The 47,803-nt window shown below is 70.1% G+C and carries 45 protein-coding genes and 1 pseudogene (1 of these 46 running past the window's edge); 20 read left to right on the forward strand and 26 right to left on the reverse strand.

Annotated elements, in window-relative coordinates:
• Window positions 1–5,256: the 5' portion of a type I polyketide synthase gene (locus tag IEY95_RS32900; RefSeq protein WP_229703518.1), read on the reverse strand. 3,258 nt of this gene lie to the left of the window's left edge; 5,256 of the gene's 8,514 nt are visible here — the first part of the coding sequence; its start codon is at window positions 5,254–5,256; the stop codon falls past the left edge of the window.
• A gap of 166 nt (window positions 5,257–5,422) precedes the next feature.
• On the opposite strand from IEY95_RS32900, the gene IEY95_RS32905 reads away from it, so the two are divergent.
• Window positions 5,423–6,187, forward strand: a complete 765-nt coding sequence (locus IEY95_RS32905; protein WP_229703519.1) for a YqjF family protein — start codon at window positions 5,423–5,425, stop codon at window positions 6,185–6,187.
• 162 nt (window positions 6,188–6,349) lie between these two features.
• Here the strand turns inward: IEY95_RS32905 and IEY95_RS32910 are convergent, their stop codons facing one another.
• Window positions 6,350–7,405, reverse strand: coding sequence for a glycoside hydrolase family 5 protein (locus IEY95_RS32910; protein WP_189189831.1), 1,056 nt, complete (start codon window positions 7,403–7,405; stop codon window positions 6,350–6,352).
• Between the two features lie 730 nt (window positions 7,406–8,135).
• On the opposite strand from IEY95_RS32910, the gene IEY95_RS32915 reads away from it, so the two are divergent.
• Together IEY95_RS32915 and IEY95_RS32920 are read left to right on the forward strand one after the other, a co-directional pair.
• Window positions 8,136–9,185: a permease gene (locus IEY95_RS32915; protein WP_189189832.1), complete on the forward strand. Its 1,050-nt coding sequence runs from the start codon at window positions 8,136–8,138 to the stop codon at window positions 9,183–9,185.
• On the forward strand, window positions 9,182–9,988 hold the full coding sequence (locus IEY95_RS32920) for a TIGR03943 family putative permease subunit (RefSeq protein ID WP_189189833.1): 807 nt from the start codon (window positions 9,182–9,184) through the stop codon (window positions 9,986–9,988). Before IEY95_RS32915 ends, IEY95_RS32920 begins: the two co-directional genes overlap by 4 nt.
• Window positions 9,989–10,112: 124 nt before the next feature.
• Here IEY95_RS32920 and IEY95_RS32925 read toward each other — a convergent pair whose 3' ends face one another.
• The 3 genes from IEY95_RS32925 to IEY95_RS32935 form a co-directional block, all read right to left on the reverse strand.
• The gene (locus IEY95_RS32925) at window positions 10,113–10,634 is read right to left on the reverse strand and encodes an HPP family protein (RefSeq protein WP_189189834.1); all 522 of its coding nucleotides are present in this window, start codon (window positions 10,632–10,634) and stop codon (window positions 10,113–10,115) included.
• A gap of 398 nt (window positions 10,635–11,032) precedes the next feature.
• Window positions 11,033–12,022 (reverse strand): aldo/keto reductase, encoded by a 990-nt coding sequence (locus IEY95_RS32930; RefSeq protein WP_189189835.1) that lies wholly within the window; start codon window positions 12,020–12,022, stop codon window positions 11,033–11,035.
• A 204-nt stretch (window positions 12,023–12,226) separates the two neighbouring features.
• Complete coding sequence (locus tag IEY95_RS32935; protein ID WP_189189836.1) at window positions 12,227–14,986, reverse strand: SpoIIE family protein phosphatase; 2,760 nt, start codon at window positions 14,984–14,986, stop codon at window positions 12,227–12,229.
• A 261-nt stretch (window positions 14,987–15,247) separates the two neighbouring features.
• Here IEY95_RS32935 and IEY95_RS32940 point away from each other — a divergent pair, with 261 nt between their 5' ends.
• Both IEY95_RS32940 and IEY95_RS32945 read left to right on the forward strand, forming a co-directional pair.
• Entirely contained in the window at window positions 15,248–16,366 is a 1,119-nt protein-coding gene (locus IEY95_RS32940; RefSeq protein WP_229703520.1) for a PP2C family protein-serine/threonine phosphatase, read from the forward strand.
• 476 nt (window positions 16,367–16,842) lie between these two features.
• Window positions 16,843–17,337 (forward strand): hypothetical protein, encoded by a 495-nt coding sequence (locus IEY95_RS32945; RefSeq protein ID WP_229703521.1) that lies wholly within the window; start codon window positions 16,843–16,845, stop codon window positions 17,335–17,337.
• Between the two features lie 235 nt (window positions 17,338–17,572).
• On the opposite strand, the gene IEY95_RS32950 is transcribed toward IEY95_RS32945, so the two are convergent.
• Window positions 17,573–18,475: an NAD(P)H-binding protein gene (locus IEY95_RS32950; RefSeq protein ID WP_189189838.1), complete on the reverse strand. Its 903-nt coding sequence runs from the start codon at window positions 18,473–18,475 to the stop codon at window positions 17,573–17,575.
• A gap of 125 nt (window positions 18,476–18,600) precedes the next feature.
• On the opposite strand from IEY95_RS32950, the gene IEY95_RS32955 reads away from it, so the two are divergent.
• Both IEY95_RS32955 and IEY95_RS32960 read left to right on the forward strand, forming a co-directional pair.
• Window positions 18,601–19,446, forward strand: coding sequence for a LysR family transcriptional regulator (locus IEY95_RS32955; protein ID WP_189189839.1), 846 nt, complete (start codon window positions 18,601–18,603; stop codon window positions 19,444–19,446).
• Window positions 19,447–19,677: 231 nt separating this feature from the next.
• Window positions 19,678–19,833, forward strand: a complete 156-nt coding sequence (locus IEY95_RS32960; RefSeq protein WP_189189840.1) for a DUF6131 family protein — start codon at window positions 19,678–19,680, stop codon at window positions 19,831–19,833.
• Between the two features lie 113 nt (window positions 19,834–19,946).
• Here IEY95_RS32960 and IEY95_RS32965 read toward each other — a convergent pair whose 3' ends face one another.
• The 11 genes from IEY95_RS32965 to IEY95_RS33015 form a co-directional block, all read right to left on the reverse strand.
• Window positions 19,947–20,540 carry a TIGR03086 family metal-binding protein gene (locus tag IEY95_RS32965; protein WP_189189841.1) on the reverse strand — a complete coding sequence of 198 codons (594 nt, stop codon included), beginning with the start codon at window positions 20,538–20,540 and terminating at the stop codon, window positions 19,947–19,949.
• 5 nt (window positions 20,541–20,545) lie between these two features.
• On the reverse strand, window positions 20,546–20,809 hold the full coding sequence (locus IEY95_RS32970) for a DUF6158 family protein (protein ID WP_189189842.1): 264 nt from the start codon (window positions 20,807–20,809) through the stop codon (window positions 20,546–20,548).
• A gap of 205 nt (window positions 20,810–21,014) precedes the next feature.
• Window positions 21,015–21,512, reverse strand: a complete 498-nt coding sequence (locus IEY95_RS32975) for a phage holin family protein (protein ID WP_189189843.1) — start codon at window positions 21,510–21,512, stop codon at window positions 21,015–21,017.
• Between the two features lie 116 nt (window positions 21,513–21,628).
• Window positions 21,629–22,039, reverse strand: a complete 411-nt coding sequence (locus IEY95_RS32980) for a gas vesicle protein K (RefSeq protein ID WP_189189844.1) — start codon at window positions 22,037–22,039, stop codon at window positions 21,629–21,631.
• Complete coding sequence (locus IEY95_RS32985) at window positions 22,029–22,271, reverse strand: gas vesicle protein (protein ID WP_189189845.1); 243 nt, start codon at window positions 22,269–22,271, stop codon at window positions 22,029–22,031. Before IEY95_RS32985 ends, IEY95_RS32980 begins: the two co-directional genes overlap by 11 nt.
• A complete protein-coding gene (locus IEY95_RS32990; RefSeq protein ID WP_189189846.1) occupies window positions 22,268–23,086 on the reverse strand; it encodes a GvpL/GvpF family gas vesicle protein in 819 nt (272 codons plus the stop codon). Before IEY95_RS32990 ends, IEY95_RS32985 begins: the two co-directional genes overlap by 4 nt.
• Complete coding sequence (locus IEY95_RS32995; protein WP_229703522.1) at window positions 23,079–23,486, reverse strand: gas vesicle protein; 408 nt, start codon at window positions 23,484–23,486, stop codon at window positions 23,079–23,081. Before IEY95_RS32995 ends, IEY95_RS32990 begins: the two co-directional genes overlap by 8 nt.
• 39 nt (window positions 23,487–23,525) lie before the next feature.
• Window positions 23,526–23,768, reverse strand: a complete 243-nt coding sequence (locus IEY95_RS33000) for a gas vesicle protein GvpG (protein WP_189189847.1) — start codon at window positions 23,766–23,768, stop codon at window positions 23,526–23,528.
• Between the two features lie 10 nt (window positions 23,769–23,778).
• Complete coding sequence (locus IEY95_RS33005) at window positions 23,779–24,492, reverse strand: GvpL/GvpF family gas vesicle protein (protein ID WP_189189848.1); 714 nt, start codon at window positions 24,490–24,492, stop codon at window positions 23,779–23,781.
• A 3-nt stretch (window positions 24,493–24,495) separates the two neighbouring features.
• Window positions 24,496–24,990, reverse strand: coding sequence for a gas vesicle protein GvpJ (gene gvpJ, locus IEY95_RS33010; RefSeq protein ID WP_189189849.1), 495 nt, complete (start codon window positions 24,988–24,990; stop codon window positions 24,496–24,498).
• A 28-nt stretch (window positions 24,991–25,018) separates the two neighbouring features.
• On the reverse strand, window positions 25,019–25,366 hold the full coding sequence (locus IEY95_RS33015) for a gas vesicle protein GvpO (protein ID WP_189189850.1): 348 nt from the start codon (window positions 25,364–25,366) through the stop codon (window positions 25,019–25,021).
• A 254-nt stretch (window positions 25,367–25,620) separates the two neighbouring features.
• Between IEY95_RS33015 and IEY95_RS33020 the strand changes: the two genes are divergently transcribed.
• Both IEY95_RS33020 and IEY95_RS33025 read left to right on the forward strand, forming a co-directional pair.
• A complete protein-coding gene (locus IEY95_RS33020) occupies window positions 25,621–26,448 on the forward strand; it encodes a histone protein (protein ID WP_189189851.1) in 828 nt (275 codons plus the stop codon).
• 3 nt (window positions 26,449–26,451) lie between these two features.
• Entirely contained in the window at window positions 26,452–27,435 is a 984-nt protein-coding gene (locus tag IEY95_RS33025) for an SRPBCC family protein (protein ID WP_189189852.1), read from the forward strand.
• A gap of 72 nt (window positions 27,436–27,507) precedes the next feature.
• Here IEY95_RS33025 and IEY95_RS33030 read toward each other — a convergent pair whose 3' ends face one another.
• Window positions 27,508–27,876, reverse strand: coding sequence for a low affinity iron permease family protein (locus IEY95_RS33030; RefSeq protein ID WP_189189853.1), 369 nt, complete (start codon window positions 27,874–27,876; stop codon window positions 27,508–27,510).
• Window positions 27,877–28,119: 243 nt separating this feature from the next.
• Here IEY95_RS33030 and IEY95_RS49435 point away from each other — a divergent pair.
• Together IEY95_RS49435 and IEY95_RS49440 are read left to right on the forward strand one after the other, a co-directional pair.
• Window positions 28,120–28,296: pseudogene (locus tag IEY95_RS49435) on the forward strand (CinA family protein); the annotation flags it as partial.
• A 119-nt stretch (window positions 28,297–28,415) separates the two neighbouring features.
• Entirely contained in the window at window positions 28,416–28,571 is a 156-nt protein-coding gene (locus IEY95_RS49440) for a hypothetical protein (protein WP_229703542.1), read from the forward strand.
• A 48-nt stretch (window positions 28,572–28,619) separates the two neighbouring features.
• Here IEY95_RS49440 and IEY95_RS33040 read toward each other — a convergent pair whose 3' ends face one another.
• A complete protein-coding gene (locus IEY95_RS33040; protein ID WP_189189855.1) occupies window positions 28,620–28,796 on the reverse strand; it encodes a CsbD family protein in 177 nt (58 codons plus the stop codon).
• Window positions 28,797–29,029: 233 nt separating this feature from the next.
• Window positions 29,030–29,221: a CsbD family protein gene (locus IEY95_RS33045; RefSeq protein ID WP_189189856.1), complete on the reverse strand. Its 192-nt coding sequence runs from the start codon at window positions 29,219–29,221 to the stop codon at window positions 29,030–29,032.
• Window positions 29,222–29,564: 343 nt separating this feature from the next.
• Here IEY95_RS33045 and IEY95_RS33050 point away from each other — a divergent pair, with 343 nt between their 5' ends.
• The gene (locus IEY95_RS33050) at window positions 29,565–32,027 is read left to right on the forward strand and encodes a SpoIIE family protein phosphatase (RefSeq protein WP_189189857.1); all 2,463 of its coding nucleotides are present in this window, start codon (window positions 29,565–29,567) and stop codon (window positions 32,025–32,027) included.
• Between the two features lie 177 nt (window positions 32,028–32,204).
• Here IEY95_RS33050 and IEY95_RS33055 read toward each other — a convergent pair whose 3' ends face one another.
• Window positions 32,205–33,389, reverse strand: a complete 1,185-nt coding sequence (locus tag IEY95_RS33055) for a PP2C family protein-serine/threonine phosphatase (protein ID WP_229703523.1) — start codon at window positions 33,387–33,389, stop codon at window positions 32,205–32,207.
• A 230-nt stretch (window positions 33,390–33,619) separates the two neighbouring features.
• Here IEY95_RS33055 and IEY95_RS33060 point away from each other — a divergent pair, with 230 nt between their 5' ends.
• Window positions 33,620–33,940: a hypothetical protein gene (locus IEY95_RS33060; RefSeq protein ID WP_189189858.1), complete on the forward strand. Its 321-nt coding sequence runs from the start codon at window positions 33,620–33,622 to the stop codon at window positions 33,938–33,940.
• Window positions 33,941–34,198: 258 nt separating this feature from the next.
• Here the strand turns inward: IEY95_RS33060 and IEY95_RS51185 are convergent, their stop codons facing one another.
• Window positions 34,199–34,276, reverse strand: a complete 78-nt coding sequence (locus tag IEY95_RS51185; protein ID WP_465560540.1) for a 50S ribosomal protein bL37 — start codon at window positions 34,274–34,276, stop codon at window positions 34,199–34,201.
• Between the two features lie 239 nt (window positions 34,277–34,515).
• Between IEY95_RS51185 and IEY95_RS33065 the strand changes: the two genes are divergently transcribed.
• Window positions 34,516–35,214 (forward strand): hypothetical protein, encoded by a 699-nt coding sequence (locus IEY95_RS33065; RefSeq protein ID WP_189189859.1) that lies wholly within the window; start codon window positions 34,516–34,518, stop codon window positions 35,212–35,214.
• A 373-nt stretch (window positions 35,215–35,587) separates the two neighbouring features.
• Here the strand turns inward: IEY95_RS33065 and IEY95_RS33070 are convergent, their stop codons facing one another.
• Entirely contained in the window at window positions 35,588–37,834 is a 2,247-nt protein-coding gene (locus tag IEY95_RS33070; protein ID WP_229703524.1) for an FUSC family protein, read from the reverse strand.
• A gap of 426 nt (window positions 37,835–38,260) precedes the next feature.
• Here IEY95_RS33070 and IEY95_RS33075 point away from each other — a divergent pair, with 426 nt between their 5' ends.
• From IEY95_RS33075 to IEY95_RS33085, 3 genes are all read left to right on the forward strand, one after another.
• Window positions 38,261–39,298, forward strand: coding sequence for an NADP-dependent oxidoreductase (locus IEY95_RS33075; RefSeq protein ID WP_189189860.1), 1,038 nt, complete (start codon window positions 38,261–38,263; stop codon window positions 39,296–39,298).
• On the forward strand, window positions 39,295–40,347 hold the full coding sequence (locus tag IEY95_RS33080; RefSeq protein ID WP_189189861.1) for an alcohol dehydrogenase catalytic domain-containing protein: 1,053 nt from the start codon (window positions 39,295–39,297) through the stop codon (window positions 40,345–40,347). Before IEY95_RS33075 ends, IEY95_RS33080 begins: the two co-directional genes overlap by 4 nt.
• A 180-nt stretch (window positions 40,348–40,527) precedes the next feature.
• On the forward strand, window positions 40,528–42,294 hold the full coding sequence (locus IEY95_RS33085; RefSeq protein WP_189189862.1) for a pentapeptide repeat-containing protein: 1,767 nt from the start codon (window positions 40,528–40,530) through the stop codon (window positions 42,292–42,294).
• A 128-nt stretch (window positions 42,295–42,422) separates the two neighbouring features.
• On the opposite strand, the gene IEY95_RS33090 is transcribed toward IEY95_RS33085, so the two are convergent.
• Genes IEY95_RS33090 through IEY95_RS33100 form a run of 3 tightly spaced genes read right to left on the reverse strand, consistent with a single transcriptional unit; the run spans window position 42,423 to window position 44,913 of the window.
• Window positions 42,423–42,743: a hypothetical protein gene (locus tag IEY95_RS33090; RefSeq protein ID WP_189189863.1), complete on the reverse strand. Its 321-nt coding sequence runs from the start codon at window positions 42,741–42,743 to the stop codon at window positions 42,423–42,425.
• Complete coding sequence (locus tag IEY95_RS33095) at window positions 42,740–43,336, reverse strand: SigE family RNA polymerase sigma factor (protein ID WP_373294593.1); 597 nt, start codon at window positions 43,334–43,336, stop codon at window positions 42,740–42,742. The genes IEY95_RS33090 and IEY95_RS33095 overlap by 4 nt, the downstream gene beginning before the upstream one ends.
• A gap of 14 nt (window positions 43,337–43,350) precedes the next feature.
• The gene (locus IEY95_RS33100; RefSeq protein WP_189189864.1) at window positions 43,351–44,913 is read right to left on the reverse strand and encodes a sodium:solute symporter family protein; all 1,563 of its coding nucleotides are present in this window, start codon (window positions 44,911–44,913) and stop codon (window positions 43,351–43,353) included.
• A gap of 167 nt (window positions 44,914–45,080) precedes the next feature.
• Between IEY95_RS33100 and IEY95_RS33105 the strand changes: the two genes are divergently transcribed.
• From IEY95_RS33105 to IEY95_RS33115, 3 genes are all read left to right on the forward strand, one after another.
• Window positions 45,081–45,302, forward strand: a complete 222-nt coding sequence (locus IEY95_RS33105; RefSeq protein WP_189189865.1) for a DUF3311 domain-containing protein — start codon at window positions 45,081–45,083, stop codon at window positions 45,300–45,302.
• 90 nt (window positions 45,303–45,392) lie between these two features.
• Complete coding sequence (locus IEY95_RS33110; RefSeq protein WP_229703526.1) at window positions 45,393–47,561, forward strand: carbon starvation CstA family protein; 2,169 nt, start codon at window positions 45,393–45,395, stop codon at window positions 47,559–47,561.
• Complete coding sequence (locus IEY95_RS33115) at window positions 47,558–47,746, forward strand: YbdD/YjiX family protein (RefSeq protein ID WP_189189866.1); 189 nt, start codon at window positions 47,558–47,560, stop codon at window positions 47,744–47,746. The genes IEY95_RS33110 and IEY95_RS33115 overlap by 4 nt, the downstream gene beginning before the upstream one ends.
• The last annotated feature ends 57 nt before the right edge of the window (window positions 47,747–47,803 follow it).

Raw genomic sequence — 47,803 nt, forward strand, 5'->3', positions numbered from 1 at the left:
GGCGTACAGCGTCATGCCTTGCCACGCGAACGGCAGCCGTGCCGGGCCGGCGTGCGGCTCGGCGAGCAGTCCGGCGTGCAGGGCCGCGTCGAGCAGTGCCGGATGGAGGGCGTGCCGCACGGCATCCGTGCCGGGCACCGGGCCGACCTCGGCGAAGAGTTCCTCGCCCCGCCGCCACAGGGCCCTGACGCACCGGAACGCCGGTCCGTACGCGTGACCGGTGGCGGCCAGACGCTCGTAGCCGCCGATGAGATCGACGGGTGTGGCGCCCGGTGGCGGCCATGCGGCGAGCGAGGCCGCACGGTCCCGGTCGCCCGGGACGGCCGGTCCGAGCCGCCCGGTCGCGTGGTGTGTCCAGGCTCCGAGGGCACCGGACTGCTCGGGCCGGGAGTACACGTCCGCCGCGCGGCGCCCGGTACCGTCCGGTTCCCCCACGGCCACTTGGAGTTGGATCCACTCCCCTTCGGCGGCGGGCAGGGGCAGCGGGGTCAGGAGGGCGAGATCCTCCAGTACGTCGAGACCGCACGCGTCGCCCGCATGCAGCACCAGGTCGGCGAACGCGGCGCCGGGCACGAGGGCGTGTCCGCCCACCACGTGGTCGCGCAGCCAGGGCTGGGCGGTGCCGGACAGCCGGCCGCTGCACACCAGGCGCTCCGTGCCCGGCACGGTGACCGTCTGTGTCAGCAGCGGGTGGCCGGACGCGGTCCCGGGGTCGGCGGTGACGGCGGGCAGCCAGTAGCGCTGCCGCTGGAAGGGGTACGTCGGCAGGTCGACCCGCCGGGCACCGCTGTCCGAGTACACCCGATGCCAGTCCACCGGCACACCGTGGACATGGAGTTGACCCAGCGCGGTGAACAGCGTGCGCGGTTCGGGCTCCGTGGCGCTCCGGCGGGCAGCGGCCGTGAACAGCAACTCCTCACCGGCCTCGGCCAGACCCGTCATGGCCTGGGCCGTGAGCTGCGCGTCCGGGCCGATCTCCGCGAACGCCGTCACCCGCCCCTCGCGCGCCAGCCACTGCACGGCGTCCCCGAACCGCACGGCCTCGCGGGCGTGCCGTACCCAGTACTCGGCCGACCGCAGCTCGTCCCGGGTGGCCGGACGTCCGGTCAGCCCCGACACCACCGGGATGCGGGGTTCGTGGTACGCCAACCCGGCCGCGACACGGCCGAATTCGGCGAGCATCGGCTCCATCAGCGGGGAGTGGAAGGCGTGGCTGACCCGCAACCGGGCGATGCGGCGCCCCCGTACGGCGAACCGCTCCGCGAGCGCGGTGACGGGCCCCTCCTCGCCGGAGACGACGACCGCGCGCGGGCCGTTCACGGCCGCGATCGCGACCCCCTCGGTCAGCTCGCCGCTCACTTCCGCCTCGGTGGCGTCCAGCGCCACCATGGCGCCGCCCTCCGGCAGCCGGGACATCAACCGGCCCCGGGCCGCGACCAGTTCGACGGCGTCCGGCTCGGACAGGATGCCCGCGGCGTGGGCCGCTGCCAGCTCACCGACGGAGTGCCCCACCAGGAAGTCGGGCCGCACGCCCCAGGACTCCAGCAACCGGAACAGGGCCACCTCGAAGACGAAAAGGGCTGCCTGGGCGAAGTCCGTACGATCCAGCAGCGCGTCCTCGTCGGTACCCCGGAGCACCGAGCCCAACGGACGCTCCAGATGCGCGTCGAAGCGTTCGCACAAGGCGTCGACGACTGTCGAGAAGACCGGGAAGGCCTCGCACAACTCCCTTCCCATACCAGGCCGTTGGGCACCCTGACCGGTGAACAGCAGGGCCGCCCGACCGGGCGATCCCGCCGCGTGCGGTGCGGCGGACACCGCCAGAGTGTCCAGGGCACTCAGCAACCCCTGGCGGTCGTCGGCGGCGACGGCGGCCCGGTGGGGGAGCGCGGCCCGGGCGGTGGCGTGCGTGAACGCCACGTCCAGCAGGTCGAGTTCGGGTCGCTCGCGCAGTGCGGCCGCCGTCCGCGCTGCCTGCGCCCGCAGGGCGGCGCCGCTCGCGCCGGAGAGCAGCAGCGGCGGCGCTGGTGCCGTGGGACGACGGGGCGGTGCGGTCGCGCCTTCCTCGGCCTCTTCCAGGATCACGTGCGCGTTGGTCCCGCCGATCCCGAACGCCGACACGCCTGCCCGGCGGCGCCGTCCGGGTACGGGCCGCCACTCCTCCTCCTGGGTGGACAACCGCATGGCGTTCGACGACCAGTCCACCCGGGACGACAGCTCGTCGGCGTGCAGCGTGCGGGGGAGCCGACCGTGCCGCATCGCCAGTACGGTCTTGATGACGCCGGCGACACCTGCCGCGGCCTGCGTGTGTCCAAGGTTGGACTTCAACGACCCCAGCCACAGCGGGTGTTCGGCCGACCGGCCCGGCCCGTGCGCGGCCAGCAGCGCCTGCGCCTCGATCGGGTCGCCGAGCGCGGTGCCCGTGCCGTGCGCCTCCACGGCATCGACATCAGCAGGTGACAGCCCCGCATCGGCGAGCGCCGCCTGGATCACCCGCTGCTGCGCCGGACCGTTGGGCGCGGTCAGGCCGTTGGACGCCCCGTCGGAGTTGACGGCGGAGCCGCGCAGCACCGCGAGTACCGGATGTCCGTTGCGCCGTGCGTCGGACAGCCGCTCCAGCAGGACCAGGCCGACGCCCTCGCCCCAGACGGTGCCGTCGGCCGCTGCGGAGAAGGGTTTGCACCGGCCGTCCGGAGCCAGTCCGCGCAGCCTGCTGAACGCGATGAACGGCGCGGGCGTGGCCATGACCGTCACCCCGCCCGCGACGGCCAGCGAGCACTCGCCGTCGCGCAGCGACCGTGCCGCGGCGTGCAGAGCCACCAGCGACGACGAACACGCGGTGTCCACCGTCACGGCGGGCCCGCGCAGGCCCAGGGTGTACGCGATCCGGCCGGAGGCCACGCTGCCCGCCGAACCCAGGGCGAGATGGGCCTCCAGCTCGTGCCCGGTCCCGTGCAGCAGGCGGCCCGCGTAGTCGGCGTGCATCACGCCCACGAAGACACCGGTGTCACTGCCCCGCAGCCCCGACGGGTCGAGGCCCGCCCGCTCCACCAGCTCCCAGCCGGTCTCCAAAAGAAGCCGCTGCTGCGGATCGGTGGCCAGCGCCTCGCGGGGCGACATGCCGAAGAACGCCGCGTCGAAGTCCGCTGCCCGGTGCAGGAAGCCGCCCCTGCGGGTGACGGAGGTCCCCGGCCGGTCCGGATCGGGGTCGTACAACGCGGCCACGTCCCAGCCGCGGTCGGCGGGGAAGTCGGAGGTCGCGTCGGTGCCGTCCGCCAGCAGCCGCCACAGGTCCTCCGGGGACTCGACGCCACCGGGGTAGCGGCAGGCCATGGCCACGATGGCGATCGGCTCCCCGGGCTCCGTACGCGGTCCGCCGCCGGATGTACGCGCGGGCCGTGGCCGGTTGTCGCCCCACAGCGCTTCACGCACCCATGCCGCCGCAGCGGCGGGCGTGGGGTGGTCGAACACGAGTGTCGCGGGCAGGTCGAGACCGGTCGCCGCGCCCAGCCGGTCGCGCAGCAGCACACCGCCCAGCGAGGTGAGCCCGAACTCGGTGAAGGGCCGGTCGGGATCGACCGCGTGCGCAGGCACCCCGGCCGTCCGCGCGGTCTCTTCGAGCACCAGGTCCAGCACGCCGTCGGACACCGCCGCCGGCCGCTCACGCAGCGCGGCCGCGGCACTCGCTCGCTGCTCGGCGAGCCGCTCGGCCAGTTCCTCGGAGAGCGCGTGCCTGACGATCTTGCCCGAGGGAGTACGGGGGACGGACACGGTCTCGTGGATCTCGTCCGGCACCTTGAACCCGGACAGCCGCTCCCGGCAGTGGGCGAGCACCCGGGCCGTGTCGATCCCCTGCGGTCCGGGGACGACGAAGGCGACCGGCACCTCACCGAGGACGTCGTGCGGGCGGCCGACGACAGCGGCGTCGCTGACACCGGGGCAGGCGAGCAGCACCCGCTCCACCTCGGACGGGTTGACGTTCTCACCACCGCGGATGATCAATTCCTTGACGCGGCCGGTGACGTGGAGATGACCGTGCGCCATCCGCCGCCCGAGGTCCCCGGTGCGGTACCAGCCGTCCGTGAAGGCCTGCGCGGTGGCGTCCGGACGGTTGTGATAGCCGGCCATCAGACTGGGGCCGCGAACCCAGATCTCCCCCTCCGCCCCGTCGGCGACCTCGGCACGGGTGGACGGATCGGCCAGCCGCACCGCGAGCCCCGGCAGAGGCGGGCCGCTGGAGGGGTCGTTCCGGGGCCCGTCGAGCCGGTTGACCGCGATCTTCCCGCAGGTCTCCGTGGACCCGTAGCCGTCGAGGAGGGGAGCGGCCAGCACCTGTTCGACCTCCGCCCGCAGCTCAGCAGGACAGGGCGCGCCCGCGGTGACGCACGCTCGCAGGGATTCGGGCACCGTATCGCCGGACTCCCGCAGCGAGTCGAGCAGCAGGCGGTAGGTGGCGGGTACTCCGGCGAGCAGGGTGAAGGGCTGCCCGGCGAGCGCCTGGGCGAGGTTCGCGCCCCGGTCGAGCAGTTGGGCACTGGCACCGACCGAAACCACTCCCAACAGGCACAGCGAGTGGGCATAGCAGTGGAACATCGGCAGGGGCCAGAGCAGCCGGTCGCCCTCCCGCAGCCCGTACGCCGGTACGTAGGCCGCCGCGACCGACCACAGGGCGGAGCGCTGCGTGGAGACCACGCCTTTGCTCTCCCCGGTGGTGCCCGAGGTGTAGAGGATCCAGGCCGGATCGTCGAGGCCGAGGTCATCGCGGGGGGTCCGGCCCGGATCCGTCCCGGCCAGGTCCTCGAAGACGAGCGCGTCGGCGGGGGCGCCGGCCGGCAGGGCGCCCGGGCCGACGACCACCGTCCGCACCCCGGGCCGTTCGGCTGTCAGGCGGGCCACCCGCGGGAGCAAGGGCTGCTCGGTGACGACCAGGACCGCGCCGCTGTCGTCGAGAAAGTATGCCAACTCCTCTTCCGACGCGGCGGGGTTGAGCAGCACGCCGATCGCCCCGGCCCGCAGCACCCCGAGACAGCCCTCCACCAGCTCCACCCGATTGCCCAGATGGATCGCGACGCGGTCCCCGCGCCGGACTCCGAGCCGTGCCAGGTGCCCCGCCAACCGTCCGGTCCGTTCCTCCAACTCCCCGTAGGTGACGGCGCGACGGGTGTCCCGGTAGGCGGTCTTGTCTCCCAGTCGAGCCGCGTGCTCCCTCAAGGTGCCGGGCAGCGCACGCACCAACTCGCCCTGAAAATCCGCCATCCCCGCCCCTTCGACCATGGCTCGCTCTCGGCAACCGTACGTCAGCCGGACGGGCGCTCAGCGCCTTTGCGCCGTGGTCCTCGTGAACGTTTCGGACCGGCGCCGACCCCGTCCGGTGCACCTCCCGGGCTGCGGTCGGCGGGCGGCTGTCTGGGATGCTGGCGGGGTGTCGACCACCGCGCGGATACCCGAGCCCGTCACCCCGGACGCCCCCACGGCCTTGCAGCGGCCGTTGCTCACTCAGCAGTGGCTCGATCTCGCCTTCGTCCACTGGGCTGTCGACCCGGCCGATGTCGCCGGGCTGCTGCCGGACGGAACCGTCCCCGATGTGCTCGATGGGGTCACCTACGTCGGCCTGGTCGCTTTCCGGATGCACCGGGTCGGCTGGCTCGGGTCGCCAGGGGTGCCGTATCTGGGCTCGTTCCCGGAGACGAACGTGCGCCTGTACTCGGTGGACGCGCATGGCCGGCGCGGCGTCGTCTTCCGGTCGATGGACGCGGCCCGGCTCGTGCCCGTACTGATGGGACGGACCGGCTTCCGGCTTCCGTATGTGTGGTCCCGTATGGCCGTGCAGGCCGACGACGACATCATCACCTACACCAGCTCTCGGCGCTGGCCCCGGCCGCGCGGCGCGTACAGCCGCATCGTCCTGCGGCGGGGCGAACCGGTGGCGGAGCCCACCGAGTTGGAGCACTTCCTGACCGCCCGCTGGGGTATGCACAACACGTTCTTCGGCGACACCGGATATCTGCCGAACGAGCATCCGCGTTGGCCGCTGCACCGCGCGGAGCTGCTCGCCTGTGAGGAGAACCTGCTCGCGGCCGCCGGCGTGCCCACGCCGACGGGCGAGCCGGTCAGTGTGCTGTATTCGCCGGGTGTCCCGGTCCGGCTGGGGCGGCCGGCCCGGCCGGGTGGCATCCCGACCCCCTGAGCGCCGGTCAACAGGACGGCGCCCTGCGCCGCGATCCGTGCCGGACGGTCCGGCCCGGTGAAGCCGCTCCTGCGGCTGCCCAGGGGGCGCACACCACCTCCGCCCCGATAGCCGGGGCGGAGCCTCGATGACTGCCGGTCGGCGGTTACGCCGAAGACCAGGTCAGGGGCGGACCGGCTTGCCGCGTCCCCAGCCCCATGCGAGCCGGTCTGCGCCGGACTGGTTGGTGGTGGCCAGCCAGGGCCGGGCGGGATCGCCTGTCAGGGTCTGCAGGGAGTAGGTGTCGTCGGTGCGCAGGCCGGGCCAGTAGACGGACCCCATCTTGAGCTGGCGGAAGGTGTCCGTGACGGCCTGAACGTAGTTGATGTAGTTGTTGGAGGGAGCCGGCTTGTTGTAGTCGAGGCCGGTGGTCATCGGGGCGCCGAACTCATCGGCGACGGTCCGGTCGGCGCAGTCACCGATGCGCTCCTTGAGGTCGGCCACCCACTGGTCGTAGGTGGCGTAGTCCTTCCAGAATCCGTAGTGGTGCAGCGACAGATAGGTGCCCTTCAGGCGCGGGTCGGCGCAGACGGAGGTGACGTGGTCGTTGTAACCGGCGCCGCTGACGAACACCCGGTTGCGGGGCACCGAGGGATAGGTGGCCAGCCACTTGGCGGCGATGTCGGCCCACTCGGCGTCGGTGTAGCCGTGGGGCTCGTTCATCGGCTCGAAGTAGACCCGCGGGTCGTCCTTGTACGCGTCGACCACGGTGTTCCACATGGGCCAGTAGGTGGCAGGGTCGTCGATGAAGCCGTCCTTGCGGGAGCCGGTGCCCTCCCAGTAGGAGACGATGACCTTGAAGCCCCGGGCCGACGCTGCGTCGATCACCCCGCGATAGGACTTCCAGTAGGCGCCGTTGACGGTGTACGGGTTGATGGGCAGTCGTACGGTGTTGGCGCCCAGGTTCGCGCGGAATGCCGAGATCACCCGGCTCGCCTTGGCGTAGGTCTGGGCGTAGCTGTCGGACGTCGACAGACCGGACAGTACGACGGGGTCGTCGGCGAAATTGTCGCGGGGATCGGCCCAGTTGACCCCCTTGAACTGGGTCGTGTCGCCGCGAGGCGCGGCGTAGGCGGGGCTGCCGGCGATGGTTGTGCCGCTGCTGCCCGCGATGAGGATCGCCACGAAGGCGGCGCGCAGCCGCGGGGTGAAGCGGGTTCGGGCGGGGATTTTGCGCATCGACTTGCCCTTTCAAGAGATGGCCACTCAGCGCATGGCGGAGTCCGCGCGTGGCTGAGCGGCCGTCGGAAGGTGTGCCGGGCCGGACGGATGGTGCCGGCTCGCCGCTGGTGGGCCCGGCGATGACCGGTGGTGCATCGGTCTGCTTGGCCTGGGGGAGTACGGGGTGCGGTCCCGCGCCCGCGCCTCCGGCCCTGCTTGACGGAGGACTCCTGCCAGGCTGCTTGTTCTGAGGTCAAGTCCTCTCTGCTTCACCAACCTCGACATCATGTTTACGTAAACACCGTTCGGCAGAGCTTGGCCAGAGGATCCGTCCGGAGGTAGATGTTTACGCAAACATGGCGGCGCCGGAATCGTGGCATCCGGCACAGCGATCGTCAAGGTTTCCCGCATGTAACGCCGTTGCGCTGTGTCGCGGGTTCTCGGACCCGGGTTCGAGGAGGTGGGCATGGTGAAGTGATGGATCCGAACGGGCGGGAGCAGCGGGTTCCGTGCTCAACGCCCGGTGCACACCTCGCTGTTGCCTGCTCACCGCGCCTGCGGGGATGTTTGGTTCCGTCGCCGGCGAACCCGGACCGTCCTGCACTGGAGAGCCTTCTCGCGGTCTCGGCCGGGCGTTCCTGCGCCGGCCGCCACCGCGACATACCGGGCATGGTTACCACCTTGATCCAAGTCCTGCTAGTACGGTCCGCGTTGTATTAGGTGGGAATGTCTGCGGGGCGGAGTGGTGATGCATCAGACGGATGAGCCGCTGGGGGCGGCGCACACGGCCGTGCTGCCTGCGGGCCCCGGCGGCGCGTCGCGGACCCGCGCTCCCCGCCGTCGAATCCTCGTCATCGGGCTGGGGGCGGCGGTCGGTTGGGGCTTCACGTCCGCGGCGGCCGAGCTCGCCCGCTCCGGGTGGCTGGGCGCCCCGGCCTTCGGGGCCTGGCGGACGGTGTGTCTCGCCATCACTGTCCAGGCGCTGCCGTTTCTGCTGCTCGGCACCGCCCTGTCCGGCGCGATCAACGCCTTCGTGCCGGCCTCTGTCTTCAGTAGGGCCCTGCCCAGTCGCCCCGCACTCGCCGTCCCGGTCGCCGGCGCCGCCGGTGTCGTCCTCCCGGGCTGCGAGTGCGCGTCGGTGCCGGTGGCGAACAGCCTGATCCGACGCGGCGTCACCCCGGCCGCGGCCTTCGCGTTCCTGCTCTCCGCCCCCGCCATCAACCCGGTCGTCCTGACCGCCACCGCCGTCGCCTTCCCCGGCAGCCCCGCCATGGTGGCCGCCCGACTGCTCGCCTCGCTCGTCACCGCCGTCGTGATGGGCTGGCTGTGGCTCTGGCTGGGGCGCGAGGAATGGCTGCGGCCCGCGGCCCGCCACACCGGTCATCACCCGGGGCACAGCCGCTGGAACGAGTTCCGCCGGGGCTTTCAGCACGACTTCCTGCACGCGGGTGGCTATCTCGTCCTCGGCGCGGCCGCGGCGGCCACCTTCAACGTCACCGTGCCGCGCTCGGTCCTCGACACGTTCTCCGGCTCACCCTGGCTCTCCGTGCTGTTCCTGGCCGGACTGGCGATCGTCCTCGCGGTCTGCTCCGAGGCCGACGCCTTCGTCGCCGCGTCACTCGCCGGCTTCTCGCCGACCGCGCGACTGGCCTTCCTGGTGGTCGGCCCCATGGTCGACCTGAAACTGATCGCCCTTCAGGCGGGCACCTTCGGCCGGGCGTTCGCCCTCCGCTTCTCCACCGCGACGGTCGTCGTGGCGATTGCGTGCAGCGTCCTGATCGGAGGAGCCCTGCTGTGAGACACCGCGTACAAGTACTGCTCCTGGTCCTGTGCGGGCTCGGCCTCTTACACGTCTCCCTCTTCTCGGACCTGTACCTGCGTTACGTGAAGGCGGGCCTGCGCCCGGCGCTGATCGCCTCCGGCGCACTGCTCCTCGTACTGGGCCTGCTGGCGGCGACCCTCGATGGACGGGCGGTCGCGCACGAGCCCGCGTACGACGGCACTGAAGGCGATCACGAACACGGTCGCGACCATGACCATGATCGCGACCGTGTCGGCGATCATGGTCATGGCGGTCATCACGACCACTCGACCACGCCCCGGATCGCCTGGCTGCTCTTCCTTCCCGCGCTCAGCCTGCTTCTCTACGCGCCTCCCGCACTCGGCGCGTACACCGCTGCACGGGCCAACGAGAAGGCCGTCAAACAGCAGAGCCGGTTCGACCGGCTGCCGGCGACCTCACCGCTGCCCATCACCCTCACGGACTTCACCCAGCGGGTGCAGCAGGACCGGGAGCGGAGCATCGAGGGCCGCAGCCTGCGGATGACGGGCTTTGTGACCCCGGCGCGGCAGGGCGGCGGCTGGTATCTGACCCGGATCATCTTCAACTGCTGCGCAGCGGACTCGCAGTCCATCAGGATCCGGATGTACGGCGGCCCCGCACTGCCCCACGACACCTGGGTGTCCGTCACGGGAACCTGGCACCCGCAGGGCACGCTCGGCACGAAGTCGGCGGCCCCGGCCCTCGACGTCAGCGCCACCCGGCGGATCTCGCCACCGGTGAACGCCTATACGGACAGCCTTCCGCTCACACCGTCCTGACCCTGTGCGACCGTGGGCGCCCCACGCCCCGAGAGACGGCGGATCGTCGTGTGCCTGTGACCGCGAAGCGCGAAGCGTCGGCTGAGCGGCGAGGAGACATCCGTGGCTGCTCGACCCTGTCGGCTCACCACCAGGAGGTGGGGTAGACCCCTCGCTGCAGTCGGGCGGAGACCATCTGCACCACGACGAGCAGCACCGCACCGGCGGCCAGCAGGGGGACGAAACGGTCGGCGGGCGGACTGGTGAGCATGATCATGACGGCGGTCGCCATGGCCGGGGGATGGGCCGCCTTGAGTACGAGCACAAGTCCGCAGGCGACGCCGCAGGCCACAGCTGCGGCCCAAGGGCCGTGCCAGCCAAGGGCGAGCACCGCGAAGCAGACGAGGCAGGACAGCATGTGGCCGCCGATGACATGGCGGGGCTGCGCGAGAGGCGAGTCCGGAGTGGCGGTGACGATCGCCATGGTGGCCGCGAGCGGCGGTACGAGCACCGTCTGGTGCGCGAGCGCCCCCATGGCCACCAACATGGCGAGACCGACCGACGTAGTGATGGCCGCCGACGCGACCGTGCGCCGGGGCAGCCGCGGTTCGTCGGGTTTCCACCAGCGAATCGAACGCCGCTTCGCCCGGCGCGCCGGGGCATTCACGGTTTGGGGCATCCCGGGCGCGTCACATGCCACGAACGCGGCATTCCCGTCCGGACGGGAGGCCGAGGGCGGCTGAGCCGCCCGGCCGCCCCACAGCGTGCGTCCGCCTCAGGCGGAGGGGAGGCGCGATCTGTGGACGGCCGGTCGGTGTGCACACCTGCGGGGCGCACGGAATCAGCATGCGAACTCCTCGGACACGCCCCGCTTTTGGCCCACGGCGGCTCGTCGTCCGTGAAGACGGGGATCATGCCCAGCATCCTCACCTCGCCAACGAACGCCTGTCCAAGCCCACTTCCTTATCGCTTGATCGAGGTCCTCTATCGAAGGGGTTCCGCGTGCGCCGATGCCGGTGCCCCGGTGCCCCGGTGCCCCGGTGCCCGAGGCCGGTAGGGCGCGTTTCAGAGGTTCACGCTCTTCATGCCGGCCTCGTCGTAGCGCTCCCCGGCCGGCTCGGGGAGTTCGGCCTCGATACGTGCCAGATCCTCCTTCGTCAGCTCGACGTCCACGGCGCCGGCGTTCTGCTCGAGATAGGTGCGGCGCTTGGTGCCCGGGATCGGGACCAGGTCGTCGCCTTGCGCGAGCACCCAGGCGATCGCCAGCTGCGCCGCCGTCACGTCTTTCTCCGCGGCGATTTCCTTTACCTTCTCCGCGAGACGGAGGTTCGCCTCCAGGTTGCGTCCGGTGAAGCGGGGGCCGCTGCGGCGGAAGTCGCCCTCGTCGAGTTCGTCGGGAGAGGAGAACCGGCCCGCGAGGAAGCCACGGCCCAGGGGCGAGTAGGGGACGAACCCGATCCCGAGTTCCCGGCAGGTGGGCAGGACCTCTGCCTCCGGGTCACGCGTCCACAGGGAGTACTCGGTCTGTACGGCCGTGATCGGGTGAACGGCGTTCGCACGGCGGATGGTCTCCGGCCCGGCCTCGCTCAGACCGATGTGGCGTACCTTTCCCTCGGCGACCAGCTCCGCCATGGCGCCGACGGTCTCCTCGATCGGCACGGCGGGGTCGACGCGGTGCTGGTAGTAGAGGTCGACATAGTCGGTTCCCAGCCGCTTGAGCGAGCCGTGAATCGAGCTGCGCACGTGCTCGGCAGAGCCGTCCTGGCGCCCGATCGTGCTGATGTCACCCGCAACGGCGTCGTCCATCCGGTAGTTGAACTTCGTGGCGATCACGTACTGGTCGCGGTGTCCCTTGACGGCGCGGCCGACGAGTGTCTCGTTCGTCAGTGGCCCGTAGAGCTGCGCGGTGTCGAGGAAGTCGACGCCCAGATCGAGGGCGTGCCGGATGGTCTGGATGCCCTCGTCCTCGTCGGTCGTGCCGTAGAAGGCGGACATCCCCATGCAGCCGAGGCCGATGGCTGACACCTGGAGGTCTCGCAGCCTGCGCTGATCCATGTGAGTCCCCACCTTTCTTCTGCGGAGTTGATCTTCGCTCCGGGGAGGTGCGTGGCGGATGCCACGACCTCCTGACGGCTTTTCCGGCCTTCATTCATTCAGCTGTGGATTCCGTGCGTCGGCATCTCGATGCCGCGGGCCCCTGCGGCGGGGCGGTGACGTCGGGGCCGCCATAGGCGTGGCGTGCTCTTGGCCGAGCCGTCGTCACATCGGTGCCCCCGAGTCGGCTGCTCCCTCGTCCGGGAAGAGCGCCTCCGCATCGGCCAGTGACAGGACGGGCCCCTCGCCGGCGTGCGGCACTGCCTGCTCGGCCCAGATCACCTTGCCCTGGGGCGTGTACCGGGTGCCCCAGCGCTCGGCTATCTGCGACACCAGGAACAGGCCCCGGCCTCCCTCGTCCATCGTCGCGGCGTAGCGCAGGTGCGGGGAGGTGCTGCTGCCGTCGGCCACCTCGCAGATCAGCGTACGGTCGTGGATCAGCCGCACCTGGATCGGCTCGGAGCCGTAGCGGATGGCGTTGGTGATGAGCTCGCTGAGGACGAGCTCCATGCTGAAGCCGAGTTCGGACAGGCCCCACTCGTCGAGCTTTCGGGAGACGGCGTCGCGCATCCCCGCCACGGCGGCCGGGTCGAGCGGCACGTCCCAGTCGGCGATCCGGTCGGGCGGCAGTGCCCGGGTGCGGGCGATGAGCAGGGCGACGTCGTCCTTGGGACGGTCCGGCAGCAGCTCGTCCAGCACGGCCTGACAGCTCTCCTCGGGCGGCCGGTTGGGGTGGCCGGCCAGCGCGTCGCGCAGGAGGTCCATTCCCACGTCCAGATCGCGCTTGCGGTCCTCGATGAGGCCGTCGGTGTAGAGGACGAGCTCGGCGCCCTCCACCAGCTCCAGCTCGGCGTTCTGGAACGGCATGCCGCCGAGGCCGAGGGGAGGACCGGCCGGCACGTCCGCGAAGGTGACGGTTCCGTCGGGGTGGACGAGCGCGGGCGCCAGGTGCCCCGCGCGCGCCATGACGCAGCGGCGCGTCACGGGGTCATAGATCGCATACAGGCAGGTGGCGCCCACGACGCCCACGGCACTCTCCGTACCCGCCTCGTCCTGGTCGATGCGGCCGACCAGGTCGTCCAGGTGGCTCAGCAGTTCGTCGGGCGGCAGATCGAGCGTCGAGAAGTTGTGCACCGCGGTCCGCAGCCGCCCCATCGTGGCAGCCGCGTGGAGGCCGTGGCCGACCACGTCGCCGACGACAAGTGCCACCCGGCTCCCTGGCAGGGGAACGACATCGAACCAGTCGCCGCTCACGCCCGACTGGGCGGGCAGGTAGCGGTAGCCGACGTCGACGGCGCTCTGCTCCGGCAGGGCCCGCGGCAACAGGCTTCGCTGCAGCGTGACCGCCAAGGCGTGCTCACGGGTGTAGCGGCGGGCGTTGTCGATGCTGACCGCGGCCCGGGCCACCAGCTCCTCCGCCAGCGACAGCTCCTCCTCGTCGAAGGGCTCGTGCTCCTTGGAGCGCCAGAAGTTGGCCATGCCCAGTACGACGCCACGGGCCTGGATCGGGGCGGCGATGAGGGAGTGGATGCCGTAGTCCACGATTTCCTTGGTGCGCTCCGGGTCCTGCGCGTGCCACCCGGTGGCGGTCGACAGGTCGGTCACCAACTCGGCGCGGCCGCTGCCGTAGCCGCGCGCCTGGGGTGTGGACGGCAGAAAGTCGATCAGCCGGCCCTCTTCGTAGAGCGGATGGTCGTTCCGGATGCCGCACACGGCGGTGCGTCGCAGGTCCGTTGCCGTGGGGGCCGGCTCCTCGCCGTGCAGCACGGCGTCGGACAGGTCCACGGTGACGAAGTCGGCGAAGCGGGGGACGGGGACCCGCGCCAACTCGTCGGCGGTGCGCAGCACGTCCAAGGTGGTGCCGATGCCGAGTCCGGCGTCGTACAGCAGCTTGAGCCGCTCCCGTGCGATCTCCGCCGTGCCGGTCAGCGCCTGCAACTCGGTGGAGTCGCGCAGCGTCACCACCGTTCCTCTGGGACCCCCCTCGCGTTCCATGGGGCGCTGGTTGACCGCCAGCAGCCGCTCTCCGGCGAAGTGCACCTCGTCAGTGGCCGCGCGCCCTGAGGAGAGCAGTGCCACCGTCTCGGAGTCGAGGTTCGACAGCTCCGACACCTGCCGTCCCTCGACGTCGGGGGGCAGCTCCAGCAGCCGTCTGGCCTCGTCGTTCGCCAGCAAGAGCCGTCCGTCGTCGGAGACGATGAGCACTCCTTCGCGCACGGAGTGCAGCACCGCGTCGTGGTGGTCGTACATGCGGGTCATCTCGTCCGGGGCGAGGCTGTGGGTCTGCCGCCGCAGCCGCCTGCCCACCAGTGCCGTCCCGCCTGTGGCCAGCGCGAGCGCCCCGGCCCCGGCGCCGAGGATGATCGGTAGTTGCAGCCACACCTGATGGGTCACGTTTTTGACCTTCAGGCCGGCGGAGACGAGGCCCACCACCTTGCCGGTGGGGTTCTCGATGGGGACGGTGGCCTGAACCTCGTGGCCGAGCGGGCCATGGACGCTTTCCGTGTAGACCTTTCCCGCCAGCGACGGCTCGATGGTGCCCACGAACCGCTTTCCGATGCGGTTCGGCAGGGGGTGGGTGTAGCGGATGCCCTTGGTGTCCATGACCACGATGAAGTCGACGCCGGCGGCCTTGCGTCCCGCCTCGGTGAGCGGCTGGAGAATCTTGCTCGGGTCAGGGGCCTCGAGTGCCGCCAGGACACCGGGAGAGTGCGCGAAGGTCTGCGCCACGGCTATGGAGCGGCGCACGGCCTCGGCGGTGGTGTCCCGCTTCGACTGCAGGGCGAGGGCGACGACGCCACAGGCCACGAGCAGCACTACCAAGGCCACCTGCAGAACCAGCACCTGCCCGGCTACGCTGCGCGGGCTCTTGCTGACCAGTGGCCGGAGTGAGATGCGTCGAAAACCGGCGAAACGGTTCGCCATGTGACCTTTCTAGCACTGGTGATACCGAGTGGCCATGGTCCCCCCAAGGAGTGACCCCCACCCGGTTACGCCTCGGGTGCTTGCTCAGGCAGCGTTTCCTGACATCTTCCACCCGGCGGTTTTCGTCGCGCCGCTGTATCTCTGGATCGAGACCTTTCGATCGAGCGGACCGAGCGTCCGCGGTGAGATCGGCTGGTCGCCGCGCGTGAAGTGCGTGATCCATCGGAGCTCATGCCCACTTTGACCGATATGATGCACTCTGTGATCATGTCTGGACGGCTGCGGCACCGTCGTCCCTCCTACGGAGGCCGATGGGGACTCGCCCAGCAGGCACCGGTGATCCTGACCGTCGTCATCGCCAGCCTGGCGTTCTCCACACCGAGGGAGATCGCCGTCAGCCGCCTGCTGCCCGCCGCGCCCGCCCTTGCCGCCGCGATGTGGCCCGTGCTCCCCACGATCCTGCTGGGCACGTTCTGCCTGCTCGTCATGATCAGCCTCAGCTTCTTCTACACCGACCTGGGGACGCAGTACACGGGGGCTGCGATCATCGCGGTCACCTTGGCGGCGGCATACGCGAGCCATGTCCGACTCCAGCGGGAGGAGATACTCCTCCAGGTGCGGCTCGTCGCTGACGCGGTCCAGCAGGTGCTGCTGCGTCCCCTGCCGCGCCGCATCGAGAACGTCGAGATGGAGTCGCTGTATCTGGCGGCCCAGGAGCAGGCCAGGATCGGTGGCGACTTCTATGAGGCGGCCGGCACACGGTACGGGGTCCGGCTGCTCATCGGCGACGTTCGGGGCAAGGGTCTGTCCGCCGTGGGGGCGGCGTCCGCAGTGATCAACTGTTTCAGGGAGGCCGCGTACGACGAGCCCGACCTGCCGGGCATCATCCATCGCCTCGAGACCAGCATCGCCCGCCACAGTGCCGCGTTTCCGATCCAGGACCGGCCGGAGCACTTTGCCACCGCTCTCATCGCCGAGATCCCGCGCGGCGGAGGCCACATCAGACTTCTCAACTGTGGGCACCCCCCACCACTGCTCGCGCATTGTGGGAAGGTCCGCGTCCTGGAGCCAACCACCCCCTCGCCGCCCCTCAACCTCGCGGCTCTCATCGGGGACCAGTACTGCGTCGACACCGTCGACTTCGCCCCGGGCGACCAGCTGCTGCTCTACACCGACGGCGTATCGGAAGCCCGGGATCACGCCGGCGAGTTCTTTCCGCTGCCGGACTGGATGGGGCGGCAGGGCCCGGAGCCGCCTCGCCAGCTGCTCGACCGGCTGCACCGGGACCTGCTCGACTACAGCGGCGGACGGCTTGACGACGACATCGCGGCCCTCGCGGTGAGGTGCCCGAACGCCCAGGGCCGGGAGTACCCGGTCTAGGTGTATTGACCCGCAGCGTTGTTCACGCGGGTGATCGGTGGCTGGCCGTCGAGTGCGGTGTGGCAGCGTTGGGACACGCCGATCGGCCGGGCACTGCACCCGGGATCACCGCCCTACGACCGGATCACAGCCCGTGCGACTCGGCGAGGACGGAGCAGACGGCCCGGCGGGCTTGTTCGCCGGGCCGAAGTCACCTATGGGATGATCACGGCGTCCGGACAGATCTCCGGACCCCGCGTTACGAGTCATTCTTCGCGCGCGCCCGCGGCGCAACCGGTAGATGACAGACCGGAGAGCGGGGTACGTATGGTGCAGAGCGCCGTCGCGCACACCACCCCTTTGCCGAAGGACTGCCGATCTTGGATCTTGCGCACCCCGACATTCCCGCCGCACGCCGCCCGGGACGAATGTGGACCATCCGCGTCTCCGGCCACAGTGACCGTACCGCCTCCGTGACGTGCTCCTCCCCATGCAGCATGCCGCCCCGCTCCCGCGACCTGGGAGCACTGCGCCGCTTCGCCGAAGCCCACGCCGCCGCGCACGCCCGGGCGGCCAGCGTGCACTCGGATGCCGCCTGTGCCTGCCGGCAGGCACAGTGCGCAGCCCACGACGGGATGCAGGTGCACTGCGCGGGCAGCGTGGTCCTCGTCCTGCGCCACGACCCGGCGGTGGGTCAGGTCTGGACCCTGCTGGAAGTCTGCGCGGCCTGCGCGCCGTTGATGACCCACACCCGCGTGGTCGGTCACGCCCTGCCCGGTACGCGCAAGCCGACCACGGCGGTCGCTCAGACGTCCGCGCCCGCCGCCGCGCCGACGGCACCGGTGGTCCCCGGCGGCTTCAGCGCGCCGACCGGACCGGGCTTCAACAGCGCCGACGCGCCCTCTGCGCCGTCACGTCGTCGCTCGGGCGGGCGGGGCGGCCGTCCACAGCGCCGACAAGGACGACAGGGCCGGGACGGGTTCAGGGGCTAGTACGGGACTTCTGGATCAACCGGGGCGGCGGGGCTTGGCACGCCCCCGCCGAGTTCGCGGCTGGCGGTCGAGCAGGCGGCCACCCCAGCGTTGTCGTCGGTCGCCGACCCCCGAGTCCGGGACTTCGCTCGACATGGGCCTCCGTCGCGTCGACGTCCCCCTCCGCCGTGCGGCTGCACGCAGCGAGCCCCGGTCAACGGCACTGTTCGGCTGCCGTGCCTCGGATCCAGCCTGATCAAAGAGCGCCCTGGGCCAGGACGGCCGGCTTGAGCACCTCCTCGCACCACTGGCGGAAGCCGGTGGGCGCGGACTGGGGAGTGCTCGGCACGACGGCACCGTAGAAGCCCTGGTCGCTCAAAGCCTCCACCATGTCGGTCAGTCCCTGTGCCCAGGCCTCGCTCGCTCCGAAGCGCAGCGCCGACGCCTTGTAGTCCGCGCTGCTGGTCCGCTGGACGCGCACCGGGCGGTCCAGTACTTCGGAGACGACCTGTGCCATGCCCTCGGGGGAGAGGTCGTCGGGTCCGACCAGTGGGACGTCGTCCTGACCGGTCCAGGAGTCGTCGAGCAGCAGCCGGGCCGCGGTGGTGGCGATGTCGCGGGTGGCGCAGGTGCGCAGAGTGCGGTCTTCCGCAGTCGCCAGGAAGAACAGGCCCGCGTCGCGGATCGACTCGGCCTGGCCCAGTAGGTTCTCCATCAGGAACGGCGGGCACAGCGCCCGGTAGTGCACACCCGTGGCCGCGATCGCCTCGTCCATGGCGAGCGACGCCGAAATCTGCCCGGCGTTCGTGGCCACGCCGCGGCCCAGGGTCGAGACGCCGACGACCCGCTCGACGCCGTGGCGTCCGATCACGTCGCACAGTGGCTCGGTGAAGTCGCGGAAGTGGCCCTCGACACTGTCGGCCGAGGGCGTCGGGGGCACCAGCCAGAACAGGCGGTCGGCGCCCGCGCACGCCTCCTTCAGAACGGTGGGATCGGCGTGCGATCCCCGCACGACCTCGACGTGTTCGCGCACCCGCGCGGAGAGGCGGGCGGGGTCGCGGGCGATCACCCGGATCCCCGCCCTGCCGTACGGAGCGTCGAGGAGGCGGTCGAGGACCTGTCGGCCGATCTGGCCGGTCGGGGTGGTGACGACGATCATGAACAACTCCAAGCGGGATGCCTCATTGGATGTCGTCGAGCCTGCTGCGTGACGCGCCCGAACTGAAGGATCGATCCGCTCCCGCTTGTTACCCTCAGGGCAATACCGAACGGAGAGGGGAGAGCGTGGAATCCCGCCCGCTGCGCTACTTCGTCGCGGTTGCCGAGGAGCTCAACTTCGCGCGCGCCGCCGAGCGGTTGGGCATCTCCCCGCCGCCCCTGTCCCGCGCGATCCGCCAGTTGGAGTCGGAGATGGGAGTCACCCTCTTTGAGCGGACCACCCACAGCGTGGCGCTGACCCCGGCCGGTGCGGTGCTCCTCTCCGAGGCGAGGATCGCGCTGGACGCGCTGCAGGCCGCCGAGCGGCGGACCCAGCGCGCGGCCGCCCCGGACCCGAAGTTGGTCCTGGCCATCAAAGCCGACGGGGACGGGGGACTGCTCGAGCCGATCCTGGCACGCTTCGCGTCCGAGCCGGCGACCGTACCCGTCGCCGTCCGGCTGTGCGGCTGGCACGAACAGCCGAGACTCCTGCGCCAGGGGGAAGCCGATGCGGCCCTGGTCCACGAGCCTTTCGATCACACCGGCCTCGACACCGAGACCCTGGCCACCGAACCGCGCGTCGCGGCCCTCGCCGCCGCCCACCCGCTCGCCGCCCGGGACTGCCTGACCCTGGCCGACCTCGGCCTGCGCCCCGGGGACGTGCACCGGTACCTCGACGAGATCCGAGGCAACGGCCGCGACCTCGCCCAACTGCTGATGCTCGTCGCCCTGGGCGACGTCGCCCCCCTGCTGCCCGCCTCCGTCGCCGTCCGCTACCCGCGCCCGGGCGTCGTCTACCGGCCGGTCTCGGACGCCCCGCCCGCGGTCCTCGTCATCGCCTGGCCGCAGCAGTCGTGTTCGACGGCCACGGCGGCACTCGTCCGCGCCGCCGCGTCCGTGGCCGACGCCGGGCTGGACCGGTCAACAGGCTAGGCCCCGCTTCGTGGGCCGGCGGTCCAGCAGTTCTCCGCGGCGGGTTCAACCGTCGGCTTTGACCTCGCACTCTGGCGTTGATGCCGACCGCGTCGCGTACTGGGCGACGGTGCTCCGCGATGCTTTCGTCCCACAGCTTTCGGCACGGCCCCCGCCGGCTCGCGGCTCCTGTGTCACCAATTCCGGGAGGGGTACCCGGTTTCCGGGAGAGTCAGTGCCCTGGAGGCAATCATGATCATTCTGGGAATCGTTCTGCTGGTCGTTGGATTCCTCACGGGGCTCGGCATCCTGTGGACGATAGGAATCGTCCTTGTGGTCATTGGCCTCATCCTCTGGATTCTCGGCGGGGTCGGCCACGCTGTGGGCGGCCGTCGGCACTACTGGTGAGCTCCATTTCACCGCCGCCGAAAGGGACAGCGCGGGTCGACGCACGTGCCGCGCACTTGCAGCATGTTGGGCGAGTCAACTTCTCAGCCCGATGCCCTGCCCATCACCGGCTGTCAGGGCCGCCGTCCGAGTAGGCAAAGCAGCATCGTCTGCATGTCTGCTCCGCGCGGCGGCTCGACCGGTGCCGCGAACATCCCGCTCTTCTCCAGTTCGGCCGCGTACGGCGTGACCGCACGAACCGTGAACTTCACCAAGTCGTCCGGGAGTTGCTCGTCGGCGCCGATCGCGCGGGACAGGTCCCAGGCGTGCACGACGAGATCGGCGATCATCTGGGTGCAGTAGTCGGTGGCTGCCGTGTCGCCGTAGGAAAGGTGGACTCTGCGGTCGAGAGCGCCAGGGCCGGCGAACGCGTCGCGCGCGGAGCGGGCGGCTGTGTCCCACGAGGCGGCCGGGTTCCGGCCCAGCATGTCGCCGTCGAAGGTGTCGCCGATCGCCTCGATCATGGCGCCGTCCCGGACCAGCGCGGGCACCCACAGCTGCTCCGACACGAGATGATTGACGAGGTCACGCACTGACCAGTCGGTGCAGGGTGTTGGAGCGTCCCACTGATCGTCCCGGACAGCGTGTACTCGGTCGCCGAACAGGTCGAGTGCCTCCGCGTGTCGGGTGAGCAGCGGGTTGGCGGGTGGCGGTTTTGTCGTGCTCATGGCGGTCATGTGTGGCTGGAGGCTCGATCCCGGGCCCCCTCACGTGTCCTGCCGGCAGCGACCGGGCGGCGTGGGTGGCGGCGCAGGTACTCGCCCTCCAGCTGTGCCATGCGCTCATTGTGGGTTCGCAGCGCGTCGTTCGAGCCATACAGCAAGGTGTCGTGGCGCGTGCGATGTATCGTCTCCAGCTCGATCATGAGCTGCTGGTCGTCCAAGCGGCCCGGGGCGACTCCGTTCATGGTGATACCCCGCTCGTCGTGTCCCTTCATGCGGTACCCGCTCGGTCATCACTACCCCGAAGCGGGTATCCGGGAGGGAGCCGTGGATCTCACTTTTCTCCACTGTACGAACTTTCGGAGCCCTGGGCCTCCGGAGACGTCGAGATCTCCCTCGTCGAGGTCGTCGCGCCCGCTGACCAGGCACGTTGCCGTCGGTCCTGTCACCGCCTCGACCCTGCGGTGCCCGGGTCACGGCTCACAGGGCCCTATGGTGCGGTGCCCCGGGGTCCGCGTCGCCCGGACGGGCCGTGCCCGTTCCCGGGACACCGGGCGCGTTCGGCGGAACCGGCGGGTAGGGCATGCCGAGGCCACTCGGCGGCGCCGCGGGGGCGGTCCCGCCGATGACTCGGTCGTGGCCGGCCGGTGTCGCCTCGCTCGTGGGTGTCGGCGCGGTGCGGGTCGCGGACGGCCGTGCCATGCTCCGCAGCACGTACGCGGCCACGCCGAGCACCGCGGCGGTGATCAGCGCAGCGGCCCAGCCGGGCAGGCCCAGCGCGAGCGCCAGACCGAGGGCGAGCGCCAGCGCGGCGCCCGCATACAGGGCGACGGCACCGGATGCGGCGTACAGCGTGGCCGTACGGCGCTGCTTGCGGGTCTGCTCCCGCAGTTCGTCCCGCACGGTCTCACGAGCCACCTGCGCCAGTTCGTCGACCAGGTCCTTGTCCAGATGTTCCAGATGATCCAAGCTTTCCATGGGCGCCGGGTACCCGAGCAGGGACGGCCGTAACGCCGTGCGGTTCCTCGACCGGTTCGCTTTGTTGCGGTACGCGGTATGTCCCCTCTCGACACCCGCAGCACCCCTCCGGAGGTTCAGTCGGAGGGCGGGAGCAACGTGCCCAGCGGCCCGAGATCGAGGTTGAGGTCCTCCATCGTCAGTCCGTACTGAGCGCACAGGTCGCTCATGCGGTCGTGGAGCAGCATGAGTGTCGCTCCCAGGCGCTCCTCCTGCTCGTCGGTGAGGTCTCCCTGGTCGACGCGGTGCAGTGCCTGTCGCTCCATGAGCTGGCGCAGCAACTCCACGAGAGTGAGGACCAGCTTCATGAGGTCGCGTTCCACGGTGTCGGGATCCGAGCTGATCCGCCGAGCCGGGGAATGCGAGCCCTTGCCGGCCGGCGGGCCCACGTCGCGAGGGGCGGCAGGCAGCAGCCGGAAGGCACGTGTGGCGGCCTCCGCGACCTCGTCGGCGCGACGTGGCCGCTCGCTCTCTGCCTCAGCCGTCATGGTCGCCGCCTCTCAGCGGGCTCGTCCCCGCCCACGGTGAGGGATTCTGCGCGCTGATGGAAGCGATCAGGGCTCGCAGCGAAACACGTACGAGATCGATGTCTGCGATGGACAGCACAACGTCACCGGTGAGTACGACACCACCGCTCAAAAGTCGGTCCAGCAGATCGATGAGAGCGACCTGCCGCTGAGGCAGGCGCTCTGCCGGAGGCGGCGGGCCGGGTGTGATCACGGCGGCACGCTCTCCGCGGCATCGCCGGATCCACTGAGCGGCATGGCGAAGGAGTACGGCGCCCAGGGACCGGTGGCCTCGACTCGGACGCCTTGCAGCCCGTCGGCGCCGTGTGTCACTTCGGCAAGGAACTGTTCGCAACACGTCAGGGACACGAGGTAGGCGTCATTGACGACGTTCTCGCCCGCTCCGACCGCGTCGGCGAGAGCTCCCTGTTGCACACGGTGCCGGACCCGCTCAGCGGCGTACTTGCGCCCCGCGGCCTCCACCTGCTCGGCGGCCTGCTGTGCGGCCTGGTACACGCTGTCGCGCGCACTCTGCTGCTGCCTGCGGTCGCGTAGGTAGGCGCGCCCGGGCGGCAGGCCCGTCGACGGAGCAGCCGGGGCTGCGGGGGCCGCAGACGGCTCGACATAGATTTTGACGCCCCATTCGACATGTTCGGCGAGTCGGGCCAGCCGCTCCGCGAACATGGCCCGGCCCGCTTCCAGCACGTCCCGGGCCCTGCTGTCGTCGAGGTAGACGGTCGCCAGGCGCAGCGGAAGGACGGTGGTGCGCGCGGCCGAGGCCTCTATGACGCCGTGGTGAGCGCGGGCCACCGCCTCCAGCCACTCCAGGTCCTCGAGATGTTGTTTGAGAGCGTCCTCCCGGAAGTCCTGCGCGGGTACATGGCTCACTTCGAGCATCACCCGCTCGTCGCGGGAGCCGGTGACGAGCCGGACGGGGGCGTCGGCGATGCCCCGGAGCGTCGCGGTGGCCTCCCACAGTCCCTCGGCGTTGCGTACCACGGCATACGCGTAGGTCATCAGGTCACTCATCGCGAGCACTTCCCCGACGACGGCTGTCGGCGTCCCGGACGGCGTCCTCCTGCGAAGTGAGTGCGCTGTCCTGGCGGAGGGCTTCGATCTCGGCCCGCAAACGGCGGTTTTCCGCGACGAGTGAGTGTCCTTCCCCGGCCCGGGAGGAGAGCGCGGGATCGTGCTCCCACCAGTCGATGCCCATTTCCTTCGCCTTGTCGACCGAGGCGACCAGGAGTCGCAGTTTGATGGTCAACAGCTCGATGTCGAGCAGGTTGATCTGTATGTCGCCTGCGATGACGATGCCTTTGTCGAGCACCCGTTCAAGGATGTCGGCGAGATTGGCGGAGGAGCCCTGCCCGTAGGGCGGCTGGGCTCTGGACGGATAGGAACCAAGCCTGTTGGCCAGAGGTTCAGTCACGGTGGCGGCCTCATGTTCCCTCGTGCCGGATCAGGGGTGTCAGCCCTGTTGACGGACTCGGATCTCCTCCAGTCGGTCGAGCAGTTCGTCCTCGCGCTGGTCGAAGGTCTCCTCGTCGATGTCCCCTGCGAGAAGCCGCCGCTCGAGCTCGGCGAGTTCGCGGTGCACCGGTGCGGGGTCGTAGTACTCGTTCTCGGCTTCCTCCAGGACGCGCTCCACGACCCATACGACGCCACGCACGGGCGCCAGGGGAAAAGTGGTCAACTGTGTGAACAGGCCCATGAGGACTCCTTCAGACGAAGCTGTAGGGGGGAAGGGGGCCGTTGAGCCGGAAGTCGAAATCGTCGCCCAATTGGTGGGCGACGCTCAACTCCGTGGTGAGGAATCCTTCTTCTTGGTCCTCGGCCACCAGGAACGACACGCTGAGGAAGTCGGAACCCGTGGGGTGGGAGCATTCAATCTGCCGGGTGAAGGGTCGCAGTGCTTCGCGCACACCCGTCGCCAGCGCCTCCTGCCGTGCCTGAACCTCTTGGGCGACCAGTTCGCCGAGCCGCACTGACGCGTCAGGCCCTGCGGTTCCGCGGCGGATCTCGTCGTTGAGCTCTCGTGCCACGTGCGAATCCCCAAGGATCTGACGCAGCAGCGCATCCTCTTCCTGCGACGCCTTCAGGTTGTATTCGACGCACCCCTCCAGTGCTTGAAGCCTGTCCGTGTAGTCCTCGGCATTCTGCTCCAGGGCAAGCCGTACGGTTTCGTCGTCCGCAGCCATGAGGCCGAACCGCATGGGCAGCACCGTGCCGTCCGCCCTGAGGTGCTGCTGCACTTCCTGGTGGGCGATGATGTCGCGGCGCTTGGGGCGCAGATCCTCGGGGGCGTCGCTCACCACAGCGCACAGCGGTCCAGCAGTCACTGTCCGCAAGGCGGCCGGTGGCTCACCGACGCCGCTGAGATCGTCGATGTGGAGCGGATGCTGCTTGCCGGTGATGGAGTAGATGTATACGGCCATGGCTCATTCCTTCTCGCGGGGCGAGCCCCTTTCGCGCTCATGTCGGGAGGTGCGCCGAACCGGCCGCCGTCGCCTCTCCACGGGTTCCCTTTCCATGTCCTCGTCTTCTTCCTCGGACTCTTCTTCGCCGTTGTCACGGTCGGTGACGCCCTTGAGGGATTCGGACACCGCTTCCACGGCGCCCGAGAGGGCCCCCTTGGACTTGCCTTTTGCGCCGCTCTCCACCGATTTCCCGACGATGTCGGTCAGTTCGGCGGGTGCCTTTCTCCCGGCTTCGAGGTCAAGTCGGTTGCACGCCTCGGCGAAGCGCAAATACGTATCGACGCTGGCCACGACGATGCGAGCGTCGATCTTGAGGATTTCGATCCCCACCAGCGACACGCGAACGAATACGTCGATGACGAGTCCGCGATCAAGAATGAGTTCCAGCACGTCGTAGAGGTTGCCGGTGCCGCCACTCGTGGCGACACCGCCTCCACCCTGCGGCACCACTGTCATGGTGCCTCCCTTCACCGGCTGTGCTGTCTCAGCCCCGCCGGTCGATCTGGCCCCGGGTATAGCGGCGCGTCCTTTCGTAGGCCACCAGATCGCCTTCCTTGTCCAGGGTTACTCGGTAGGTGGCCATTACGCTCGTCGTTTCGGGGACGCGTTCGAGTTCGAGTACCTCTACGTCGGCCTCCCAACCGTCCTCGGTCGGTTTCAGTGCCGAGACGGACTCGGGGGCCCTCCCGAGCAATTCCTGAATTTGTTCGGCGGCGGAACGTATGGCCCAGGCCGCTTTGGCCTTGCCGGAGCGGCGCCGGGGGCCGTCTGTGGGACCCCGGTCGGTGCTGTGGCTACTGCTGGACCGCCGTCGGGGTTCTGCTGCGGCCATGGTCTCTCCGATGGTCGGAGCGGGCGCCAAATTCCACGAGCGAACACTATAATTCCATCATATAGGGACATATTGCCCGGGCGGTGGACGGCTTCCCGTGAACCGCTCAGTGGGGTGCCCGCAGGGTCTGGGGCGGGGTGAGCTGTGCGGCCCTTCGCGTGCTTTTCGTTCTTGTGTGTCAATCGCGGTTTGGGCAGGGGGTGTTGGCCCGGGTTCGGGCGTGTTCACCTGCCCTTTCCGAAGGGAACCGGCTCATGAATGACATGACCAAGATCGGCTTTGCCGCCGCCATTGCAGCCGGCTATGTGCTCGGGCGTGCGAAGAAAGGCCGTCTCGCCTTTGCCGTGGCAACTTACGTAGCCGGTCGCCGTGTTGGGCTCGATCCGCAGCAGCTGGTGACGACAGGCCTGCGGAAGATCGGCGACGTTCCAGGGGTCGCCGAGCTGAACGAGCAGGTGCGAGGCGAGCTACTGGACGCCGGACGCAAGGCCCTGGCCGCCACCGCCGATCGGCGCCTCGCCGATCTCGCCGATTCCCTCCACGAGCGCACGCTGCGCATTGGCGAGGAGCAGGACGAATACGAAGAGGGCGAGGAAGAGCCTGAGGAAGGCGAGGAGGAGGAAGAGCCGGAGGAGGAGCTCGAGGAAGAGGCCGAGGAAGAGGCCGAGGAAGAGCCCGAGGAAGAGGCCGAGGAAGAGCCCGAGGAAGAGGAAGAGGCCGAGGAAGAACCGTCACGGCGTCGCCGTGCCGCGGCGAGAGCCCGGAAGCGCGCGGCCAAACCTGCTCCTCGTAAGAGGGCTGCCAAGAAGACCGCTCCCGCCAGGAAGCGGGCGCCGGTGAAGAAGGCCGCGGCACGAAGGCCCGCGACCAAGCGAGCTGCCGCCAAGAAGGCGGCGCCGGCGAAGAAGACCGCGAAGAAGACCGCGAAGAAGTCTCCGCCCCCGGCGAAGAAGGCGGCAGCGAAGAAGACGGCAGCGAAGAAGACAACGGCCAAGAGGGCGGCCGCGAAGAGGGCCCCGTCCAAGAAGGCAGCCCCGGCGAGGAAGACGACCACCAAGAAGACTGCCGCGCGGCGGAGGTAGGTCATGGCCAGCACAGAACGTGACACCCACCGCGCAGATGGTTCCGGTCTGGAACTCCTGCGCGATGAGCTCGCCGACTACGTCGCTGCTCAGGTGGAGCATCTCGTCGACAGAGCTGGGGAGAAGCTGGGGGATGTCACCGACCAACTCCTCGACGTCGCCGAGAACGGCGGACCTCTTCCCCGCATCGGCGGACGCATTCTCCAAGGCGACTCCCCCTTGAAAGCGTTCGTCGGCGAGACGGCCAAGGGCCTCAAAGACAGCGTGGTGGGCAAGGTCCAGAACGTGTTGGGCAGGGGAGGGCGCGGCAAGGCCGGCAGCACCAAGGTGATGAACATCGTTGAAGTCCTGGATGTGGGTGTGCCGATCCGCATGGCTTACAACCACTGGACCCAGTACGAGGAGTTCAGCAGCTTCACCAAAGGGGTACGGAGTGTCTCCCGGAACGACGAGACCACCAGCGACTGGAAGGTGAAGGTCGGCCCCTCGACTCGCGGTTGGAAGGCAACCGTTCAGGAGCAAATACCCGACGAGCGGGTCGTCTGGTCCTCCGAGGGCGCGAAGGGTACTACTCGCGGCTGCGTCAGCTTCCATGAACTCACACCCAACCTGACGCGCCTGGTGCTGGTCGTTGAGTACTACCCCTCGGGCTTCTTCGAAAAGACCGGCAACCTGTGGCGTGCCCAAGGACGCCGCCTGAGGCTGGACTTCAAGAATTTCCAGCGGTACGTCACATTCGCTGATGGGGAAGTCGAGGGCTGGCGCGGAGAAATCCGCGACGGCGAGGTGGTCCAGAGCCACGAGGAAGCCCTCGAAGAGGAAGAAGCGGCAGGTGAATACGAGGGGGAGGAGGAGTACGACGAGGAGGGCCCCGACGAAGACCAGGTCGAAGACCAGGTCGAAGAAGAGGACGAGGAAGAGGACGAGGAACAGGGGCCCGAGGACGAAGAGGAGTACGACGACGAGGAGTACGACGAAGAGGGCTGACGCGGCCGCAGCGGAGCGATGAGCGAACGCTCGGCATGACGTACCCCGCGAGTTGGCCGGTGGCCCGGTCAGTCAGATCTCGTCCTCCAATCGGATCACCGATTTGAGGTCCCTGTGTGCCTTCCCAGGCTCTCCTTCCTGCGCTTCGAGCAGGGCGGCGGCGAGGGCATCCAGCTTGCGTTGGATAGCCCGCTCGGCGCGCAGTTCCGAGTTCTTCAGCAGTGCAAGAAGCAGCAGTGTGACCGCTGTCATGGCATCGCCCGCGAGGAGTAGCCACGCCGACCCGAGTCCGGCGACATGGACGGCGAGTGTCAGCGCGACGAGCCCGAGGCAGAACACGAAGAATGCCGCTGAACTGGTGAAGTTCGACACGGACCCCGCAAGCCGTTCGAACGTGCCGCGCTTGTGTCCCCCACGGTCGGCGGGATGCTGAAGAGCCATGGGTCCAATTCCTCCACTGCTCGTTGCGTGCCGGGGTGTTGGTGGCGATGGGGCAGCATCAACAAGCCCTGGGAACCGGCTTCAGCAGGCGAGACGTCGGTACGGCCCGCACCATGTGATGGTGGACGGCAACCGTTCCCCCGCCGGCTCTGCGGACGAGGACCGTGGCCCCGGCTCTGCGGACGGGGACCGTGGCCTGACCCGCGTGGAGTTGCTGGCGCGCCAACTGCACGCGGCCCCGGCATGGCAGGGGCCGGGCACACCGTTGCGGTGGCCGAGTCGCTCACGGCGGGCCTCCGCGGCGCCACACTGGCGGCCGCGCCCGGAGCCTCGCAAACCTTCCGCGGTGGGGTGATTGCCTACGCCACCGAAGTCAAGGCCTCGGTGCTGGGCGTGGAACGTGGGTTGCCGGCCTCCCACGGCGCTGTCCACGCCCTGTGGCCGCCCGGAGGCCGTACGAGGCGTCCGTCAGGCGCCGCGCGCCTTGCACCACGATCGGCGTCGCCGGTCGGGCCACTCAGGACGGCCAGGAGATCGGAATGCTCTTCGTCGCCGTGTGGGGGCCGACCGGCGCGGTCGTCGACGAGCCGGACACCGAGGGTGCCGACGTCAGAGAAGCCCTATGTCGGACGGCCGTGGCCGCGGCGCTCGAACCGCTCCGCGATCACGTGCGTCCGACGCAGTTGAGGCACTGACGGCGGCAGCCCCCGGACGACGCGCCGGGCCGGCCCTGTGCCAGGGCGTCAGTGCCCGGTCCGCTTGTGGAGCTGCTGGGACATCTTTTCGGTCACCTCGTGTGCCTTGGCGCGCACCTGTTCTCCGCGGCCGGACCGCTGCATGGATTTGTCCCCCAGGGCCTTGCCGAGGGTCTCCTTCATCTTGCCTCTGATCTGCTGCACCTTCGTAGTGCTCTTCGCCATCGGAATCGCCGTCCTCTCCAAGACGCCGGGACCGCGGACCGTCCAGGACCGCCACTTCCTTGTTCACCGTGCACTTCCTTGTTCACCGTGCGCCTGTCTCCGGGGCGCGGCAACTGGGAGCACGTCGCCGTCGGCGGCGTCGATGCCGGCCCCTCGTGGGCGGGTGGCGCGTACTGGACCGCCTGCTGGTGAGGGGGGTCCCACGACTACGGGACCCCCCTCACCACGCATGCTCAGGTGCGGTCGCGCTTGATGGAGCGCTCGGTGTCCTGGATGCGCTCTTGGGCCTTGCCGCTGGCCTTCTTGGCTTCGCCGCGCGCCTGGTCGAGCTTGCCCTCGATCTCCGTCTCGCGGTCGCCCGTGACCTTGCCCTTCATCTCCTTGGCCTTGCCCTTAGCCTTGTCCATGCCGCCTTTGCCGGCCATGGTTCCTCCTTTGGGGGGTGAGATCGCTTGCCCGCCCAACGTAAGCGGCTGCGGGAGACGTCGCCCGCCGAATCGTCACGTTACGTAGTCACTCCGTCGGGGCGCGCTCCGGCCGCGTCATGCGGCACCCCCGCGGAACGCGAGTCGCTCCCGTTGCGCCTGCCGTCATGAGGCAGGCGCAACGACCCGGATCACCTCGAGCGGGTCCCAGGTCCCTGCGCGCGCCTGGAAGCACGGTAGGCGTCGGTCGGGGGCCCGCCGGGGACGCCTCGGCCGCCACGCGCCCAGACCGTGCACATCGGGCGGGCAAGCAGGAACATGGCAGGTGTAAGGGATGGAAACGATGGCTTCTGTGCGCAATGGTTCCGACGGGCCCAGTTCCTCAGCACCGCGCGATCTCTTCGATGCGTCAGTCGAGGCGGCAGCGGTGGTCTCCGCAGACGGCATCGTGGTCGGCTGGACCAAGGGCGCCCAAGCGCTTCTCGGTTACCCCGCCGAAGAGGTCGTCGGCGGCTCCGTCGCGCGTCTGCCGGCGGTGCCCGGGGATCCGGTGCGTGTGGCCCGCATCGCGGAGCGGTGCCGCGCGGGAATGGGATGGAGCGGTTTCATCCCCGTACGGCATCGCGACGGCGGCCGCATCGAAGTCGACCTGCGGGTGTCCGCGTCCTTCCGCCTCGGCGGAGACGAGTGCTTTCTGATCTCGGGACGGGAGCAGAAGCCGCAATGGCCGGTGGGCCAGTCCATCCTCGACGGCTTCCTGACTCGCTCGCCGGTGGGCATGGCGGTGATGGATCTGCAACTGCGCTACATCTGGCTGAACGACACCCTGGAACGCCTGGGCGGTGTGCCCCGTAAGCAGCGATTGGGCCGGCGTCTGAGCGAACTGCTGCCGGGGCTGCAGGCGGACACCATCGAAGGCCTGATGCGTAAGGTGCTGGCGACCGGAATCCCCGTCACCGACTACGAGTACGTGGGATGGAGTTGGGCCGATCCCCAGCGCCAACACGCCTACTCCACTTCCTTCTTCCCCTTGGTGGACGCCGACAACTCCGTCACCGGGGTCTGCTACATGGTCCTGGATGTCACCGAGCGGTGGAATGCCCGCCGCCTCTTGTCGCTGGTCAATGAGGCCGGGAGTAACATCGGCGGGTCGCTGGACGTGATGCGGACGGCCCAGGAACTGGCCGACTTCGCCGTCCCGCGCTTCGCGGACTTCGTCATCGTCGATCTGCTGGAGCCGGTCCTCAGCACCGAGGGGCATGGCACCTGGTTGACCGATGCCGGACCGGCCCGCGCCAAGCCGATGATGCGCCGGGCCGGAATGAGCTCAGTGCGTGAGGGCTGCCCGGAGGCCGTGGCGCCGATCGGGGCCAAGGTCGACTTCCTCCCCCCGCCGCACGACGTGAACCTGCTCATCAACGGGGACCCGATCTTCATCCCGGTGCTTGACCCGGACGACGACCTGTGGGTTGCCGAACAGCCTGCCCGGGTGGAAAGCATGCGCGAGTTCGGACTGCACTCCCTCATCTCCGTGCCGATGCGGGCACGGAACACTGCCCTGGGCCTCACCACGTTCGCGCGTTCGCTCAATCCGGTCTCTTTCCAACCCGACGATGTCCTCTTGGCCCGAGAGTTGGTGGCACGCGCAGCGTTGTGCGTCGACAACGCCCGCCGCTACAGCCGGGAACACACGGCAGCTGTCACCCTTCAGCGCAGTCTGCTGCCTCACGCCCTGACAGGTGGAACAGCGCTGGAGGTTGCCTCCTGTTATCTGCCGGCGGACGAGACGGGCGGGGTCGGCGGCGACTGGTTCGACGTGATCCCTCTGTCCGGCGCCCGTGTGGGCCTTGTCATCGGCGATATGGTCGGCCACGGCATCACCGCGGCCGCGAGCATGGGCCGGCTGCGCACTGCGGTTCAGACCCTGGCCGCCATGGACATGCCGCCCGATGAATTGCTGGCCCACCTCGACGACCTCGTGCTTCGGCTGAGCGAGGAGGAGACCGACCGCGAGGCGGGCAACCAGGCCTGCACGGCTTTCCTGGGAGCGACCTGCCTCTACGCCGTCTACGATCCGGTCACGAGACGTTGCACGATGGCCCGGGCCGGGCATCCGCCCCCTGTCGTCGTCGCCCCCGACGGGCACGCCCACTACCCAGAGCTTCCCGCTGGGCCTCCGCTCGGGCTGGGAGGGTTCGCGTTCGAAGCCACGGAGATCGAGCTCGCCGAGAACAGCCTCTTCGGTCTCTACACCGACGGCCTCGTCCAGGGAGCCGACCGCGGCATGGACCCGGGCATGTCCCGTCTCTGCGAAGCGCTGTCCCGGTCCGACTCCGACCTTGAATCACTGTGCGCGTCCGCCGTGGAGCAGCTCATGCCCGTGCCTCAACCCGACGACATCGCCCTCCTCCTGGCGCGCACGCACGCTCTGGGGGCCGACCATGTCGTTTCGTGGGATGTGCCCTCGGACCCGGCCGCCGTCGCTGATGTCCGAGCCCGGGCGACTCGCCAGGTGGCAGCCTGGGGCCTGGAGGAATTGGCCATGACGACGGAGCTCATCGTGAGCGAGCTGGTCACCAACGCGATCCGTTACGCCTCACCGCCCGTACGGCTGCGACTGCTTCGGAACTCTCGCTTGACCTGTGAGGTCGCCGATGCCAGCAGCACCGCTCCTCGGCTGAGGCATGCCCGGAGCATGGACGAAGGCGGCCGTGGCCTGTTTCTCGTAGCCCAGCTCGCCCATCGCTGGGGTGCCCGGTACACGGCTGGAGGGAAGGTCATCTGGGCCGAACAGGAGATCCCGTAAGCGCTGGGGCACGGAGCGGCACGTGGGCGAGGAGCGCGACAGATGCCGAGGTCGCGACAGATGCTGAGGTGAGGATGCGCGGACTGTTTCGAAAACGCCCACCTGGAACGTCGGTTGGCGGGAGCATCACCCCATGCGGGTGACCGAGTCGGGCCCCGAACGGACGGGCAGTGCGGATCAGTGTGAGGACCGCTCGGACTCCGAGCGGTGCAGAACCCGTCGGCGTGGATGACCCTTGTGTGCCGGGTGGCTCGGGTGCACGGCAGACGTGCGGCGGACCGCGATCAGAGCGGCGTCGTCACCGAGGCGTCCGCCGCCGTGGGTGAGGAGATCGCGCCTGATGTGGTGCAGGAGAGACTCCGGGCTGTGGTCGGTCCATTGGGCGGCCCGTTCCGTGAGCGGGTAGAAGCGGCCGCCTGGACCGCGGGCTTCGATGACGCCGTCGGTGTACAGCAGGAGAGTGTCCCCGGTCTCGAAGGAGAAAACATCTACGGTGAAGTCCGTCAGCGCTGTCCGGCCGACTCCCAGCGGGGGTGTGGGGTGCACGGGAACGGTGACGGCGTCCCCGTGGCTGAGCAGCAGCGGCGGAGGATGGCCGCAGCTGGACATCCGGGTGATGGGGTCCTCGTCGGGGATCTCCATCAGCAACGCGGTCACGAACCGTTCCCCGGCCTCCTCCTCCGGCTCGAAGTCGTCCAGATAGCGGTCGACGCTCTGTTCCAGGGCGGCGGCAAGTTCGGGAAGGGCGAGGTGTTTGTGGGCGGCCTCGCGGAAGGCGCCGAGCAGGAGGGCGGCTTCTCCAATGGCGTCCAGGCCCTTGCCCCGTACATCGCCGATCATCACGCGGGTCCCGCCGTCGATGCGGGTGGCCGCGTACAGGTCGCCACCGATCTGAGCCTCGTCTTCCGCAGCCAGGTAGAGGCAGGCAACCCGCAGCGGGCCGATCTCCTCCGGCAGCGGCCACAGCAGGACATGCTGTGCGGCCTCGGCGACCGAGCGCACCTGGGCCAGCTCTTTCTGGCGCCGCTCGCGCACCACGCAGAAGAACACGGTCAGCGCCGACAGCACCGCCAGGGCGAGGACCTGCACCATTACATTCCGGGTGAACAGCGCACCGAAGTGCCAACCGATGAATGCCTGGGCCAGCACCGCCAGGGCCCCGACGAGCGCGGTCAGGCGGGGGCCGGCAAATGACGCCGTGATGGCGGGTGCGATGACCAGCAGCGGACCGAGATGGACATCTTCCGGAACCAGCAGGTCCGCCGTTGTGATCACCACGATGAGGGCGAGAGGGATCACCAGCAGCGCGTGGCTCGACTGCCACGGCTGCCGCAGTTCGGCCAGACTCAGCCGGGAGCCCACGCCTCCAGCCTGCACCGTTGGGGCAGAGCTGACCAATACGTGCCACGGCCGCCGACCCGGCCTTGGCCGGCCTCGCCGACTCCGCGGGCACCGGCACCGCTGCGGGCGAAGCCCCGGACGACCGACAACCAGCCTGCGCCACGGTCACGGCCGTGCCCGAGGCAAGCGCAACCGTCGTCCCGCGAAACGATCAGTAGCCGGCCTTGAGCACGGGGCGGATGGTGTGAGGCGTGAAAAGAGCGGGCGTGGAGAGGGGCGGCAGTGGACCTGGACGCCGTCGCGGACGAGCTGACGGGCTGCCTCCGGAGGACTTCACCGCTGCCCGTGATGCCCGTGCGGCCGCGGCCCGCAGCGCCGGCGATCGGGCCCTCGCGGAGAAGATCCACACACTGCGTCGCCCCAGCTCGTCGGCCTGGGCGGCCAACCTCCTGGTACGCGGACGGCCCGACGAGATCGAGCCGATGCTCCAGCTCGGCAAGGCCCTGCGCCAGGCACACCACGACCTGGACGGGCCCAGCTGCGCGAGCTCAGCCGCCGACAGCACCTGCTGATCAACGCACTGCCGCGGCAGGCCGGTCAACTGGCGAAGGAGGACGGTCACCCGATCAGCGACGGCGTTCGGCGTGAGGTCGAAAGCGTCCTCCATACCGTTCTCGCCGAGCGCCACGCGGTCGAATGCGGGAATCATTCGGCTCGAGCGCCACCGGGCCGTGGCCGCGAGGTACGGCAGGCTTGCCGCCTGCCATGGGGCGACCGGGCTGGTCGCAGTCCTCAACGAGTCGCTGCGACCAGCACTTTCCCAGCAGGCGCTAGCACTGCGGCCGTCGCCCGTGGTTCGCGGCGTGCTTGCGGCGTCCCTTCTTCTTCCTGCGTCGCTTCGAGGACATGGCAACCTCCCGCGCATGGATATGTCAGGGAGCGTCCCGGCATCGGAACATATCCACGATTCCACAGAGGGCATGGGGGCGCGAGCCGACCGGACGTGTCATGGATTCGTGCAATGGACACCGCATGCCTGTCTCAGACCCGATGCCTTCACCCGGAGGCGCAGGCCCGGATCCAACGCCTCTCGGAATTGTGGCCTCCGCCATAGCCTGTGTGGTCCGGGCCTGCTGAGGTGATCGTCATGACCGAGGGAATCACCTGGCTCGCCGAACCGAAATCCATCGACTGGGGCGGCTACAGCGTCGTCATCGCTCAAGACCTCGCCGGCGACACACTCGCCAAGCGCGTAGCGGCAACCAAGTTCGGACGAAACGTCCAAGAACCACGTTTCCTGGGCGACCTCACCGCTGGACAGGCCGACGACGTCATGACGGGGCTGTTCGGCGACACGCATGACGCGATCGCTCTCCGCTACGGCGAGACGGGCGAGTGGGCCTATGTGGTCCAACAGGGCTTCTGGTACGCGGAGTTCGGGTCCCAACCGCCCGTCTCCCGCGGCGGGGCCCACGTGTTCCGCCTGTGGTACGAGGAGGAGAACGGCAAGCCCGTGCCGCCCTACTTCGCCTACGAGCACGACGGCCGTACGCTGTGCCACTTCAACCTGCACCTCGACGGCTCGTGGGGATCGAGCAGAGTCGACGGAGACCCGGCCGTGGCCCGCGCGCTCGAGGCCAGGCTGACGGCAGCCGGTCTCTCCCTCGACAACCCCGAAGAGCGCTGGGACGACCGGCGCAGGACCCATCGGGCGTGCCTCGGCGCCGTCGAGGAGCACTTCAACCTCACGCTGCCCCGCGAACAAATCCTCCATGGCACCCTTCCCACACTCATGATGAAGGCGAACAGCGCCCGGTGCCCGTTCTGCGGGACGAAGCAGGCATGACCGTCCGCCCGTGGACGGAGGTCCGGTAGCCGAGCCGGCACTTTGCCACCGCGGTGCACAGCACTTCGGGACCGGTGCCTGGCTCGGCACCCGCTCGACGCGCCACCGCACCGCCAAAGGACCGGTGGTACACATACGTTGATCGGGTGTGAGGCCGGAGTCCAAGCTCTGCTGGGGGAGTGGCCGCCGGAGTCCGAGCCGCTGGAACAGCGGTGCGCGCCGCTCGCGGGCGGCCGGTGACGGCCGCCGAGAACAGTCGAAGCGACAGGCCGCCCCCAGGGGTTGGGTGAACGGCGGCGGGCCAAGTCGGGGGAGCCCGCGCGAGGAGTCGGTGACGGAGCATGTGCTTCGACCGTGCTGCCGGCTGATCCGCTCAGAGTCTGCCGTGCTGCACAGTGGTCGTTTTGCCGTGCTCGGGTCCGGGCCCGCCGCGCGCGACCCGTGCCAGATCGGTCATCAGGGAGGCCAGCCACGACAGGGTCGCGTAGTACAACCGCGGTGCGCCGGGTGGCTCGATGGCGAACCCCGCGAGGGCCGGGTCGATCAGCGGCACCGGCGCGGTCGGGGTGTCGCCCCCGGGATCCAGCGCCGCCGAGACCAGCAACATACGCCCGCACACCCGGTCCCCGAGCCCGCTGACCGACTCGGCCGCCGCTGGTCCCAACCCGGCGAGCGGCGGCTCCAGCAGCCGCTCCGACCCCCACAGGGTGTGATGACCGGCCATCAGCGTCGCCTGCCAGTCCACTCCGGGCAGCGCCGTGACCCTCCCCCTTCCTCCGAAGGGTGTCGGCTCGCTCTGGAACTGAGCGTACGCGGACTCCGCGAGGATGACCGCTTGCTGGAGCGACCGGTGGCCGGGGCCCCCGGACGGCGTGGCCACTGCCCCGCCTCCCGCCACCGATGCACCGGTCGCCACCACGATCTCGGCTGCCCTACGCAGGAGTTCCGCCGCCGCGTTGCGCAGCTCGTCGTGGGCCCCCCGGGGCCAGGCCAGCAGACCGAAGACCGCGCCGATCGCACTGCCGACCAGCACGTCCAGCAGCCGGACCTCCGCCAGTCGCCACGTCGGCGGCGCCAGCTGGGCGAAGACCAGGGCCACGAGCACGGTGAACAGGCCCTGTGCCCAGCCGACTCCTCTGACCGGCCCCACCGTGAAGGCGAACAGCATCCACACCGGCAGTACGGCGGCGTACACCGCGGTGTGGGTCCCCGCCAGGGACAGCACCCCCGCGGTCACCAGAGCTCCGGCCAGGGTGCCCGCGAGCGCCAGCCGGATAGTGTTCCAGGTTTCGTCCATGGTGGTCCGGGTCAGGGTGAGGGTCGCCAGCATGGCCCAGAACCCGTGGGGCAGCGTGTCCACCCCGGCCACGAGCCTGGCCGCCGTCAGGGCCAGGGCGATGCGCACGGCGTTCTGGAAGAACACCGAGCGGCGCCCGGCATGGCCGCGCAGCCGGTGCCACCACAGGCACGGGGCCCAGGTCGTGGCGTACCAGAAGCGACTCTGCGACACCTCGGGCGAGGCCCGGCGGCCTCGTACCGACAGATCTGCCGCCGTCGCCATGGCGAGCGCCGCGTCGGCGATCTCCAGCACGGCGGCGTGCCGGCGCAGGACGACAGGCGGGAAGGGGGGCGTGGGAGCGGCCCCGTCGGCGGGGACGGACTCGGAAGTCCTGGCGGGGGAGGGGGCGGGGCCCGCCGAGAGAGCCGACAGGTGTGCGCGTGCTGTGACCAGCTCCTTGTACGGTGCCGCGGGCGACGGCCCCGCCCTCAGGCAGGTTGCGGTCGCCGTGGCCAGTCGCGCCACCGCATGCAGTACGGCGGTCACGTCGGGGCCCGGATCGTTTCCCGGCTCGGCGGGAAGTTGTCCCAGTCGGCTGAGCAGGGCGCGGGTGGTCAGTCCGGTGTGGGCGAGGGCTCGGTCGCGCACCCCCGGCCCCGCGGGGCGTTCCGCCTCCGGCACGGTCAAGGACCTCAGCATCCGCCCGGCATCACGCGCCGTCCGGATGTCCGCGTCGTTCAGGGCGTACGGGGGCGTGGCGAGGAGCGTCGCGCAGCGGGCGGCGGTCTGCGCGGCGTGGGCGGCGCGCTCCCGGTAGGGCGGCGGGGTGGGCTCGGGAAGGATCAGCGCCTCGGCGGCGATGAACAGGAGCAGCCCTGTGGTCGTCCCGATCAGCCGGTCGCCGAGCGAACCGGGATCGTACGGGGGGAAGGACGGCAGGATGTAGAGGAGTTGCAGGCCTGGCGCCGCCCCCGCCGGACGTGGACCGCCCACGGCGGAGAAGGCCAGCGTGAAGCCGACCATGAGCATGCCGACGACGGCGCTCCAGGTCCGCACCGACAGATAGGTGCCGACAACCACCAGCAGCCAGCACACCGGAATCAGGCGCACCGTCAGCGCGGCGCGCTGACGGCCGGTGCCGGGGATCTTGGACAGTCCGCCCAGCGCCACGGCAGAGAACAGGGCGTAGGTTGCCGCAACGGGGCGGTCGAAGCCGTAACGGAAGAGGTAGAAGCCGGTCGAGGCGACCAGGGTCACACGTACCGCCCGGCGGCCCGTGGCCGCGTAGGACGCCCGGATCCGACCGGCACACACACCCAGCACCCCTACAGGATCACGCACGACCGGGAGCCCGGCACCTTCCCGGACAAGCTTCCGGCACCGCCGGCCACCGCGACGCGCAGGTCCGGCACGCCCTGATCCGCCTGCAGTACTGGGCCCAGCGCCACGTCCGTCGGCGCCGAACGCGGAACGAACGCGATGGACCAGGACCAGAACGCCCAACACCGTCCAGGGCAGAGGGACGAGCCCCGCAGTGCGGTCTCCGAGAACGCGATCACCGGGATGGCACGCGGTGCGGGACGTCGCCGTCGTGGGTCCGCGTCGTGCGTCGCACCCGGACTCTCTTGCCCCCGGCGAGACGGCGCCGTACGCTCACGACGTCGTACCGACTGGACGGTATGCCGGGGGCGTCGATACGCGGCGAAGAGCAGCATGCCGGCTGTGCCCGCCGACCCCCTTCACCGCCGACTGCAGGAGCCGCCGGACATGACCAGAATCAACCACCAGGTGCGCCTGGCCGCACGTCCCGTGGGCGAGCCGCGTGACACTGACTGGCAGCACGTCGAGGAGCCCGTCGGTGAGCCGGGCGACGGGGAACTCCTGGTGCAGGTGCTCTACCTGTCGATCGACCCGGCGATGCGCGGCTGGATGAATGCGGGCAGGTCCTACATCCGCCCGGTGGAGGTCGGCGAAGTGATGCGTGCCGGCGCCGTGGGACGGGTGATCGCCTCCCGGCATCCTGGCTTCGCGGTCGGCGACCATGTGTCGGGCGCTTTCGGCGTGCAGGAGTACTGCCTGTCGGACGGGCGCGACGTCACCAAGGCCGACCCGGCGGCGGCGCCCCTGTCGACCTACCTGGGCACGCTCGGCATGTCGGGCCTGACTGCGTACTTCGGTCTGATCGACATCGGACGTCCCGAGCCCGGCCAGACCGTCGTGGTCTCCGGAGCGGCCGGGGCGGTCGGCAGCGTCGTCGGCCAGATCGCCAAGATCTTGGGCTGCCGGGTCGTAGGCATCGCCGGCGGCGAGCGCAAGTGCCGGTTGCTGGTCGAGGAGTTGGGGTTCGACGCCGCGATCGACTACCAGACCGAGGACGTCCGCAAGGCGCTGCGCGAACACGCCCCCGACGGCGTCGATGTGTACTTCGACAACGTCGGCGGCGACGTCCTGGACGCCGTGCTGCTCCGGCTGGCGCGAGGTGCCCGCGTCGTCATCTGCGGTGCTGTCTCCCAGTACAACAGCACCGAGCCGAAGGGCCCCGCCAACTACATGTCACTGTTGGTGAACCGCGCCACCATGACGGGCATGGTGGTGTTCGACTACGCCGACCGCTATGCCGAGGGCATCGCACAGCTGGCCACGTGGCGGGCGAAGGGGCGGCTGAAGTCGCTCGAGGACGTGGTCTCCGGTGGTGTGGCGGCGTTCCCCGAGACGCTCATGCGGCTGTTCCGCGGTGAGAACCACGGCAAGTTGGTGCTCAAGGTCGCGGAGGAGCAGGTCAGCGAGGAGGGAGAAAACCGGTGAAGGCGCTGACCTACCAGGGCCGCCACGACATTCGCTACGAGGATGTCCCCGACCCGGCCGTCACCACCCCGACCGACGCGGTTGTCCAGGTCACCACGGCCGGCATCTGCGGCAGCGACCTGCACATCTACGGGGGCAATCCGTTCAGCCCGGAACTGGGCTACACCCCGGGACACGAGTGCGTCGGCGTGGTCGTCGAGACGGGCGACCAGGTCACTCGCTTCAAGCCCGGCGACCGGGTCCTGGTTCCCGCCTCGGTCGGCTGCACCCTGTGCCGGACGTGCGCGGCCGGGTTCACCGCCCGCTGCGAGCGCGCCAAGAAGCCGACGGACCTCTGCTACGGCGTGAGCCCGCAGCTCCCGGGCAGTCAGGCCCAGGCCTTGGCCGTCCCCCACGCGGACGTCAACCTGGTGCACCTGCCCGAGAGCATCTCCGACGAGGCCGCCGTGGTCCTCACGGACAACGCCCCCACGGCCTGGTACGGCTGCCGCCGCGCCCGCATCCAGCCGGGCGAGACCGTCCTGGTCATCGGCCTCGGCCCGGTCGGGCTCATGGCCGCCCAGTCCGCCTTCGCGATGGGCGCCGCCCGTGTCCTCGGCGCGGACCTGGTCGCGGAGCGACGGGCCTTCGCCGCCACCCTTGGCGTCGAGCCGGTCGAGGGTGAGGACGCACGGACGGCCATACGGGAGATGACCGCAGGACGGGGACCGGACGCCGTGGTGGAGGCTGTGGGCTCGGACGCCACCATCGAACTCGCCCTCAAAGCTGTCCGTCAGGCCGGCCGGGTCAGTGTCATCGGGGTCAGCCAGAACAAGGCCTTCCCCTTCCACATGGGATTGGCGCAGGTCAAGGAGCTGGAGTTCGCCATCGGGCTGTGCTCGATCCACTACGAGCTCCCTGCCCTGATCGCCCTCACCCAGGCCGGCCGGATCACGCCGGAGGTCGTGGTCTCCCACCGCTTCGCCCTCTCCGAGGGCCCCGCGGCATACGAACTCTTCAGCAGCCGCGCCGACGGCGTCCGCAAGATCCTTCTCGACCCTGCCCGTTGATCCACCTCGGTGCTGCCGCCGCGTCAGGCCCAACGTGCCGGCGGCGGCATGCCGAGACTCCGTCGGCCGGGTCGGTGCCGGTACGGCGGCGACCTTGCCGAAGCCCAGCCTCCGCTGTATGGCTGGACGATGAACCGAGTCTGGCCTGAGTGCACCCGGGCGGAATGCACAGCCGTCACGATGCCGGGGAGCGGCCACTGCCTGCGTCATCTGGAGGAGTCGGAACAGCGGGACGCTCTGGAGTCGCTTGCTCCGGGCGCGGATGTGGACTTCCGCGGGGTGCACTTCACGCAAGAGCTCTGGCAGTCGCTGACGACCGCGGTGGACGCGCGCTTCGGGACGGCCCGGTTCGACACGGCCCGGTTTCCGGCGGGAGTGCGCTGCTCGGGCCTTCGCTTCACCGGACCGGCCTACTTCGAAGGGGCGTTCTTCGCGGGCGAAGCGCACTTCACCGGCGCCGATTTCGCCGACTACGCGGGCTTCGACGCGGCCCGGTTCGCGGGGACGGCCTACCTGCGGGAAGTGCGCTTTCACCGCGAAGTCCGCTTTGTGGCCGCGTGGTTCGCGGCGGACGCGTTCTTCGACGGGGTGTCGTGCGCGTCCGTCGCAGAGTTCTCGCAGGCGTGGTTCGAGGGAGTCGCCGCTTTTCCTTCCGCGCGCTTCTCGGGCAGCGTGCGGTTCACCGAAGCCTGGTTCCGGAGGCAGGACGACACGAGCGCGGACTTCTCGGAGGCACACTTCGCCAAGTCGGCAGGCTTCTCCGGAGCGCGGTTCCGGGGCCGGGCGGTGTTCGCGGGGGCGGTGTTCGAGAGCGAGTGGCGCGGACCGGTGGTGTGCGCGGACGAACTGTGGATGCGTGGAGCCGTGTTCAGGACTCCGCTCCGCATAGGCATCGCGGCCAGGAGACTGGACATGAACCGGGTGCGGTGCGAGTCCCCCGCGGCCTTCCAACTGCGGTACGCGGCCGTGTCGTTGAGGGATGCGGTATTCGCGGAACCGGTGACCCTGGCGTACGAGGCGATGCCGTTCATGGCCGGCCCGCGCCAACTCGAGCAGGAGATGCCGCGTGAGGAGGGCAGTGTCGACGTCCATCTGTTGCGGCTGTCCGGTGTCAACGCCGCCCATCTGGTCCTGACCGACGTCGATCTGTCGCGCTGTGAGTTCTCGGGGGCGTACAACCTCGACCAGATCGGTCTGGCGGGGCGCTGCGGGTACGGTGCTCCCCCGCCCGGGCTGCGCCGCCACGGCAACACCTGGTTCCCCGTCCGCTGGTGGAGCCGCCGCCGGGTGGTCGTCGAGGAGCAGTACTGGCGGGCACTGCCCGGTGAGAACCGCACCGACGTGGACACCGACGGATGGGCCACCGGACTCGGGCACCCCGACCCGGCGCAGAGCCCCTCCGCCGACGACGTCGCCATCGTCTACCGCCAGTTGCGCAAGGCGCTGGAAGACACCAAGAACGAGCCCGGGGCCGCCGACTTCTACTACGGCGAGATGGAGATGCGCCGCCACAACAAGGACACCCCGCGCGGCGAGCGGGCCCTGCTGCACGCCTATTGGCTGCTGTCCGGGTACGGGCTGCGGGCCTCGAGGGCACTCGGCGCCCTGCTGGCCGCGATGGGGGCGACCGTGCTGCTGCTCATGCTGTACGGACTGCCCGCAGCGCCGATGACTTCGAGCATGACAGGCCAGGTTCCGGCCGGCGGCGGAGAGGTGGTGCTGACGCCCAACGCATCGGGCAGAAAGGTTCCCAAAGAAGTCCCGGACCGCTTCAGCGCCGCCCGTCTGGAGCGGGCGGGGCGCGTGGTCGTCAACTCGGTGGTGTTCCGCAGCAGTGGCCAGGACCTGACGCAGGGGGGCATGTGGATCGAGATGGGGAGCCGGTTGTCCGAGCCCGTCCTGTTCGGTCTGGCCGTGCTCGCCGCCCGCGGACGGGTGCAGCGCTGACGCCCGCGTCCCGGGGCATTTCGGCGACCCGGCGCATGAGCGACCGGGCCGGCCAGGGCGTGGTGCGAGGGGAGTGTGACGTGGTCACCCTGCCGCGGCACCGCACACACGGCTGAAGTGCGCCGTGTTCAGCCCGAGGCGGCCGGGATGCCGCCGGATGCGGCCGTGCCCGGTGCACCGGAGAAGATGACGTGGGGGTCGGACGGGGTCTGGTTGAGAACCCATAGGCCGATGAGGGTGGCCAGGGTGAAGACGACCGCGATCAGGACGGCGAGGACGAGCCGTCGCCGGCGCTCGCGGCGCAGCCACTCGCCGCGCGCCGTGCGATAGGCGTCGGGGGCGGCACGCACCCCGCCGGCCAGCGCCTCCAGCGCCTCGCTCAGCTCCTTCTCGGTCCGGCTCTGCTCCGCGTGGTCGTTGTCCGTCCGGTCCGGACTGGTGTCGTTCATCGCCGGGCCTCCATCGCTTGGGTCAGGGCGGCGATGCCGCGCGCGGTGTGTGTCTTGACCGATCCGCAGGAGATACCCATCGCGGCGGCGATCTCGCTCTCCTTCAGCCCGAGCCAGTGCCGCAGGACGAGTGCCTCGCGCTGCCGGGGCGGCAGTTGCTGGAGCGCGTCGATCAGTACGCGCTGGTCGTCATGGAGGAGCGCGGTGCTCTCCGCGGAGGCGACGTTGTCGTCCGGCGGGTTCTCCACGTGCTTTCGGGCGACCTGGAGGTGCCGTATGCGCATCCGGGTCAGATTGCACACGGTGGAGCGCAGATACGCCTCCGCGGCCTCGACATCCCGCAGCCGCCGCCACTTCCGGTAGATCTGGTAGTAGGCCTCGGCCACCAGGTTCTCCGGGTCGTCGGCGCCGAGCAGGGCGGCGAGGCGCAGCATCGAGGCGTAATGGGTTTCGAAGAGACGGGCGAGGGCGGCCTCCCGCTCCAGGTCCGCCGGATCGCTCACCTTGGGCGTCAGGGCCTCGGCCGCGGCCGAGGGCTGGGGGATCAGCGGCTCGGTGTCGGCCGCAGCCACCTGCGGCACCGGTACGGCCATCTGCTGTCTGGGTCTCACGGGTTGCTCGCTCCCGTCTCGGGGCGCCGCCTGACGGTCAGGCGGGACGGTAGATCGGTGACGTCGGCGCCGCGCGGGACCCCGAGGCGTTCGAGGGCCGCGGTGCCGGCCACGGCGACGGTCAGATTCAGCAACAGGGCGGCCAGCCCCGCGTAGATCTCCAGTGGCTGCCCGCCGACACCGAGCGGCACGACGGAGGAGAAGCCCTCGCGCACCACGAGAAACGTCCCGGCGGCCATGCCCACGCCCCATCCGGCCAGCAGCGCCCGAGGGTGCAGCCGACCGGTGAACAGTCCGACCGCCACGGCCGGGAAGATCTGCAGGATCCACACCCCGCCCAGCAGTTGGAGGTTGATGGCGTCCTGGTCGCGCAGCCCGAACACGAACGCGACCGCCCCCACCTTCGCGGTGAGCGAGACCGCCTTGGCGATGCGTACCTGCCGCTTGGGTGTGGCCGTCGGATGCACGTACTCGACGTATACGTTGCGTACGAAGCTGGTGGCGGCCGCGATCGACATCACGGCGGCCGGGACCAGCGCCCCCACGGTGATCGCGGCGAACACCAGCCCGGCCAGCGGCGCCGGCATCAATCGGTCGACCAGCATCGGCACCGCGGCCTCGGCGCCGCCTTCCGGGGCGCGCACCCCCGCGGCGAGCGCCGCGATACCGAGGAAACCGAAGAGCGCGAGCAGTCCCGTCCAGGCGGGCAGCGCCACGGAGACCTTGCGCAGAGTGCGCGGGCCGTCGGCGGCGAAACCGGCGGTGAGGACATGCGGGTACATCAGCAGGGCGAGTGCCGAGCCCAGTGCGAGGGTGGCGTACGCGGGCTGCTGGGCCGGGGAGAGGAGGAGAGCGGAGTGCGCCGTGTCCGTACCGCCGAGCCGCACCGCCGCGCGGTCGAAGACCGCGCCGGGACCGCCGAGCCGGTCCAGGACCAGCCAGGTGACGGCGGTGAGCGAGACGAAGACGGCCACTGCCTTGAGCGCGGAGATGACGGCGGGTGCGCGCAGCCCGTGCCGGTACGTCGCCACCGCGAGGCCCGCGAACAGCGCCACCATCACCAGGTCGCCCGTCGCGCCGCGCGGATAGACACCACCGGCGGTCAACACCGCGCGTATACCGAGGAGCTGCAGCGCCAGATAGGGCATCGTCGCGAGGATCCCGGTCAGCGCCACGACCAGGGCCAGCGGCGGCGAACCGTAGCGACCGCGCACGAAGTCGGCCGCGGTGACATAGCCGTGGCGGCGGGCCACGCTCCACAGCCGGGTCAGCAGGACGAAGGCGAGCGGGCAGACGACCACGGTGTACGGCACCGCGAAGAAGGCGGGCGCGCCGTTGCCGTACGCCAGTCCCGGCACGGCGGTGAACGTGTACGCGGTGAAGATCGTGCCCCCGAGCAGCAGCCAGGTCCACACGGGGCCCAGGCTCCGGTCGGCCAGTGCCCAGCCCTCCAGGGACGGCAGCCGGTCGCTCGGGCGCAGCCGCCGTGCGGTGACGGCCAGCAGCGACGCCCCGCCGATCACGGCGAGAAACGTCGCGGTCATGGCGCCATCCGCCATCGGTCACCGTCCTTGGTGTGCCTGAGCCTCACCGGTTAGTTGCGCGGACGGCGCATTCGGATGACGGAAAACCGGCGGGAAATCTTCTGGAAATTCCCTGTCAACCACTTCCGGCGGGTGCGCAACTCTTGCACAGACCGACAGCGAGGGGGAGAGGAGAGCAGGTCATGGCACCCACCGTTCGTCACCGGCTACGACACGTCGCCATCGCCGTCCTGCTTCTCGCGCCCGCCGCAGGCCTGCTGTGGGTCCCCTGGTACGCCGGTGCGAGCCCACGGCTCGCGGGGACGCCGTTCTTCTACTGGTACCAACTCGCCTGGGTGCCGGGCTGCGGGCTGTGCCTGCTCGCCGCGTACGCACTGACCAGGCACGAACGCGACGATCCCTGATCCGGCCCAGCTGCCGGCCGTGCCTCTTTCACCGCACTGCCTTTCACCGCACCGCCTTTCACCGCATCACCCCCGAGGTGAGGAGCCGCCATGCCCACATCCGCCCTGCCCGAATCCGGCCTCCCGGCGCCGGCGGGCCCGTCGCCCGCACGGTCTCGTACGACCCCGCGTGCCGTCCTGCTGTGGACCGCCGTCGCCCTGCTCGGCGCCGTCGGCTGGGGCGTCCTGGCCCTGGCCCGCGGCGAGAGGATCTCCGCGGTCTGGCTGGTCGTCGCCGCCCTCGGCTCGTACGCCATCGCCTACCGCTTCTACTCCCGCTTCATCGTCCGCCGGGTTCTGAAGCCGGACGACCGCCGAGCCACCCCCGCCGAACGGCTGGAGGACGGCGTCGACTTCCAGCCCACCGACCGCCGGGTGCTGCTCGGCCACCACTTCGCCGCGATCGCCGGCGCCGGACCGCTGGTGGGTCCGGTGCTCGCGGCACAGATGGGCTATCTGCCCGGCACCTTGTGGATCGTGGCCGGGGTGATCTTCGCCGGGGCGGTTCAGGACATGGTGGTGCTGTTCCTGTCGATGCGGCGGGACGGCACGTCGCTCGGGCAGATGGCCCGTGACGAGATCGGCCGGGCCGGTGGCGCGGCGGCCCTGATCGCGGTCTTCGCCATCATGATCATCCTGCTCGGTGTGCTGGCCCTGGTCGTCGTCAACGCCCTCGCCCACTCCCCGTGGGGCACCTTCTCGGTGGCCATGACCATCCCCATCGCCCTGTTCATGGGCCTGTGGCTGCACATCCTGCGCCCGGGCCGGGTGGTGGAGGCCAGTGTGATCGGTGTGGCGCTGCTCCTGCTTGCCATCGTCGGCGGCGGCTGGATCGAGAAGTCCTCGCTGGCGGACGCCTTCACGCTCAGCCCCACGACCCTGGTCTTCTGCCTGATCGGATACGGCTTCGTCGCCTCCGTACTGCCGGTCTGGATGCTGCTCGCCCCGCGCGACTATCTCTCCACCTTCATGAAGATCGGCACCATCGCGCTGCTCGCGGTCGGGGTCGTGGTCGCCGCGCCCGTCCTGCGCGCGGACTCGGTCAGCGACTTCGCCTCCTCGGGCGCGGGCCCGGTCTTCGCCGGCGCCCTCTTCCCCTTCCTCTTCATCACCATCGCGTGCGGCGCGCTTTCCGGCTTCCACTCCCTGGTCGCTTCGGGCACCACCCCGAAGCTGATCCAGAAGGAGTCCCAGGTCCGGCTGATCGGCTACGGCGCCATGCTGATGGAGTCCTTCGTCGCGATCATGGCGCTGATCGCCGCGGCCACCCTGGAACCGGGCCTGTACTACGCGATGAACGCACCCGCGGGTCTGCTCGGCACCACAGCCGAATCCGCCTCCCACGCCGTGGCCGGGCTCGGCTTCACCATCACCCCCGACCAGCTGACGCATGCGGCCAAGGCGGTGGAGGAGCAGACTCTCATCGCCCGCTCCGGTGGCGCCCCGACCCTCGCCGTCGGCATGTCGGAGATCTTCTCGGGCGTCTTCGGCGGCACCGCGCTGAAGGCCTTCTGGTACCACTTCGCGATCATGTTCGAGGCGTTGTTCATCCTGACCACGGTCGACGCCGGCACCCGGGTCGGGCGCTTCATGCTCCAGGACATGCTCGGCAACGTCTGGAAGCCCATCGGCCGGGTCAACTGGAAGCCGGGCATCTGGCTGTGCAGCGGACTCGTCGTGGCCGCCTGGGGCTACTTTCTCCACTCCGGCGCCACCGACCCCCTGGGCGGAATCAACCAGCTGTTCCCGCTCTTCGGCATCGCCAACCAGCTGCTCGCCGCGGTCGCCCTCACCGTCTGCACGACGGTCCTGATCAAGTCCGGACGGCTGCGCTGGGCCTGGGTGACCGGCGTCCCCCTGGCCTGGGTGGTCGCCATCACCTTCACCGCCGGGTGGCAGAAGATCTTCTCCGACGATCCCCGCATCGGGTTCTTCGCCCAGCGCACGCGCTACTCCGACGCCCTCGACGCCGGCCAGGTCCTGCCGCCCGCCAAGACCCTCGACGACATGCACACCGTGGTCACCAACTCCACCGTCGACGGCGTCCTGATCGCGCTGTTCCTGCTGCTGGTCGCCGTGGTGATCGGCAACGCGGCGGTGGTCTGTGTCCGGGCCGTACGTTCCCCCGTACCGCTGCCGACGACCGAGGCGCCGTACACCGAATCCCGCATCGACGTGCCCGAGCAGGCGGCGGAGCCCCTGGTGGGAGCCCGACCATGAGCATGCCGCGGTGGGCGCGGGCCGTGCGCTGGTACCTGCGCGAGCTGACCGGGGAGGCGGAGTACGACCGCTACTGCGAGCGGCACCGGCGCCACCACCCGCTCGCCCCCGTGCCGACCCGACGGGAGTACGAGGCGCTGCGCACGCTCCACCGGGAGACCCACCCCCAGAGCCGCTGCTGCTGACACACGCCCTCGAACCGCGAGGCGGGCGCGCCTCCCAGCCCTGACGCCGCGCCCGCC

The organism is Streptomyces albiflavescens, assembly GCF_014645835.1.
Classification (GTDB): Bacteria; Actinomycetota; Actinomycetes; order Streptomycetales; family Streptomycetaceae; genus Streptomyces; species Streptomyces albiflavescens.

Coding starts and splice junctions, on each gene's coding strand:
- IEY95_RS33115 (WP_189189866.1), top strand. CDS start 47,558: ATGAGCATGCCGCGGTGGGCGCGGGCCGTGCGCTGGTACCTGCGCGAG.
- IEY95_RS32945 (WP_229703521.1), top strand. CDS start 16,843: ATGCCGCCCCGCTCCCGCGACCTGGGAGCACTGCGCCGCTTCGCCGAA.
- gvpJ (WP_189189849.1), bottom strand. CDS start 24,990: ATGACAGTGGTGCCGCAGGGTGGAGGCGGTGTCGCCACGAGTGGCGGC.
- IEY95_RS32980 (WP_189189844.1), bottom strand. CDS start 22,039: ATGACGGCTGAGGCAGAGAGCGAGCGGCCACGTCGCGCCGACGAGGTC.
- IEY95_RS33025 (WP_189189852.1), top strand. CDS start 26,452: ATGGCCAGCACAGAACGTGACACCCACCGCGCAGATGGTTCCGGTCTG.
- IEY95_RS33000 (WP_189189847.1), bottom strand. CDS start 23,768: ATGGGCCTGTTCACACAGTTGACCACTTTTCCCCTGGCGCCCGTGCGT.
- IEY95_RS33040 (WP_189189855.1), bottom strand. CDS start 28,796: ATGGCGAAGAGCACTACGAAGGTGCAGCAGATCAGAGGCAAGATGAAG.
- IEY95_RS32990 (WP_189189846.1), bottom strand. CDS start 23,086: ATGAGTGACCTGATGACCTACGCGTATGCCGTGGTACGCAACGCCGAG.
- IEY95_RS33090 (WP_189189863.1), bottom strand. CDS start 42,743: ATGAACGACACCAGTCCGGACCGGACGGACAACGACCACGCGGAGCAG.
- IEY95_RS33020 (WP_189189851.1), top strand. CDS start 25,621: ATGAATGACATGACCAAGATCGGCTTTGCCGCCGCCATTGCAGCCGGC.
- IEY95_RS33015 (WP_189189850.1), bottom strand. CDS start 25,366: ATGGCCGCAGCAGAACCCCGACGGCGGTCCAGCAGTAGCCACAGCACC.
- IEY95_RS32975 (WP_189189843.1), bottom strand. CDS start 21,512: ATGGAAAGCTTGGATCATCTGGAACATCTGGACAAGGACCTGGTCGAC.
- IEY95_RS33050 (WP_189189857.1), top strand. CDS start 29,565: ATGGCTTCTGTGCGCAATGGTTCCGACGGGCCCAGTTCCTCAGCACCG.
- IEY95_RS33095 (WP_373294593.1), bottom strand. CDS start 43,336: ATGGCCGTACCGGTGCCGCAGGTGGCTGCGGCCGACACCGAGCCGCTG.
- IEY95_RS32970 (WP_189189842.1), bottom strand. CDS start 20,809: ATGAAGGGACACGACGAGCGGGGTATCACCATGAACGGAGTCGCCCCG.
- IEY95_RS33045 (WP_189189856.1), bottom strand. CDS start 29,221: ATGGCCGGCAAAGGCGGCATGGACAAGGCTAAGGGCAAGGCCAAGGAG.
- IEY95_RS33075 (WP_189189860.1), top strand. CDS start 38,261: ATGACCAGAATCAACCACCAGGTGCGCCTGGCCGCACGTCCCGTGGGC.
- IEY95_RS33030 (WP_189189853.1), bottom strand. CDS start 27,876: ATGGCTCTTCAGCATCCCGCCGACCGTGGGGGACACAAGCGCGGCACG.
- IEY95_RS33105 (WP_189189865.1), top strand. CDS start 45,081: ATGGCACCCACCGTTCGTCACCGGCTACGACACGTCGCCATCGCCGTC.
- IEY95_RS51185 (WP_465560540.1), bottom strand. CDS start 34,276: ATGTCCTCGAAGCGACGCAGGAAGAAGAAGGGACGCCGCAAGCACGCC.
- IEY95_RS32935 (WP_189189836.1), bottom strand. CDS start 14,986: ATGGCGAACCGTTTCGCCGGTTTTCGACGCATCTCACTCCGGCCACTG.
- IEY95_RS32915 (WP_189189832.1), top strand. CDS start 8,136: ATGCATCAGACGGATGAGCCGCTGGGGGCGGCGCACACGGCCGTGCTG.
- IEY95_RS32930 (WP_189189835.1), bottom strand. CDS start 12,022: ATGGATCAGCGCAGGCTGCGAGACCTCCAGGTGTCAGCCATCGGCCTC.
- IEY95_RS33110 (WP_229703526.1), top strand. CDS start 45,393: ATGCCCACATCCGCCCTGCCCGAATCCGGCCTCCCGGCGCCGGCGGGC.
- IEY95_RS32965 (WP_189189841.1), bottom strand. CDS start 20,540: ATGAGCACGACAAAACCGCCACCCGCCAACCCGCTGCTCACCCGACAC.
- IEY95_RS33085 (WP_189189862.1), top strand. CDS start 40,528: ATGCCGGGGAGCGGCCACTGCCTGCGTCATCTGGAGGAGTCGGAACAG.
- IEY95_RS49440 (WP_229703542.1), top strand. CDS start 28,416: ATGCTCTTCGTCGCCGTGTGGGGGCCGACCGGCGCGGTCGTCGACGAG.
- IEY95_RS32910 (WP_189189831.1), bottom strand. CDS start 7,405: ATGCGCAAAATCCCCGCCCGAACCCGCTTCACCCCGCGGCTGCGCGCC.
- IEY95_RS32960 (WP_189189840.1), top strand. CDS start 19,678: ATGATCATTCTGGGAATCGTTCTGCTGGTCGTTGGATTCCTCACGGGG.
- IEY95_RS33065 (WP_189189859.1), top strand. CDS start 34,516: ATGACCGAGGGAATCACCTGGCTCGCCGAACCGAAATCCATCGACTGG.
- IEY95_RS32950 (WP_189189838.1), bottom strand. CDS start 18,475: ATGATCGTCGTCACCACCCCGACCGGCCAGATCGGCCGACAGGTCCTC.
- IEY95_RS33005 (WP_189189848.1), bottom strand. CDS start 24,492: ATGGCCGTATACATCTACTCCATCACCGGCAAGCAGCATCCGCTCCAC.
- IEY95_RS33100 (WP_189189864.1), bottom strand. CDS start 44,913: ATGGCGGATGGCGCCATGACCGCGACGTTTCTCGCCGTGATCGGCGGG.